56 protein-coding genes, 2 pseudogenes and 1 other annotated feature are annotated in these 57,671 nt (G+C 49.6%); of the genes and pseudogenes, 36 read left to right on the top strand and 22 right to left on the bottom strand.

Annotated elements, in window-relative coordinates; translation table 11 throughout:
* The first annotated feature begins 79 nt into the window (after window positions 1-79).
* From ACOTXL_RS05660 to mobC, 22 genes and pseudogenes are all read left to right on the top strand, one after another.
* The gene (locus ACOTXL_RS05660) at window positions 80-1,006 is read left to right on the top strand and encodes a hypothetical protein (protein ID WP_000039782.1); all 927 of its coding nucleotides are present in this window, start codon (window positions 80-82) and stop codon (window positions 1,004-1,006) included.
* 139 nt (window positions 1,007-1,145) lie between these two features.
* Window positions 1,146-1,331 (top strand): AlpA family transcriptional regulator, encoded by a 186-nt coding sequence (locus ACOTXL_RS05655; protein WP_000205185.1) that lies wholly within the window; start codon window positions 1,146-1,148, stop codon window positions 1,329-1,331.
* A 21-nt stretch (window positions 1,332-1,352) separates the two neighbouring features.
* Window positions 1,353-1,534, top strand: a pseudogene (locus ACOTXL_RS05650) (hypothetical protein).
* Window positions 1,519-2,100, top strand: coding sequence for a DUF2857 domain-containing protein (locus tag ACOTXL_RS05645; protein WP_001593435.1), 582 nt, complete (start codon window positions 1,519-1,521; stop codon window positions 2,098-2,100). The pseudogene ACOTXL_RS05650 and the gene ACOTXL_RS05645 overlap by 16 nt, the downstream one beginning before the upstream one ends.
* The gene (locus ACOTXL_RS05640; RefSeq protein ID WP_001112403.1) at window positions 2,090-2,299 is read left to right on the top strand and encodes a TraR/DksA family transcriptional regulator; all 210 of its coding nucleotides are present in this window, start codon (window positions 2,090-2,092) and stop codon (window positions 2,297-2,299) included. Before ACOTXL_RS05645 ends, ACOTXL_RS05640 begins: the two co-directional genes overlap by 11 nt.
* 221 nt (window positions 2,300-2,520) lie before the next feature.
* A pseudogene (locus ACOTXL_RS05635) lies at window positions 2,521-2,670 on the top strand (Hha/YmoA family nucleoid-associated regulatory protein); the annotation flags it as partial.
* A gap of 568 nt (window positions 2,671-3,238) precedes the next feature.
* Window positions 3,239-3,472: a hypothetical protein gene (locus tag ACOTXL_RS05630; RefSeq protein ID WP_001231171.1), complete on the top strand. Its 234-nt coding sequence runs from the start codon at window positions 3,239-3,241 to the stop codon at window positions 3,470-3,472.
* Between the two features lie 72 nt (window positions 3,473-3,544).
* Window positions 3,545-4,255 carry a lytic transglycosylase domain-containing protein gene (locus ACOTXL_RS05625; protein WP_043906712.1) on the top strand — a complete coding sequence of 237 codons (711 nt, stop codon included), beginning with the start codon at window positions 3,545-3,547 and terminating at the stop codon, window positions 4,253-4,255.
* Window positions 4,255-4,548 (top strand): TrbC/VirB2 family protein, encoded by a 294-nt coding sequence (locus ACOTXL_RS05620; RefSeq protein ID WP_000600171.1) that lies wholly within the window; start codon window positions 4,255-4,257, stop codon window positions 4,546-4,548. The genes ACOTXL_RS05625 and ACOTXL_RS05620 overlap by 1 nt, the downstream gene beginning before the upstream one ends.
* Window positions 4,549-4,560: 12 nt before the next feature.
* A complete protein-coding gene (locus ACOTXL_RS05615; RefSeq protein WP_001096398.1) occupies window positions 4,561-7,299 on the top strand; it encodes a VirB3 family type IV secretion system protein in 2,739 nt (912 codons plus the stop codon).
* 17 nt (window positions 7,300-7,316) lie between these two features.
* The gene (locus ACOTXL_RS05610) at window positions 7,317-8,024 is read left to right on the top strand and encodes a type IV secretion system protein (RefSeq protein ID WP_000857358.1); all 708 of its coding nucleotides are present in this window, start codon (window positions 7,317-7,319) and stop codon (window positions 8,022-8,024) included.
* A 7-nt stretch (window positions 8,025-8,031) separates the two neighbouring features.
* Window positions 8,032-8,274 carry an EexN family lipoprotein gene (locus ACOTXL_RS05605; RefSeq protein WP_001593437.1) on the top strand — a complete coding sequence of 81 codons (243 nt, stop codon included), beginning with the start codon at window positions 8,032-8,034 and terminating at the stop codon, window positions 8,272-8,274.
* 3 nt (window positions 8,275-8,277) lie between these two features.
* Window positions 8,278-9,351 (top strand): type IV secretion system protein, encoded by a 1,074-nt coding sequence (locus tag ACOTXL_RS05600; protein ID WP_001593439.1) that lies wholly within the window; start codon window positions 8,278-8,280, stop codon window positions 9,349-9,351.
* A gap of 221 nt (window positions 9,352-9,572) precedes the next feature.
* Window positions 9,573-10,256, top strand: a complete 684-nt coding sequence (locus tag ACOTXL_RS05595; RefSeq protein ID WP_000003229.1) for a type IV secretion system protein — start codon at window positions 9,573-9,575, stop codon at window positions 10,254-10,256.
* Window positions 10,253-11,161, top strand: coding sequence for a P-type conjugative transfer protein VirB9 (gene virB9 / locus ACOTXL_RS05590; protein ID WP_000976328.1), 909 nt, complete (start codon window positions 10,253-10,255; stop codon window positions 11,159-11,161). The genes ACOTXL_RS05595 and virB9 overlap by 4 nt, the downstream gene beginning before the upstream one ends.
* A 35-nt stretch (window positions 11,162-11,196) precedes the next feature.
* Window positions 11,197-12,447 (top strand): VirB10/TraB/TrbI family type IV secretion system protein, encoded by a 1,251-nt coding sequence (gene virB10 / locus ACOTXL_RS05585; protein ID WP_023339226.1) that lies wholly within the window; start codon window positions 11,197-11,199, stop codon window positions 12,445-12,447.
* Window positions 12,437-13,462 (top strand): P-type DNA transfer ATPase VirB11, encoded by a 1,026-nt coding sequence (gene virB11 / locus ACOTXL_RS05580; RefSeq protein WP_000125558.1) that lies wholly within the window; start codon window positions 12,437-12,439, stop codon window positions 13,460-13,462. The genes virB10 and virB11 overlap by 11 nt, the downstream gene beginning before the upstream one ends.
* Window positions 13,459-13,857: a cag pathogenicity island Cag12 family protein gene (locus ACOTXL_RS05575; RefSeq protein WP_000592251.1), complete on the top strand. Its 399-nt coding sequence runs from the start codon at window positions 13,459-13,461 to the stop codon at window positions 13,855-13,857. Before virB11 ends, ACOTXL_RS05575 begins: the two co-directional genes overlap by 4 nt.
* 35 nt (window positions 13,858-13,892) lie before the next feature.
* The gene (locus ACOTXL_RS05570; protein ID WP_000754360.1) at window positions 13,893-14,198 is read left to right on the top strand and encodes a hypothetical protein; all 306 of its coding nucleotides are present in this window, start codon (window positions 13,893-13,895) and stop codon (window positions 14,196-14,198) included.
* A gap of 33 nt (window positions 14,199-14,231) precedes the next feature.
* The gene (locus ACOTXL_RS05565; protein ID WP_001593443.1) at window positions 14,232-14,537 is read left to right on the top strand and encodes a hypothetical protein; all 306 of its coding nucleotides are present in this window, start codon (window positions 14,232-14,234) and stop codon (window positions 14,535-14,537) included.
* 709 nt (window positions 14,538-15,246) lie between these two features.
* The gene (locus tag ACOTXL_RS05560) at window positions 15,247-17,106 is read left to right on the top strand and encodes a type IV secretory system conjugative DNA transfer family protein (protein ID WP_016240610.1); all 1,860 of its coding nucleotides are present in this window, start codon (window positions 15,247-15,249) and stop codon (window positions 17,104-17,106) included.
* 9 nt (window positions 17,107-17,115) lie between these two features.
* Complete coding sequence (mobC, locus tag ACOTXL_RS05555) at window positions 17,116-17,862, top strand: MobC family replication-relaxation protein (protein WP_001593446.1); 747 nt, start codon at window positions 17,116-17,118, stop codon at window positions 17,860-17,862.
* Between the two features lie 60 nt (window positions 17,863-17,922).
* Here the strand turns inward: mobC and ACOTXL_RS05550 are convergent, their stop codons facing one another.
* The 3 genes from ACOTXL_RS05550 to ACOTXL_RS05540 all read right to left on the bottom strand — a co-directional run bounded on the left by ACOTXL_RS05550 (window position 17,923) and on the right by ACOTXL_RS05540 (window position 23,461).
* Complete coding sequence (locus ACOTXL_RS05550) at window positions 17,923-21,447, bottom strand: DEAD/DEAH box helicase (protein WP_016240611.1); 3,525 nt, start codon at window positions 21,445-21,447, stop codon at window positions 17,923-17,925.
* A complete protein-coding gene (locus ACOTXL_RS05545) occupies window positions 21,431-22,210 on the bottom strand; it encodes a Hachiman antiphage defense system protein HamA (protein WP_001593448.1) in 780 nt (259 codons plus the stop codon). Before ACOTXL_RS05545 ends, ACOTXL_RS05550 begins: the two co-directional genes overlap by 17 nt.
* 303 nt (window positions 22,211-22,513) lie before the next feature.
* Entirely contained in the window at window positions 22,514-23,461 is a 948-nt protein-coding gene (locus ACOTXL_RS05540; RefSeq protein ID WP_032737973.1) for an ArdC family protein, read from the bottom strand.
* Between the two features lie 840 nt (window positions 23,462-24,301).
* Between ACOTXL_RS05540 and ACOTXL_RS05535 the strand changes: the two genes are divergently transcribed.
* On the top strand, window positions 24,302-24,661 hold the full coding sequence (locus ACOTXL_RS05535; protein ID WP_001593450.1) for a mCpol domain-containing protein: 360 nt from the start codon (window positions 24,302-24,304) through the stop codon (window positions 24,659-24,661).
* 9 nt (window positions 24,662-24,670) lie between these two features.
* Window positions 24,671-25,273, top strand: a complete 603-nt coding sequence (locus ACOTXL_RS05530) for a hypothetical protein (protein ID WP_071549951.1) — start codon at window positions 24,671-24,673, stop codon at window positions 25,271-25,273.
* Window positions 25,274-25,618: 345 nt separating this feature from the next.
* On the opposite strand, the gene ACOTXL_RS05525 is transcribed toward ACOTXL_RS05530, so the two are convergent.
* The 7 genes from ACOTXL_RS05525 to ACOTXL_RS05495 form a co-directional block, all read right to left on the bottom strand.
* A complete protein-coding gene (locus tag ACOTXL_RS05525; protein ID WP_223340727.1) occupies window positions 25,619-26,026 on the bottom strand; it encodes a Mov34/MPN/PAD-1 family protein in 408 nt (135 codons plus the stop codon).
* 40 nt (window positions 26,027-26,066) lie between these two features.
* The gene (locus tag ACOTXL_RS05520; RefSeq protein WP_001593453.1) at window positions 26,067-27,836 is read right to left on the bottom strand and encodes an E2/UBC family protein; all 1,770 of its coding nucleotides are present in this window, start codon (window positions 27,834-27,836) and stop codon (window positions 26,067-26,069) included.
* The gene (gene dncV / locus ACOTXL_RS05515) at window positions 27,836-29,134 is read right to left on the bottom strand and encodes a CBASS phage resistance system c-GMP-AMP synthase DncV (RefSeq protein ID WP_001593454.1); all 1,299 of its coding nucleotides are present in this window, start codon (window positions 29,132-29,134) and stop codon (window positions 27,836-27,838) included. Before dncV ends, ACOTXL_RS05520 begins: the two co-directional genes overlap by 1 nt.
* Window positions 29,134-30,207: a CBASS cGAMP-activated phospholipase gene (locus ACOTXL_RS05510; RefSeq protein WP_032142592.1), complete on the bottom strand. Its 1,074-nt coding sequence runs from the start codon at window positions 30,205-30,207 to the stop codon at window positions 29,134-29,136. The genes dncV and ACOTXL_RS05510 overlap by 1 nt, the downstream gene beginning before the upstream one ends.
* A gap of 421 nt (window positions 30,208-30,628) precedes the next feature.
* The gene (locus tag ACOTXL_RS05505) at window positions 30,629-32,374 is read right to left on the bottom strand and encodes a hypothetical protein (RefSeq protein WP_001593457.1); all 1,746 of its coding nucleotides are present in this window, start codon (window positions 32,372-32,374) and stop codon (window positions 30,629-30,631) included.
* A 60-nt stretch (window positions 32,375-32,434) separates the two neighbouring features.
* Entirely contained in the window at window positions 32,435-33,328 is an 894-nt protein-coding gene (locus ACOTXL_RS05500; protein WP_001593458.1) for a nucleotidyltransferase domain-containing protein, read from the bottom strand.
* Window positions 33,329-33,343: 15 nt separating this feature from the next.
* On the bottom strand, window positions 33,344-34,306 hold the full coding sequence (locus tag ACOTXL_RS05495; protein WP_001593459.1) for a patatin-like phospholipase family protein: 963 nt from the start codon (window positions 34,304-34,306) through the stop codon (window positions 33,344-33,346).
* Between the two features lie 495 nt (window positions 34,307-34,801).
* Between ACOTXL_RS05495 and ACOTXL_RS05490 the strand changes: the two genes are divergently transcribed.
* Window positions 34,802-35,020: a hypothetical protein gene (locus ACOTXL_RS05490; protein WP_086531991.1), complete on the top strand. Its 219-nt coding sequence runs from the start codon at window positions 34,802-34,804 to the stop codon at window positions 35,018-35,020.
* 94 nt (window positions 35,021-35,114) lie between these two features.
* Here the strand turns inward: ACOTXL_RS05490 and ACOTXL_RS05485 are convergent, their stop codons facing one another.
* The 4 genes from ACOTXL_RS05485 to dacD form a co-directional block, all read right to left on the bottom strand.
* Window positions 35,115-35,450: a DUF496 family protein gene (locus ACOTXL_RS05485; RefSeq protein WP_000450410.1), complete on the bottom strand. Its 336-nt coding sequence runs from the start codon at window positions 35,448-35,450 to the stop codon at window positions 35,115-35,117.
* Between the two features lie 147 nt (window positions 35,451-35,597).
* The gene (locus tag ACOTXL_RS05480; RefSeq protein ID WP_003859506.1) at window positions 35,598-36,656 is read right to left on the bottom strand and encodes an FUSC family protein; all 1,059 of its coding nucleotides are present in this window, start codon (window positions 36,654-36,656) and stop codon (window positions 35,598-35,600) included.
* A gap of 91 nt (window positions 36,657-36,747) precedes the next feature.
* Window positions 36,748-37,221 (bottom strand): DNA gyrase inhibitor SbmC, encoded by a 474-nt coding sequence (gene sbmC / locus ACOTXL_RS05475; RefSeq protein ID WP_045337599.1) that lies wholly within the window; start codon window positions 37,219-37,221, stop codon window positions 36,748-36,750.
* A 118-nt stretch (window positions 37,222-37,339) separates the two neighbouring features.
* Window positions 37,340-38,512 (bottom strand): serine-type D-Ala-D-Ala carboxypeptidase DacD, encoded by a 1,173-nt coding sequence (dacD, locus tag ACOTXL_RS05470; protein ID WP_047740833.1) that lies wholly within the window; start codon window positions 38,510-38,512, stop codon window positions 37,340-37,342.
* A 191-nt stretch (window positions 38,513-38,703) separates the two neighbouring features.
* On the opposite strand from dacD, the gene sbcB reads away from it, so the two are divergent.
* Window positions 38,704-40,140, top strand: a complete 1,437-nt coding sequence (gene sbcB / locus ACOTXL_RS05465) for an exodeoxyribonuclease I (RefSeq protein ID WP_015572402.1) — start codon at window positions 38,704-38,706, stop codon at window positions 40,138-40,140.
* Between the two features lie 123 nt (window positions 40,141-40,263).
* Here sbcB and plaP read toward each other — a convergent pair whose 3' ends face one another.
* From plaP to ACOTXL_RS05445, 4 genes are all read right to left on the bottom strand, one after another.
* Window positions 40,264-41,622 (bottom strand): putrescine/proton symporter PlaP, encoded by a 1,359-nt coding sequence (gene plaP, locus ACOTXL_RS05460; protein WP_003859499.1) that lies wholly within the window; start codon window positions 41,620-41,622, stop codon window positions 40,264-40,266.
* Window positions 41,612-41,674 carry a membrane protein YoeI gene (yoeI, locus tag ACOTXL_RS05455; RefSeq protein WP_099458931.1) on the bottom strand — a complete coding sequence of 21 codons (63 nt, stop codon included), beginning with the start codon at window positions 41,672-41,674 and terminating at the stop codon, window positions 41,612-41,614. The genes plaP and yoeI overlap by 11 nt, the downstream gene beginning before the upstream one ends.
* A 219-nt stretch (window positions 41,675-41,893) precedes the next feature.
* Entirely contained in the window at window positions 41,894-42,823 is a 930-nt protein-coding gene (locus ACOTXL_RS05450; RefSeq protein WP_045350287.1) for a LysR substrate-binding domain-containing protein, read from the bottom strand.
* A gap of 41 nt (window positions 42,824-42,864) precedes the next feature.
* Entirely contained in the window at window positions 42,865-43,689 is an 825-nt protein-coding gene (locus ACOTXL_RS05445) for an SDR family oxidoreductase (RefSeq protein WP_023314447.1), read from the bottom strand.
* A gap of 172 nt (window positions 43,690-43,861) precedes the next feature.
* Here ACOTXL_RS05445 and hisL point away from each other — a divergent pair, with 172 nt between their 5' ends.
* The 9 genes from hisL (at window position 43,862) to hisIE (ending at window position 51,078) form a co-directional block, all read left to right on the top strand.
* Window positions 43,862-43,912, top strand: a complete 51-nt coding sequence (gene hisL / locus ACOTXL_RS05440) for a his operon leader peptide (RefSeq protein ID WP_099516347.1) — start codon at window positions 43,862-43,864, stop codon at window positions 43,910-43,912.
* Window positions 43,888-44,011: a sequence feature (His leader region), on the top strand. Its footprint overlaps the gene before it by 25 nt.
* Window positions 44,012-44,056: 45 nt before the next feature.
* Window positions 44,057-44,956, top strand: a complete 900-nt coding sequence (hisG, locus tag ACOTXL_RS05435; RefSeq protein WP_003859492.1) for an ATP phosphoribosyltransferase — start codon at window positions 44,057-44,059, stop codon at window positions 44,954-44,956.
* Window positions 44,957-44,961: 5 nt separating this feature from the next.
* Window positions 44,962-46,266: a histidinol dehydrogenase gene (gene hisD, locus ACOTXL_RS05430; protein ID WP_045350286.1), complete on the top strand. Its 1,305-nt coding sequence runs from the start codon at window positions 44,962-44,964 to the stop codon at window positions 46,264-46,266.
* Window positions 46,263-47,324, top strand: coding sequence for a histidinol-phosphate transaminase (hisC, locus tag ACOTXL_RS05425; protein ID WP_045337604.1), 1,062 nt, complete (start codon window positions 46,263-46,265; stop codon window positions 47,322-47,324). The genes hisD and hisC overlap by 4 nt, the downstream gene beginning before the upstream one ends.
* Window positions 47,321-48,388 carry a bifunctional histidinol-phosphatase/imidazoleglycerol-phosphate dehydratase HisB gene (hisB, locus tag ACOTXL_RS05420; RefSeq protein ID WP_045346724.1) on the top strand — a complete coding sequence of 356 codons (1,068 nt, stop codon included), beginning with the start codon at window positions 47,321-47,323 and terminating at the stop codon, window positions 48,386-48,388. The genes hisC and hisB overlap by 4 nt, the downstream gene beginning before the upstream one ends.
* Window positions 48,388-48,978 carry an imidazole glycerol phosphate synthase subunit HisH gene (gene hisH / locus ACOTXL_RS05415; RefSeq protein ID WP_003859485.1) on the top strand — a complete coding sequence of 197 codons (591 nt, stop codon included), beginning with the start codon at window positions 48,388-48,390 and terminating at the stop codon, window positions 48,976-48,978. The genes hisB and hisH overlap by 1 nt, the downstream gene beginning before the upstream one ends.
* On the top strand, window positions 48,978-49,715 hold the full coding sequence (hisA, locus tag ACOTXL_RS05410; protein ID WP_023306557.1) for a 1-(5-phosphoribosyl)-5-[(5-phosphoribosylamino)methylideneamino]imidazole-4-carboxamide isomerase: 738 nt from the start codon (window positions 48,978-48,980) through the stop codon (window positions 49,713-49,715). The genes hisH and hisA overlap by 1 nt, the downstream gene beginning before the upstream one ends.
* Window positions 49,697-50,473 carry an imidazole glycerol phosphate synthase subunit HisF gene (gene hisF, locus ACOTXL_RS05405; RefSeq protein WP_045350285.1) on the top strand — a complete coding sequence of 259 codons (777 nt, stop codon included), beginning with the start codon at window positions 49,697-49,699 and terminating at the stop codon, window positions 50,471-50,473. Before hisA ends, hisF begins: the two co-directional genes overlap by 19 nt.
* The gene (gene hisIE, locus ACOTXL_RS05400) at window positions 50,467-51,078 is read left to right on the top strand and encodes a bifunctional phosphoribosyl-AMP cyclohydrolase/phosphoribosyl-ATP diphosphatase HisIE (RefSeq protein WP_003859480.1); all 612 of its coding nucleotides are present in this window, start codon (window positions 50,467-50,469) and stop codon (window positions 51,076-51,078) included. The genes hisF and hisIE overlap by 7 nt, the downstream gene beginning before the upstream one ends.
* 38 nt (window positions 51,079-51,116) lie before the next feature.
* Here the strand turns inward: hisIE and wzzB are convergent, their stop codons facing one another.
* Window positions 51,117-52,097, bottom strand: a complete 981-nt coding sequence (gene wzzB, locus ACOTXL_RS05395) for an LPS O-antigen chain length determinant protein WzzB (protein WP_045350284.1) — start codon at window positions 52,095-52,097, stop codon at window positions 51,117-51,119.
* Between the two features lie 191 nt (window positions 52,098-52,288).
* Here wzzB and ACOTXL_RS05390 point away from each other — a divergent pair, with 191 nt between their 5' ends.
* Entirely contained in the window at window positions 52,289-53,293 is a 1,005-nt protein-coding gene (locus ACOTXL_RS05390) for an NAD-dependent epimerase (RefSeq protein WP_045350283.1), read from the top strand.
* Between the two features lie 49 nt (window positions 53,294-53,342).
* Here the strand turns inward: ACOTXL_RS05390 and ugd are convergent, their stop codons facing one another.
* The 3 genes from ugd to ACOTXL_RS05375 all read right to left on the bottom strand — a co-directional run bounded on the left by ugd (window position 53,343) and on the right by ACOTXL_RS05375 (window position 57,470).
* Window positions 53,343-54,509: a UDP-glucose 6-dehydrogenase gene (gene ugd / locus ACOTXL_RS05385; protein WP_003859477.1), complete on the bottom strand. Its 1,167-nt coding sequence runs from the start codon at window positions 54,507-54,509 to the stop codon at window positions 53,343-53,345.
* A 253-nt stretch (window positions 54,510-54,762) separates the two neighbouring features.
* On the bottom strand, window positions 54,763-56,169 hold the full coding sequence (gndA, locus tag ACOTXL_RS05380; RefSeq protein WP_045350282.1) for an NADP-dependent phosphogluconate dehydrogenase: 1,407 nt from the start codon (window positions 56,167-56,169) through the stop codon (window positions 54,763-54,765).
* Between the two features lie 149 nt (window positions 56,170-56,318).
* Window positions 56,319-57,470, bottom strand: a complete 1,152-nt coding sequence (locus ACOTXL_RS05375) for an EpsG family protein (RefSeq protein ID WP_045350281.1) — start codon at window positions 57,468-57,470, stop codon at window positions 56,319-56,321.
* Window positions 57,471-57,671: the final 201 nt, after the last annotated feature.

Raw genomic sequence — 57,671 nt, 5'->3', positions numbered from 1 at the left:
GATTAATCATAAATAAATACTTGTGGCACCAATCTTTTTCCTTAACGGAACGAATTGTTGTGTAGAAGGAGATAATATTATGTCAAAAAAATATCAGCCATTGCTTATAACTCATTATATGTCAACATGGGTCACTATAACGGAAGCAGTTGAGATCACTACCAAAGCCATAAAACAAAAAATTACTCCTAGCGATATTTATCGTCATGCCTTGAGTGGCAACATCCTACTATCGGTCTATTTCCAGTCTCCTGTGATACTTAAGAAGATACAAACTTTTAATGGAAAAATAAAATTCAGGCAGTTTGAGGGAGACCTACTTGATAAACTATGCATGCTTGACAGGGACGGTTTTATTTATGGTCAAAATTTAAGACTCTGTACAGAAGCCAGATATGTTTGTCCTGTGCAACAAATTATAGATACCCCCCTGATAGGCTATGAATATGTTTTGATTCAGCGCATACTGGCACGTGAACTTAAATTCCCCTCCCCAATTGTGGGGGCAAGAAAAACTAACCATGGTATTATAGTAAGATTTTCAGAGGAGCTTTTTCAAATTTTCGAAACGATGAGTTGGAAAGAACGCGTAGAAAAACAAATTTCCAGACTACCTAAAAACACAGCATTAGATGTCATAAAAAAACTAACAGAAGTGACGACCATAAAATATAATCACAATGGGTGCTTTCCTCTTTATACATTACCGCCTGATGCCTGTTTTGTTATTCGCCACACCGAAGTCGAAAGACTAATTAATTTATACAAAAAAAGGGAGAGTCATCCCATTTCACCTTCCCGTATGACAACACCGTTATCACGCCTGTTTTGGCTGGCCTGCAAGCACAATGATACTATCAGCCCACTGCTGAATCATCCCTATAAGCTCCTTTCTATTTTTGAACAATGGGCATCAGACGATGGCATCGGGGAAAAACTGGACGCTGAAACACTGAAAAATGCGCTGAAGCGTGGTTCGCCATCTTCGACATCCTTATCCGGCTAATACCATCCCCATTTGTAATGGCCGACAACCCTAAATAAGGGTTTTGCATCCCTTATTTAGGGCTCACCAGCTTTCTCTCAGGCTTCCACTGTGTTTTTTTATTCTCCGGCCACCGTTTATTTCAGTCACAGGAGGATATATGACATCTTATCAGTTACTACGCCTCAGACAGGTTGAGCAAAAAACAGGGCTGAAGCGTTCACAGATATACCTTTATATGAAAGAGGGTGCATTTCCCCGTTCAATAAAAATAGGCCCTGCTAGTGTTGCCTGGCTCGAGTCTGAGATTGACGAGTGGATCAACAAAAAGTTATCTGACCGATAAAGACGCAATGAGGAGAAGATGATGAACATTAATATCCCGGCACTCATAAACTTCGATCCTGCAGGTATAAAAAAAGCACCTGCATGTATATTTCAGACCTGCCCGGTATTGTGCTATATGACACTATACCATTCACTGAATATTCAGCTGAATTACTGAGCACTTATTCAGTTAAGGAGTCAATTTCATGCTTCCATCCCTGAATCATATTATATTAACCGTTGCTCTTCAGGCGCTACGGGAAGGAAATATTCATCACTGCGAAACTATGGGATTCACTTACGATGAAATGAATTTGCTCGGTTGCTTATCAATAAACGATCTTATCACCCTCAGTCAGGCACCTTTACCGCTTGTCGATATTACTATCCGCCATGATGTCCTGCAAAAATTACTGGCATCATCCCACGAGGAAAACAGGCGTCAGGAACAACTGAACAGAGCTGTCAGGCTGGGGGGCTCAATCGCACTGATGAACCGTTATTTCGGGGTTGGCTCCAGAGAAACCTGTGCACGCCGCCGGTTACTCGGTGTCTCCGTTCCAAACGGGAGAACACCCATTCCGGATGAAGAAACCGATGCTGCAATCTGGCATCAGTGGCAAAAATATCGGGTCGAAAACATTGATTCCCCGGAGGCGCTGGACGCCATGATGCAGGTTACAGAAAACCTTTCAGCGTGTACTGCCCCCTCGCTGACCGTTGTCTGGAACTGCATCACGCATTGCGAAAGAAAGAACACGGTAAGGAGAATACAACGTGCCAGATGAAATCGATCGCGATCAGGCGTTTAATGAACGGTGCCTAGAAGCACTGATTGAACAAAGCCGGTTAAGACCCACACCGACACCTTCCCTGCAGCACTGTCGATTTTGCGGCAAGGCTATTCCGGAAAAACGCCGTCAGACGCTGCCGGGTGTAACAACCTGTACTGACTGTCAGTCGATACTGGAGAAACGCAGACGTTAAATCTGTATGTGCGGAGGAGAATAGCTCCGCACATTTTAATATGCACCAGCCGGCTTGTTTTCAGGTTCCCGTGCCTCCATGTCATGGATGAATAACCTGCTCACATCTCCTGCTGTGGCAATCCTTTTTTACAGTCAGTACACCAGAGGTCAGACATGAACAAACCGGCAAACAAGATGGAATTCGTCAGAAAACTGCGGTAAATAAATGACGGCAGCCTGCTGGAAAAGGTTGTCGGGCATATGGAAGAAAAGCTCACAGGGAATGAGCTTGAAATGCTTTATGCCGCAGCAGATTATCGCCGCGCAGAGATTGTAATGAACCAGTACTTTGATAAGGTTCCCGGTAATGTCTGGAAATATGTCAGATAACTCTGTGTTTTTTATGCAACAGGTACAGACGGACACCACTGCGGCATGAAAACGAATTTCACCACCCGGCCCGGTAAGTATCGGCCTAAGTGGCCGGGAAACGTTTAACCAGATTAAAGACCGTTCCTTACAACAAAAGGGACTACTGTATTCCTGTCTTTCACGCCTTACACATTATTGTCGTTACCAAATTCAGCCACAGAGACAGCATACAACCCCATCTGACATATAAAGAAAGTCTTCCTCCGGATGTTTAATTTAACCTGATAATAATCAACAAATATTATTATCAGCCCGCCCGTCATCATTCATGCACACACACACCGTGCCAGTAATACGTTAATTTCACATACTTTTTTATCATTCCTTCCGGTATTTATTTTCCCGTTAAAATTTCATTACCCCTCCTGCATCCTGACCATGCTCTTTAACAATATGGAGCGGGCTGTCACACAACCATAATTCAGGGTGCCGCTGAATGTTCTCGCTGACCCGTTAAAACCGGAATGCAGGATCGGAATGTGATCGAAGAAATCATCTTCAACAATTTTAATTAAACGAGGACACTATGAGAAAGCCTGTTTATTACGCGTATGTTGCCCAGGAAAGTCATCCGGACTCTCAGGGTGAGAAAAATACCTGGTGGACAAAGGTCGGAGTCGCCTTTCCCCACCACGGTAAATCCGGTCTGAATATTGTCCTGACGCCCGGTATTGCCGTTTCCGGCAAACTGGTCCTGCTTGAGCCCCGGGAGGAAAATAATCCACCACAGAATACGGGCCCCATCGAAACCGTGTCGTAACCACCCTTAATTCTGTTCCCACAGCATGCAGTATCAGCAGACCCTGCATGTCACTTGTTTACTGAGGTCACCATGCTTTCCACCACAGCCTTTCTGTCGATAGCCATGCAGTGCGCCGCCAGCATTCATCCGTCCACGGCATTCGACGTGGCACGGGTGGAATCCGGTTTTAACCCTTATGCCATCGCTGAGATTGTCCCGAAGGCCGGCCCCTCTTTCGGCGATCAACACATTATTTCTCACCTGCCAGCCAGCCGGGGAGATGCAGAGCATATTCTCCGTCGCCTGTCAGCACAGGATCGCCGTTACTCTGTCGGGCTGATGCAAATCACCAGCACCAATTTCCGCCATTATGGTGTGTCCGCCACAGAGCTGCTTGATCCCTGTACCAATCTGTCCGTCTTCGAACACATTCTCAGAGACTGCTACCGGCGCGGCGGCACGTTGAAAAGGGCGCTGAGTTGTTATTATTCCGGCAATTTCAGTACCGGGCAACAACCTGAAACGGCGTTTTCCGGAACGAGCTATATCCAGCGAATCGGTTATCCGCCGGGATCATCCCGCTATGCGGTCCCCGGAACCCGTGAGGACAAATCATCAGTTGCCGTTCCCCTGAAAACCGCCCCTGCCAGTGACTCATCCCGTCACCACGTGATCTGGCCCGGAGTCGTCGTCCGTGGCGTCCCTGCGAAACTCCGCCAAGAAAAAATCTTCATCGCACCGTTCTCCGCGCCGTCAGTGCGCCGGAGTTTCTCCCTGTCACCCCGTGAGGAGGAGGAATAATGATACTTTTCCGCAAGCTAAAAGCTGTGGTCCCCCCCGTTTCGGCCTGTACGCTGACGACTTTTTCTGCAACCCCGGCACTGGCCGACGGATTTCAGCGGGCAAATACTGTCATGCAAAAAGTGTCAACCGGGCTGCATGGTCTGGCGGCAATCACGATCACCGTGGCCGTGATCTGGATTGGCTATAAGACCCTGTGGAAAGGCGAGAGCCTGTCGCAGTGCGGCTACATCATCATTGGCGGCATTTTAATTGGCGGAGGCAGTGAAATCGGCGCTCTGCTGATGAGCTAAGAGGCTGAACATATGGCAAAGCTGCTCAAGGCAATGAAACGCCCGGCGGCGCTGTGGGGGGTGCCAATGGTGCCCCTGCTGGCTGTCACGGGTGTAACCATCATCGTTGCTATCTGGACTTCCGTCGCTCTCCTGTTCTTACTTCCTGTGCAATTTCTGGTGATGAAGTCCCTTACCAGAAATGAACCGATGCGGTTCAATCTGATTGCCGTATGGCTGAGAGCGAAGGGAAAGCCGGTAGCAAACCGTTTATTTGGCGCAACAACATTTATGCCCGTTGAGCATGATGATGTTGATATCAAGGAGTTTCTCGACGCCATGAAACTAAATCAGTGTGCCACCATCAAGAAGTACATCCCGTACTCATCGCACATTCATCAGCATGTGGTTCGTTCCCCTAAGAGCGATCTGTACTGCACCTGGGAATTGATGGGAACGCCGTTCGACTGCGAGTCTGACGAGTCGCTCCAGTTCGGGACGAACCAGTTACACGGGCTAATCCGCTCATTCGAAGGTATGCCAGTTACTTTCTATATCCATAACGACCGCAATACGTTTACCGACAATCTTCATAAAGATTCCGGCAACCCGTATGCCGATGAAGTTAGCCGTCTTTACTACGCTTCTGTCGGTCTGTTCCGGCGCAACCGCCTGTTCCTGACGGTCTGCTATCGCCCGTTTGTCAGCCTTGAAAAAGCAGAACGCAAACGGATGAAAGACAGCCAGAAACTAAAGGAGCTGGACGGTGCTTTGCTGGAAATGCTGGAAATAAAAAGCACGCTCGATACCGCGCTGTCGCGCTATGGTGCGCGACCTCTCGGTACGTTTACCGAAGGAAACGCGGTGTTTTCGTCGCAACTGGCTTTCTATGAATATCTGCTAACGCACCAGTGGCGAAAAGTGCGCGTCACCCGTACCCCAGCCTATGACGTGATGGGGGCGGCGGCGTTGTTCTTTTCGGCTGAATCCGGGCAGATAAACCACGCCAACGGTACGCAATATTTCCGGGGGCTAGAGGTTAAAGAGTTCTCCGAAGAGACCGCCACGGGGATGATGGACTCCCTTCTTTACGCCCCCTGCGATTACGTGATCACGCAGTCCTATACCTGCATGTCACGCGAGGAAGCGAAGAAAGCCATTAAGCGTACCCGTCGCCTTTTGATGAGTGCCGACGACGATGCTGTTTCCCAGCGGCTGGATCTGGATGTGGCGCTTGACCTGCTGACATCGGGGAAAATCGCTTACGGCAAGCACCATTTTTCCATCATGGTGTATTCCCCGTCGCTGGAAAGCCTGGTTGCTGATACGAATGAAATCAGTAACGCGCTGAACAACATAGGGATAACGCCTGTTCCGGCAGAAATATCGCTTTCAGCGGCGTATATGGCGCAACTGCCAGGCAACTACAACCTGAGGCCACGTAAAGGGGAGCTGAGTAGCCAGAACTTTGTGGAGCTGGCCGCGCTCCATAATTTCTATCCGGGCAAGCGCGATAAAGCCCCCTGGGGGGATGCGATGGCTTTACTGCGCACCCCGTCAGGCGATGGCTACTATATCAACCTGCATAACACACTGGCAGATAAGGACGAATTCAACGAGAAGAACCCGGCCAGTACCTGCATCCTCGGTACGAACGGTTCGGGTAAAACCATGTTGATGACGTTCTTTGAGATCATGCAGCAGAAATACGGGCGCGAGGATAGCTTCTCCCCGGATGCCAAAACCAAACGGCTGACAACCGTTTACCTCGATAAAGACCGGGGCGCAGAGATGAACATCCGGGCGCTGGGTGGCCGTTACTATCGGGTTATCAGTGGTGAGTCTACAGGGTGGAACCCGTTCTCGTTGCCAGCAACCAAACGCAATATCAATTTCATCAAGCAACTGATGAAAATCCTTTGTACCCGTAACGGCTCGACGATCTCCCCACGCGATGAACGACGTCTGAGTGATGCGGTCAATGCTGTGATGAATGACGAGCCGCAATATCGCGTCTACGGCATTACCCGAATGCTGGAAAATTTGCCTGAGCCGGCTACGAAAGAAGCCCAGGAAAACGGCCTTAGCATTCGGTTGTCACAGTGGGCGCAGGGCGGTGAGTTCGGCTGGGTGTTTGATAACGAGTCTGACACGTTCGATATCAGCAACTGCGATAACTTCGGCATCGACGGAACGGAGTTCCTGGACGATGCAAGCGTATGTGCGCCAATCTCGTTTTATCTGCTGTACCGCATTACCAGCCTGCTTGACGGGCGACGCCTGGTCATTTTCATGGATGAATTCTGGAAGTGGTTACGCGACCCGGTGTTTAAGGACTTTGCTTATAACAAGCTGAAAACCATCCGTAAGCTGAACGGGATGCTGGTCGTCGGTACTCAATCCCCGGCAGAGATCATCAAAGATGATATCGCCCCGGCAGTGATTGAGCAGTGCGGGACACAGATTCTGGCGGCGAACCCCAACGCCGACCGCGCACACTATGTTGACGGTATGAAGTTTGAACCGGAAGTGTTCGACGTGGTGAAAGGGCTTGACCCGCAAGCCCGCCAGTATGTTGTGGTGAAAAATCAGTTCAAGCGCGGCGATACCAAACGTTTTGCCGCTCGTGTCACGCTCGACCTGTCGGGTATCGGCAGATACACCAAAGTCATGAGCGGCGATGCCCCCAACCTCGAAATATTCGAATCGATTTACCGGGAAGGAATGCAGCCTCATGAATGGCTCGATACCTACCTGGCTAAAGCGCTCTGACCCAAAGGAGATATACGATGAAAACTCGCTTTCGTACTCTTATTCTGGCTTGCGTCATTGCAAGCCCACTGGCTCATGCTGGTATTCCCGTCGCTGTTGATGCTGACCCTATGCGGGACGTGCAGTGGGCGCAGGAGTTAAAACGCTGGATGGAAACGGCCAGACACTACCAGTCACAAATACAGGCATATAAAGACCAACTGGCGACGGCCACTGGCGTTCGTGATATTGCTGATTTTGTTGACCAGGCCAAAGGCCTGAAAGCTGACCTTGAAAAGCTGCGTAAGCCCGGACAGGCACTGAATGACCTGCTTCTCTCCGGCGGTTCCTCCGGGCAGTTCGATGCGTTGTACGAGAAGTATAAAATTTTCGACACCTGCAACACTGCGCAATCGGGGAGTTATGCCAACGTATGCAAGCAGCAGGTCATCAACAAGGCTATCCAGCTTGAGCAAACCGACGAGGTTCAGAACCAGGTAAGCCAGACCCTGGGGGAAATAAACAGTCTCTCCAACAGGGTAGCGTTAGCCAAAGATTCGAAAGAATCTCAAGACCTTGCAAACAGTATTCAGCTAAAATCTGTCATGCTGAACACGCTTACCACCCAATGGGAAATGAGCGTGAAAGCAGCAGAGAAGCGCGAAAATGCGCTAGAAGCGGAGCGTGTTAAGCAGTGGAATCAGCAGCAGTTAAACGCGCCAACTGCTGACCTTAATAATTTATGAGGTATTTATGTTATCAAAAAAAATTATTTTAATTTCGACGATCACCCTGTGCTTTTCTATTGTTGGATGCAAAGAGGAAGCTAAAACAACAAAATGGTATAGGGATCACCCTGACGAATTAAAACTAGTTTATGAAAAGTGCCAAAAGAGTGGTGACGCTTCTGAAAATTGCAAGAATGCAAATGAAGCCCACTATCAAATCAAGCAGCTAAACGCACCAACTCCAGACTTAAATAATTTAGAGGAGTAATATATGAGTGGCGGTCTTTTTGTTGGGGTTGAGAAATACCTGATAGGAGGAATTACAGACGCCACAAAGGGATTGATGATGTCGTACTCTTCTATGATGATGGGGCTGGCAGCAGCGTCAGCTACCATCTACATCATGTGGCGTGGATACCAGACTTTGGCTGGTAAGCTATCTACGCCTATGGAAGACACGATGTGGGACATCATGAGGATGGCGATCATCCTGTCCTTTGTGGCTAATTTAGGCGGCTACCTCGATGGCGTTATTGATGCCATAAACGGAATAAAGGAGGGTTTTTCTGGTAGTGATAATATATGGCAGTTATTAGACACCCTATGGAATAAGGCTAAAGTGTTAGGGAAAACGCTACATGACATGGATAATTCTACATATGTAAAAGATGAGGGAATGACTGCTCAATTTTGTGTATGGCTTGGAATATTCGCACTTATGATTCTAGCGGGCTTTGTTTCAATGGTTGCCGAAGTAATGATTCTACTATTAGGAATAACTGCACCTATTTTCATATTCTGCCTTATGTATGGTTTCCTCCGCCCCATGTTCAATAACTGGTTGCAAAATATATTTGCAGGGATATTAACAATTCTATTTGCCGCTCTCTCATTGAGAATTGTAGTGAATTACTTGAATCTCGTTCTTAATAAGGCGACGAAGGTAGCAGACAGTTCAACAATTGTTGAACTTGGTGCTCAAGTCTGCCTTGCAGGTATTTTCGCTGCAATACTGGTGTATATTTCCGCTAAGGTAGCCGCAGCTCTGGCCGGGGCAAGCGCTACCGTATCCATGCAGGGGCTGGCCGCTGTAGGTATCGGTGCGGCTGCTTTTGGTGCCGGGAAGCTAGCCGGGGGTGCAGTTAAAGAAACCAAACGTTCCGCCCAGGACAACATTCAGGGCTGGAAGGATGCGAATGCAGGTAAGCCCGGCAAGCCCGGAGGTGAGTTAGGCTATAACGCATCTAAAGCGCGGAAGTACGCGATTGAGCAGATGATAGCCCGGAACGAAGCGCGGAGGCTGGCACAGTCGAGAGAATCCGCGGTTAAGAAGTTCAACAGCTAGGCCAGACGTCTCCCGTCCATCCCCCCGAAATATCATCATATGAAAATATAATTATATTTTCATATATCTAATTTAGTTGAGGAAATCATTGATGAAACGCTTGATTGCGCTGGCTTTGCTGTGCGCGCTTTCTGGCTGCGCCCAGAACACGCCTCCCTCTGCCTTTAGCGGTAAGGGAGAACCCGTAAACACCCCTCAAATTATGGCGGAGTTAAACAGTCATGAGTGAACAGAAATTAATAGCTGAATCCCGCACTTTTGAGCAGCAAATGATTGAGCGGGATAAACGCGCCACAAAAGCCGGTTTTGTTGTTGGCGGTATGGGTCTGCTGATTGCGGTACTGGCGCTCGTCGCCGTGGTCGTGATGTTGCCGCTGAAACAGACGGACGTTGAGCTGTATACCTTGGATAACCACACAGGACGGGTGGAACACGTTACCCGGACATCGAAAACCAGCCTGACCGCAACAGAAGCCTATCAAAAGGCGATGGCCGCAAACTACGTCAAAGTGCGTGAGCGGTATGTCTATCCCTCTTTGCAGGACGACTACGAGACGGTACAGGTCTACAACGCTCCCCAGGTAAACGATGACTATCTGGCGCTTTACGCCGGAAAAAACGCCCCAGACAAGGTTTATAAGAACGGGGCGCACACCGTGAAAGTGGAGATCTTGTCCAACCAGATCACCGATGCGACAGCCCCTGATAGGGTCGCCACCATCCGCTACAAGAAGATTATCCGCCGTCTGGCTGATAACAGCACCCGCAACGAATATTGGGATGCCCGGTTCACGTTCCATTCTAACCCTGACAAGGAAATGAGCGATGCGGAACGCGAGATCAACTACTTCGGCTTTACCGTCACCAGTTGGCAGACCGACCGCGAAATCCGGGGAGGTGAATGATGAAAAAGTTAACGTTTACCGCACTGGCACTGATGATGTGCGGCGCGGCATGGGCTGCGGCCATACCGCAGGCAAGCCGCTATGACTCCCGCGTGCAGCAGGTTATCTATAACCCGCAGAACGTCACTGTCGTTAACACCAAACCCGGCTTTATGACAACGCTAGTCTTTGATAACGATGAGGCGGTCATAAGCGCCAAACCTGGCTTTGATGAGGCGTGGGAAGCCACGCCGGATGCAAACCGGGTCAACGTTCGCCCGGTCGCGCTCACGCAGGGAGCGCCCGGAGAAGATGGCAACACAACGCAGGTCGTGATCCCCCCGAACAGCCGGGACTGGCATACCAATATGCTGGTTGTCACCAGTAAGCGCCTGTACAACGTCGAGCTGAACGTCATCGATGATAAATCGGCACAACAACCCGCTTTCCAGGTGAGCTATCGCTATCCGGGCGAAGAACGGGACAAAGCGAGCCGGGAGGCGACGGCCAGACAGCGCGAGTGGGAGCAGAAACAGCAACAGGCCAGCGTCCAGAAAGCGCTGAACTCGGCGCAGACGCCCCGCAACTGGAGTTACACCAAATATCCGGGCAAAGGCAGTTTCAACATTGTTCCCGATTTTGCTTACGACGATGGCCGCTTTACGTTCGTGGGCTTCTCCCCGTCTAAGTCCATTCCTTCCGTCACCAAAGAGCTGAACGGCAAAGAGCATGTGGTTAACAGCAGTATCCAGAAGAAAGGCGATTTCACCGTACTGGTGATTCAGGAGGTGACGCCACGCCTAGTACTGCGTTCCGGTAATGCCGTTGTGGGTCTGGAAAATAGCGGATTTGGCAAGGTACACGCCGCCGATGGTTCCACCGTATCCCGGCAGGTGGAAAGAGTGGAAAAACCGGAATCCAATTAACCTATAAAAATATTTTTATAAAAGGAAACGTGCATATGAACGACGAAAACAAAATGCCTGTGCCGGATGAAGCGCAGGCATTCCCGGCACACGCTGAGGATGATATTGCCACGCTTGAGCGGGAAGCCCGCGCTAAAAGGGAGGCCGAGCTTCTCAATGCGCAGGACGACGAAGAGAAAGACCCGGTACAACCCGCCGTTAACAAGCTGAAAAAGCGCAAACGGGGCAAAGCAACCGCCTTTCTTGCCATTGTCGCGGTCACGCTTATCTTCCTGGCATGGGGTGGTAACTGGGTTTATCGCAATATCCTGTGGCAGCCTACGGAAGAAAAGAAACAGGACACAGCCCCGCAGACGAACAAAACCGATTACCGGCAGCGTAACGATCTCGGTATGTCCACCGATACAGCCGAAGAAGAGCCAGAGCAACAGGATAACGGCCAGAGCAGCACGGGGGGAACAGGGCAGGTGGCTCCGGCCGCCCCGCCAGAACTCAACAAAGCCAGCTTCCTTATTCGCCATGATGGTTCGGCCACCACACAGAACCCGGTAAAAACCCGGCAGCAGGAAATGACGCTGACATCGGCAACGACCACCGGACAACAGGACAGCAGCGCGGCCACAAATACCGCCGCACCGCCGCCGGGACAAAGCCCCGCACCAGTGCGCCGCATACCCTATAACCCTGACCTGTACATCCCGGAAAATACCTCGATCCCCTGCTCACTGGATCGCCGCTTTGTATCTGACCGGGCGGGGAAACTTCGCTGCACGGTCACTACTGACATCTGGAGCGCCAGCGGCAACACGAAGCTGATAGAGAAAGGCACCACCGCATCATTACTTTACCGCGCCATAGCGGAAGAAGGTATGAAGCACGGGCAAGGGCGGGCATTCATCATTGCGACGAAGCTACGCACCCGCCAGCCGCCTTATCTCGATATCCCGTTGGTTGATACCAGCGCGGCTGGCGATCTGGGCGAGGCTGGCGTTGATGGCTGGATAGATTCGCACTTCTGGGAACGGTTCGGCGGCGCGTTAATGGTCGGCATGATCCCCGATATTGGCGCATGGGCATCCAACAGCGCGGGTAAAAAAGACCGCAATACGGACTATACGGAAAACAGCCGCCAGGCTATGGCAGATATGGCACGTACCACGCTGGAGAACAGCATCAATATTCCCCCAACGCTCTATAAGAATCAGGGCGAGATCATCAACCTAATCACAGGCGAGGATATTGATTTTTCCAACATCTATACACTGAGGTTGAAAAATGACCGCTAAGAATATTTCCCTCGACCGCTATAAACAGCGTTTCTTTGGCGACTTTCTAGAGCTTCCCGGCCTGACGGAGATCGCCGTCAATCGTCCAGGTGAGCTGTATACCAAAATCAACGGCGTATGGGAGCAGCACGCCGTTCCTTTGTCCTATGAGGATTGCTACAACTTTGCCCGGTGCCTGGCAAAGCACCACGGCGACAATATCGAAGATATTAAGCCGGGGCTGTCAGCCACGCTGGAATCTGGCGAACGGTGCCAGGTGATTGTTCCCCCGGCCTGTGAGCGCGATACGGTGTCTATCACCATCCGTAAGCCATCGAAGGTACAAATCCCGCATCAGTCATACATCGATGCGGGATTTTATAACCGGGTAACAGGCGAGGAAAAAACGGAGACGCACGACGAGGAATTAATTGCATTGTACAATACAAAAAATATTCCTCTGTTTATGGAGAAATGCGTCGAGTACGGTAAAACTCTCGCGGTCGCCGGGGAAACAAGCACCGGGAAAACCACCTATATGAAAATGTTGATAGGGTATATTCCTGTACATCTTCGGATATCAACCATTGAGGACAACCCGGAAATCACGTTCTTTATCCATAAAAACTACGTCCATCTTTTTTATCCGTCAGAATCATCAGATGAAAAAGGTTCTATCGTTACCCCGGCGAGCCTTTTACGCTGGAATTACCGTATGAACCCTGACCGCATTTTATTAACAGAGGTTCGCGGTGCGGAAGCCTGGGACTTCCTTAAAATAACAGGTTCCGGCCATGAAGGGAGTATGACCTCCATTCATGCAGGATCAGCGAAAGAAGCTATAGATGGGTTTATTACCCGTTGCTATGAAAATCCACAGTGCGCCCAGCTCCCCTATACATTTATGTTACGTAAGGTTCTGGATAGCCTGGACGTGATTGTGAGCATTGATTTAGACGGAAATGTTCGCCGTATGAATGACATCTATTTCCGTCCAATTCATCGAAACCAGTATTTTGAGGAAATGAAAGCATGATAAAGAAACTTAAAGTCATCATGTTGGCAGCAATAGTTACCGGATGTTCATCGCCGCCGCCTCCCGTTCCTGTGGAGTGGGATAAAGCCGCTGACCCATTAAATACCAGTTTACCGCAATGGAGTGACAATAACGTTATAGTCCCTTCCCCGACAGTTAACGGTAAATGGACATCATCAATCAGCGCACAAAGTTTCTACGATACAATATGGACTCCAGCAGTATTTTACGCAGTCGCCCATTCAACACGAATTGTCGTCACTGCACAATCCGGCACTGATTTCTTTAATGCCAAAAACTGGCTTCGCCAGAATGGCGCAAAAGGCGTTATTGAATACCAGCCTGTATTTAATTGCCTGACGTGCAGAGAAACCACTATTTATTTCTCTCGCTAATCCATTTAAGCAACACAATCTAATAAGGATTTATCATGAAAAAAACCGTTATCGCGGCGACTGTATTATGCCTGACCGCAGGAACGCCGATTTATTCCTTTGCCGCTGACCCGTGCGAAGTTGTTCTTTGCATGTACGGAAAAGCTACAGGTAATAGTGGTGGGAGTGAATGCAGTTCAGCAGAACGCGCATTTTTTAAAATCAACGCATTTAAAAAACACCATCGTTTCAATCCGGGTAAAACATTCGATATGCGAAAAGAATTTTTAGGGGAGTGCAAAGCCGCAGACCCTGAATCAATAAGTAAAATCCTTTCAAAATTTGGCAGAGTGAAAGGATAACTGACATATCCATTTTGATATGAGAGGTTCGAAATGATAAACGAAGATTTATTCATTAAGAATATACACTCAAAAAAACAGGACAGAATATCTGTAGCCATGGTATATGACACGTTATCAAAAGAAGCCCACAGAGGTTGTGGGCTGTATTACGAAATATACGAAAGCTGTTTTATCGGTCTTTTGCGCGATCATCTTTCAGAACTTAATGAAGCTGACGCAAATAGATTAAGACGCTATGCCGAGAGTAAAGGTACGAAAATTGATGATGCGTCCTACAGTGAAGCACTGGAAGCTGAAAGGGAGTGCAGGGCTGAAATATACCGCGAGCAAATGTAATCACACAAAACAAAAGTGTATTGTACAATACAGAGACTAACAGGCGACGGGATTTTAAGGCTTCATTATTTTTGGCTTCAATTTCGAAGAAATTGTTAAGACGAAAAATAATGAAGTGGAACGTGGACAGAAAATTCAATTTCGGAGAAATTGCTAATTTTCAGGATCCACGTCCACCCGCGAACATTCGCCCCAGCGAATTGAAGCGGGCCGGGGGGAGCCGCAAAAATTTTGCCGCCCCAGCGAGCAAAAAGGCACGCCCACGTGCCGGTTTTTGTGGGGGGCTTGCCCCGCACACCGTCGCAGCCAGGCTATATTTCCCGCCCCGGCGGGGAATATGCCGATTAGGCGCGACCAACCCCTTTAAAGCAGCGTTCCCATTTTTTCGAGCTTGCGAAGAAAAAATAGGCTAAACGCGCGTCTTAAAGGGGTTGGTCGCGCGTAGCGTGCGACGGTGTGCCGCCTTTGACCCTGGGGGTTTTGGCGTGGCGTCCAGCCGCGACATTACCCCCATGCGACAGGCAATAAGGGCGTCCAGCCCGCATGTACTGGCGCACGCCGTCTCGTGCAGGGAAGCATGCTTTCCGGTACATGGCCGCACAGCGGCCACCTTCTTTACCCCATACGCTCGCCCCGTCTTTTCGCCCGACACCGTGGGGCGAATTGATGGGGCGATGTCATGGGGCGAATCGCTGACGAAGGAGGCATGATGATTTTAAATAAGCTTACCGCTTCACTGTCCCCGATAGTGAACGGGATGCTGGCGGTGCTGGCTTTTGTGCAACAGAAACAACTGGTGCTGGCATTATTAGCGGGGCTGACGATGCCGTTTTTTGCATCAATGAAAAGCGATGAACGGCAGAAAGCCCCGTTATGGAAAAGGTTGATTATCGCTTTTTCCCTGCTGTGTTTTCTCTCTGGCACACTGGCCCCGATAGTTATCGGATCCTTCCAGTGGCTGTATAAAACCAGACTCACCAGTGATAATACGGTACTGGTCTGGTCAGTACGGATTGCTTTCACTGTAACCGGAATTATTTTTCATATTATGCTTCGCCGGGTATTCACGCCGGAACTGGACAAAATAAAGAAACATCTTGTTAAAAAAACTACCCTTGAACGCGAATTGCGCACCGATGTCCGCACCGTAAAGTCCCTGCTGCCGGAAACACTGCATTATGATCCGCTGGATTATATTGACCTGAATAAAGGCATTTTTACTGGCATGGACAGGGAGAACGAACCAATGTATCTCCCGTTAAAAGACTGGCAGAAACAACACGCGGATATTATCGGCACCACTGGAGCTGGGAAAGGTGTTGCCACCGGCATATTGCTTTATCAAAGTATTCTGGCCGGTGAAGGTGTGTTTGTTATGGACCCCAAGGATGATGAATGGGCTCCACACCTTTATCGGAAAGCCTGCGAGGATGCAGGAAAACCCTTTGCCTTAATTGACCTGCGAAAACAGCAATACCAGCTAAACCTGATTGAAGATATTACGCCAGATGAACTGGAAGAATTGTTCGTTGCAGGTTTCAGTCTGGCGGAAAAAGGTCAGGAATCTGACTTTTATCGGATCGACGACCGGAAAGCCGCCCGTATGGCCGCACAATTTGTCAGCGATAATCCATCGACAACAATCCGGGATGTTTATAACGGTGATTACGTTCAGGGTATTGCCGAAAAAATCAAAGCATTTTTTGGCAAGATTGAGGAGCTGGCATTACTCAATGCCATTAATTCACCGGAGGGGTTTTCACTCAAAAAAATATTTGATGAAGGTGGCTGCTGTTATGTTATCGGCTCCATGCGAAACAGCAAAATCATTACCGCTCAGCGTATGCTGCTGGTTCGCCTTTACCAGTTAGCAGAAAGGCGCGAACGTGTAACAGACGTACCCCGCCCCATTGCTATTTATCTTTCCGAACTGAAATACCATTTATCCAGGCCAGCGCTGGAAGGTTTAGGCGCGGCTCGGGATAAAGGCGTGCATATTATTATGGATCACCAGTCCATTGCCGATTTAAAAGACTGCCCGGCAGATTTGAAAGGCGACGCCGTTGTCGGTGCGGTCGTTGAAAATGCCAAATTTAAAATGGTTTACCGGGTTATGGATCCGGATACAGCAGACTGGATAGCGAGAATGTCAGGAACGATTCTGGTGGATGACGAACTCCGTAAGGCTAAGACGGATAATATGCTCACTGAAACCATCGACAGTGAGCGCACAATCCGCCAGGCCGAGCGTTTTTTTATTGACAGCAATATGATCCTGAACCTGCCTGATTTTGTCAGTTTTATCTTTACGACAACAACGCTACCTTCTGCCTCCCTGATTTCACCGATAAAGGTCAGAAAGCGCCGGTTAAAAACCTTTTCTGTTTCCCCTGATATTGCCGCAGCGGCGGCACCGGTGAAGATCGCACTGGATTTTGGCGACGATGATAAACCAACCGCGCTGGATGTGATGGCATCGCACCCGGCTCTTTTCTTCGACAAAAGCGAAGTAAAACCGACAAAGCCAAAACCTGATGATGAAAAAGACCTGTCCCCGCTGGATTTTTAAGGAGCGGTTATGCTGATTTCGACATATCAAGAGCGCCAGACACGCAACAGAGAAAAAATAAAACAACTGCTGAACTTCCTGAAAGAAGAAACCTACAGCGATTTTAAAACGCTGATACTGCTATTTGGTTTCCGGGATCATAAATCGCTTTATACCCTTCTTTCAAAAGTCGAGAGAATGGGGTTAATACAAAAGCATGTCCTGGTATCACGCACAATAAAAATTTCATTGTGGGGCATAACCAGTGACGGACTGGCCGTTGTGTTAACCCCCGACGATGCGCTTTTCCCCGCACGATTTGAGCCTTCAAAGATTACCGGCTGGACGCTGGAACATCACCTTGATAATCAGGCGGCACGGATCATCCTTGAGCAAAAAGGCGCGTCCGGCTGGATAAACGGCGATCGCACGACCTTCCTCAGCCGTTATCAGGTCAATCACCGGCCAGACGGGCTGATCACTCTCCCTTGCGGAACCGTGATCGCCATTGAGACCGAGCGCCGTCTGAAAACCAGAGCTCGCTACCAGTCAATCATCGCAAGCCATTTACTGGCCCGGACCCGGAAAGACTGGATTTACGTTTTTTATATCGTGCCGGACCCGCAGAAAAAGCGCGGCCTTGAACGGCTGTTTGACAGCATCAGACACGTTATCGTTAACCATCAACACATCCCGCTGGAAACCCGCCACCGGAATGTCTTCCGCGTCTACACGCTCGACGAGTTGCAACGGCTCAACTTGGATAACAATATATAGCTACGGTCTCACCGATTACGCTAGATGCATGCACCAATCATAAGTCGCTCGAACCAGAAATCAGGTAGAAATAAAGTCGTCCGGTCCTAAATAATCGAACATGGCACGACCATTCTCATCATCCACCTCAACTCTAAGAAGACCTCTTCTGTTTGTGTTAATTCTGCCATTTATACTTCCCAGAGGAGTGCCATCATCAGCCAGTACGTGATGAATACCATCAACAGTGTAAAGCTGCAATGGTGTGCCGATCACTGCCGGAGTATCTCTCCAGTCCACCATTCCGTTATAACGATGACGACTCCAAACCTGGCTGCCTTTGGGGCTGAGACTACCCAAGAATTCCAGCCACATCACTCTGGTTTCAGGTGTAGGCCAGTCATGATTATCCGTGTGGCTTATCACTTCTTCAGAGTTCAGCCACCTTCTAAGCTCCTGGCCGGATTGAAAATCGGCAGTAGTGTCTGTAACCACTTTTATGGCTGCAAGCCTAGAGCTAAAACCCGCCTGAATAAGCAGTGAAGACGAACGGCTCAAGGTACCTGTTTCAACAGCAGCAACCGCAAAACCTAACTCATAATCGTCTAGCGTGGTATCTGTATCACCTATGAGGTCTCCATTAGCTGTTGCACGTACCCTAATAGCCTCCATTGCCCACGGAAGTCGATACACCAGCCCATTCTCGACGAATTGAAGCGTTTCAGACGCCTGCGTATTCGCGACGTTAGTCATGGGTTCACCCAATAGCCAGGAACGTAAAATACCTCTCCAGTCGCCAGGCAATGGATCGGGTATAAACGGATAGAAGGTAAAGACCTCTTCAGCGAGCGCCGTGATAGCAGCAATTGCCTCTTCGGCATCACCGCCCATTATAGCCGCATTCGCATCAATCAATAGTTGGTTGGCCTTAGCGGCAATAGCATCAAGTCGTAGCCCGGTTGTAAGTCCTACCCCCGACAGGAAATACCCCCGGCGCCCTGCTGCCGTTGAGCGCTGCCAGATGTAGCGGCTGCGGGACAGGAGTCCCGATTTCAGCAAAATCCGTTCATTCTCATCCCTATAACGCTGCAAACTGCGTTGCCAAAGTGAAGACTGAAGAATGTCATCAAGAGCAGTTTCAATCTGGTCATCCGGGATATCATTCTCACCAAGAAGGCTCAGAATAGCAGTATCAAGCGTTGAAAGTTGTTTTTCCCAGATGGCCTGCGCAATATCTCTTTCTTGCGGAGATTCGGTCATAATTTCTGGAAATTCCCACGCTACGGCGTTGTTGGTCACATATTCAGTGAGTGCTTTTAAATCCCCACCAAGCCGTGTATGCATGCGAATCAATAACACACAGACAAGCTGTATTAGTCCGCTCTCCATCTCACGGGCCCCCGTGTCAGATGTGAGGGTATGCCAGTTAGTCTGGCGTTTATTTACTTTATCGAATATTGGATAAATCACCAGCCCTTCAACATCTACATATGCGCGCCCTGCTCTGCCTATGACGTTTCTGAACTCGGACACTTTGATAAGCTCGCGATTCCGATGAAGAGAATGCATGACGATAGCTGTTGCCGAAAGATTAAGACCTTGTGCTAGCGTCGGTGATGAGATCGTCACTTTAAGTACCCCATCTCGCAGCAAACGTTCGATTTCTTTGCGGTAAGCCGTAGGCAATGCGCCATGATGAAGAGCCACGCCCAACCGTAGGCAGGCAAGTATCGGGCTGTGTGCCCCCAACCATTCTTCTCCCAGCGAGATAGCCGTATCCAGAATGTCCGGGGCAGCATCAAATAAAGATGGCAGTAGTCCGCGCTGATGCAGATCGACAATTGTCTCGGCAAACGGTTCGACGCTCCGGCGAAGTGGGCAGTAGATAAGTACGGTCTGTCCATCTTCAATTAGACGCCAGGCTGTCGCTAAGCAGAGCTCCTTGTTATCAGAGGGAAACATTTTTGTTCGCTGCTTTTTATTAGGTAATTTAACCTTTGGCGGTTGTCTGCTGACGATAAAACGCGATACCCAAGCCGCCTCATAACCGACGCTGAGATTAAGCCGACCTGCTGGAGCGGACCATATGACCTCGCCAAACTGCAAGCGGGTCGGTCGCCAATTATTTTTGATTGGTCCTCCGGGCTTGTCACGACGGAGCCAACCGGCAAAATCATCGAGTTGCTCACCATCAGGTAGAATTGCCGAGAGGCAGACAATTCTGCGCGTATCGGCATCCTGTCTGCGCAACAGCCGTTGAATTTGAACTTCATACCGAACCTCTCGTTCATCGGCCCCAATCATGTGCCCCTCATCAAAAATAAAAAGTCCTACATCATTAATAATTGACGGGTCATTCCGGAGAGCAAAGTCAAGTTTTTCAGGCGTGGCGACGACGATGTCACGCTGGCGAATTGCATCCTCATCCATACCACTTACGCCAATGCTGCCATACAGCATTGATATTGTTTTCCCAAGCGGCCCAAATGTTCTGGAGAGAGTGGCTTCTGTTTGTGCAGAAAGCGCACGAAGCGGGGTGATGAAAACAACACGCTTGCCACCCGCCAGACAGCGAAGAATACACAATTCAGCAATACGAGTTTTTCCAGCGCTGGTTGGCAACGAAACAACCAAATCGTCATTGTCATTAACAGAGCGTCCGGCGGCCTCTCTCTGCGATGGCCAGAGATCAATTTCGGCTCGAGGTCGTCTTTGAAGCAGTGCAATAAACAGTTCCCGAAGCGCGGGCCATTCAGCAGCGTCACCACCAACTGGAACCAGTGGCAATCTTTCATGGAATGTATCTGACCAAAGGTCAGATAACAGATGAATGGTAATAAAGTTTAGCCACCACTGGGGTAGCATATTAAACTGAGCACATATACTTAGACTAATTCTTAATTTTTCAATAGCCCTGGAAAGCAAACGTGATTCTCCCCTTTCTACAGCGAGAAGGTAGAGAGAAATGGCCGACATATAGGCGTCAGTCAGTGCCAAATCAAGCCCATCAAAAAGGATGTCCTCCTCTGACTCACTGTCACCGTTCTCGTCTTGCGGCAAGTTTAGGCGAGCCTGGAGGATTTCAGTAATTTTCACGTCACTGCCATCACCTCTGAGCCGAAAGCCCAACGCATTATCGCGCAGAGTACGCAAATCACGCCGGATCAGTTGTGTAAGAGCCCTCTCTATTGGTGAAAAATTATCATCCTGACCAACCATTGCGAGTAACGAATAGGCTCGTGCTGAAAGATGCGCAAGGTGATAGCTTGCAGCAGCCATTACGAAGTGAAAATCTGTATCCCGGCTGTCGCGTTTTCCTTTAGCAATAGCCGACTCGAGTGCGGTTCCGGCCTGTTCAAAAGCAATTCGCGCATAGGCGTCGTCTCCATTAAGTTCTCGAAGACGAAGGCCGAGATCGATTAGGGCATAAGCATAGCCTTGAAGGTCCTGACTGAGCAGTGCGCTAAACTCCGGTGCATCCGGCGGCAAGTCACCGTCTCGCCAGATCACCGACCGGGCTTGCCCGCGTGCAATCAGGCGCCCGCGAAAACCTACAGCTGAAGCTTCCTTAATAGCTTCGATAATTTCATCAGCTGTTGCTGGCATCGCTAATCACCTTTTCAAAAGTTGCGGCAATAAACTCACCATGGCGAGCAATTCTTAGACAAACACCCCACTGATTATTTTGACCTGTATACTTTTCAATTGAAGTGGTCAGCATAGTTTCTGAAGAGTTGCCCGATAATAGAAAGATAAGATGCCGGACGCATCCTGGAACAATTCCTTGCCGAAGCGTTGCATTTAAGATCGCTTTAGCCAAAAGCTCCTCACCCTGTTCATTCAGGCGATCTGCTATGAACATTAGGGCATGTGAAGATGGCAGCCCTTGCTCTTTATTCAAGTTATCGCGGGCTTCAGAAACCACCTCTCCCGTCATTTTGGCGCGACTTTTCGCTTCGGTTTTAAGGAAAAAAAGTTGTTGAGAAGACTGATCTATGTAAATACCAATGACGTCCTCACCACGCATCGACATATTGCGATGATCTTTCCAGCGCAATCTTTTTATAGGCGTTTTATAGCCATTGCTACGTGCATTTATCCATTCAGTTGCAAATATCTCACCCAAATCACCGGAACGAATCTGTTTCGTTTCAGGCAATTTTCCAGCAATGTATGCCGCCAGCCCCGGTTTACCTAGAGCTTCAAATGCGTTAGCGATATTTCTTGGTGACGCATAGTGTTCAGGTATTAGCGCGGCCATAACCTGAACGCCGAACATACACTCGGCATCCCTGGCCGTTATTGACTGCAAATAATGGTCGCTGATATTACGCTCTGTCGAATCACACCAGTCCTCGAAATTTGCCATACTAATTCCTCTATATGGTCTTCTTTTTGGTAGTACGGAACCAAGGAGGGAGAAACACCAGAATATCTTATTGTCAACCGTCCGATCAACATAACTTCAGAGCTTCAACTCTCAGATTTAAAAGAAGTTCTAATGCCAGACACCATAATCAACGCATAGAATGCACTATTCCGCTGTAGAGGTATGATTGTTCGGTGCTCGTTCCGACTCCGCTCCGTCTCACTCATACCTCTACAGCGTTACCGGTTAAGCCTATCCCAGCACCGAAAGCCACACTCCTTTGCGGCCCTGAGACCTTGCGGCTCAGATTTTGTCCATCAAATAACGATGTGCTTTAGAGGCTGCGCTGACCGCTTTGAAAATATAACGCTTGTCGTTTTTCAGCTCTTTCAGCCAGGAAGCAATATAGCTTTCATGTTGTACCTCTCCCTCAATGCCAAGATCAGCCATCAGAAAGGCACTTCCCAGCTCTGCTATCAGTTCTTCCTCTGCATAATCCGCACTGCCAAACTTCCCTTTCATTTCACGGTTCAGACGTTTTTTGCCACCACTCCAGTGAATCAGCTCATGCAGACCTGTAGCGTAGAAATTAGCCGCATCTGAAAACAGATGGCGCTCCGGTAGCCAGACTTCATCTATTGATGGGCTGAAAAAGGCGTTTTGTCCTTTCTCGATGATGTTTGCGCCACTCTTCCGTAACAGGTTCTCAACCTGCGGCACCGGGTCAAAGGTTGCTTCCGGGCTGACAGTTTCAGTTGTCAGGGCCAGGCCGTCGATTTGCTGAACGTTAAACACGGTAAAGGTTTTCAGCATCGGAATATGTTCAACTTCTCCGGCGGCGTTTTCCTTCTCCAGGGTGGTGTAGAAAATGGCTGTTGTGCCACGTTCACGTGTGCGAACCTGTCCACCTGCTGCCTGTGCCTGTTTGTAGGTCATCCAGCGTGAATCGCTGAAACCCTGTTTTGATGCACTGCACCATAGCAACATGATATTCATACCGCTGTAGGCTATGCTGGTGGCGTAATTCGATGGCAGACCAGACATGCCGGATACACGCTGCCACGGGCATGACCAAGGTTTCACACCGGCTTCTAGCGCTGCAATGATGCTGTCGGTAACGGTCTGATAAATATCCGTTCTGGTTTTAGAAAATTTCGTTTTTGAGGAGCCTGACGGGTCCAGCGGGGATATGCTGGTCGCCGCTGCGGTGTTAGGGGCGCTTGTCCGGGGATTATGCAGGGAAATTGTCATGATTTTTTCTCCGTCAGTGTGTTTTTTTCGTCTTCGTATCGCCTGACGGTTCGCTTTCCCGGCATCGTTCTGTCCTGCAAGGGCGCAGCAAGCGTGCCATTTACCCTTGCAGGACGGGTTGTGTTGGGAAACGATTAACAGGAAGCCGATACAGGAACGAAAAGCGCACAGGAGAAAAACTGCCCCTGCATAGCCGGGCGTAGCGCCCCTTACTTCGCAGTGGTGAAAAGTAAATTGGTGGTGTTGAGTCTGGGGCCTGCACTGACAGGGACTTCATGTAGGTGTTAGCATGCTTTCCTGCCGGACGAGACGATCCTGCTAACCGGGGGCGGTTTGTTCTTAAATTAATTGTCTCGTTCCGGCATCACTTACAACCGGAGCCGGGCTGTCTCATTATTGAACGCAGCATCCAGTCTATCCACCACCACCTAGATCTGGGGTGAGAGATTTCTTGGAAATGGCCACAGCACCGTAACCGGAGAATCATTCTCAAAGGGCTTAACAGGTATATTATTTCACTTAATTATAATGCCAATGTCATGAGAAATCTTTAGTGTAAAGATTTAATAATTATCCTTTAAGTGTAGATTACAAGCAGAACAATTGAATTAATCGCCACATTGAAAATATAAAACCTCAACACACTTGATGTATTTAACAAGACATAGGATTAAACCCATTAAAATTAAAAAAATTTAAAATACAAACCTCGTTTTGGCCGGGTATAAATACAATTTAAACCGCAACGTTTTTAAGTAAATAAATTCATTTGCAACTAAGCATTCAGGGTTGATATAATATAACCACTTAGATAATAATCCATGTTAGTTTGGAGTTAATATGTACATAGCGATAGATGGCGATGATGTGGGGAGAAAAATAACCTCATCATACTTATCCAACTCAGAAGAGAGGTTGACATACATAAGCAACAAATTAAATGATACCACAAAAAAAATATCTAAAATGCTTTTATCCAATGGATTTGAGATAATTTTCCAAGCCGCAGATGGTGTTACAGCGAAAACAGACAACGAGGTCAATCTTAACTTTGTTTTTGATAAGATAAAATCCTATTCCTTTGACGAAATTACATTTTCAGCTGGTGTGGGAGCGAATCTAAGAGAAGCCTATGTTGCACTGTTAAATTCTAAAAGCAACGGTAAGAATATGATTTCTATTTACAAAGACATATTATAATGGTGCGAAATGTTTAGAATAATAAGATTTGACTGGTTGTTAAAAACGGTATCACTAATCTCTTTGTTTGTCACAATACTTTCATTTTGGATCTTTAAGACAGTTCTGTCTTCTGACTTAAGCCTGCTCAAATTGTTATCAATATCATCATTAGCATCCATTATCATAAACTTCTTTCTCCTTTCATCAAAGATATCAAGACTAATATGGGGAACAATAAGGTTTTTCAAGAAAGACATATATCCTGACTTAAATGGAATTTGGGTTGGACATATAATCACAGAAACAAATGATGAATTTGAAGTCCGCGCAAAAATAAAGCAAGCACTCCTTGTAACAAAGATAGAAATGCACGGCCCCACAGTTAAATCTGTTACGCTAGAAGCAACGCCAACTAAGGAACTGGATAACAACAAATTGTATTATGTATATAAATCAACCCCTAAAAACCCTAGTTGGAGCGAGTATATTGGCTCGACTATATTCGACGTAATTGAAAGTAACAATGCGCTCCAACTTTCCGGTCGATATTATACAGACAGAAAATCCGTGGGGAGAATATCAATAAAAAGAATATCACTTAACACTGACTCCGATATATCTTTTTATTAACTTTCGGAATGTTTAATTACCACAATCAGCCATGTTCGTTCTTTTAAAATAGAAGGATAATTCGCGCTACTGATATATTAATCATGGAAAAACTCCTTTCAGTAGCCATTTTCCCTAGAAAAATACCCCTGCATACCTCATATACTCCATCGAAACTGATTATTATGGGAGACTCCACTTATAAAGAATTGCGAGGGAAATTCGAGTGGTGTTTTTTTCATCCTCTCCCCATTAGATGCCCCCAAAATAGCCATCATATTAAATTTATTTTAACACATAAACTATACTGTTAAAAATGACTAATATCTGAAAAATGAGTGCAACTCAACAATTTCATCTATTTTTTTACTTCTCTCTTATACTTTTTATATCATTTCCGTTTTTTATTCCTACCCACTCAGATTTTCTGCCTACAATAATCAGGAGCATTGTCTCTGTTGCGATCAGTCCAGTCAGCCAAGATTTCATGTCTGTATAAGACGGTTGAGGAAAATCTTCGGGATGTGTATGCCATTCGCCTAAATAAACAAGAAAGCCATTTGACTGTTCAAACAGTTCATCTACTTTCAGCTGATGATGGTCACCTTTTCTTTCAAACCGATTACGTGTCCTGATGTCACCCGGCCCTGGTTCCGAAATGTGAGTAATAACGATGTGAGGTCCCCGGCGTTCTCCTATCAGAACTCCTCCAGCTTCTGTGCTGACATATTGCATTTGGCGATATGACTTGAGCAGTCGAACGACTTCGCTCATGACCACTACATGATTGTCAAAATTATCGATGAATACCAATTCATTTATGTTCATTACACACAGGGCAATTCGGCTGATGTGGCAAAAATTGAGGTCTGAGCGAACGCCCCCCCTCAAGGATATGTTCATTGTAAGTCCACTTTAACTCTGGTTCTAGAGTACTTAACACGGCCATCTGGGCCAGAGATGACGTTATGCTACTAACTGCTGCATCATAAAGGGTGTAAGTGCTGCCACAACTTTTATTTTTTTCGCTTGATATATCAAGATCATTAAACCTTGAATCGGTTCCTTTATGGTATTTTGCAGGGTTAGAAACCATACACCCGTAACAGCTTCGGCCATCATCAATAAAGACTTTTGATGCCCGGCCGTTGCCATCATTGAACGCGTGAATAATATATGGTCTTTGCTCCAGTGGAATCTGTCTAACCACCGCAGCGATGCGTTTTGACACAGGTGGGCGTCCTGTCGCATCAATAATGATGTCGTACTTCTGCATTTCATCTGCGCTGATACGGAATTGTTCCATAAATCCTACAACCTTTGTCTGTAAATGCACAGACTCCTGTAGCTTTGCCGCAAGTGAAAGGGATTTAGGCCACCCGAAATCATGTGACGATAGGGTATGACGGCCAAAATTACTGGGTTTGTAGATATCATCATCATAAAGATGCAGATAACCCTTACCACATCCGGCTCCGTTGCGTAGTAATAATTCGGCCAGATACCCTCCAATTGTTCCACAACCTATCAACGCTATACGCTTTGTTGAAAGACTTACTGCCCCCTTCCGTCGTGTATTCCGGCTAAGGAGCGTCGCAATGTCAGCACGAATGACACCCAGCCTTTGATATTCCGTGCAAACACTTTTGCCACCCAACATCGCCGCAAGCTTGACCGTTGAGTTTTTGGCTGACTTCCGGTACCTTCTGAAATCAACAGACTGCGCATTGAACTCAACATAGATAGCTAAGATGTCCTGGTTTAAAACATCAAAGAGAAAAATGTACCTTTTCTTCCCTTCGGCTTTGATGTTTTCAATGACTCTATCTCTGGCATTGTGGTCTGATTTTTCAAGCCATTCCAGTAAGTCCCGGAATGAAGCCGGTGGCCATTTCATCCCGGCTAGACGGCTGGGATTTACAGAAATGTAATGCGTGCTGATGGGTATTTCTTTTAACGAAGTTCTGGGGAAATACCTTTGTTTGAGCCACTTGGTCATAACGGCTTCCGAGTCCTCCGGGGATGATTCCTCAACCGTTATGTACTCCTGTCTGGTAGTTCCATCAGACTTAAGTAATTTTGCCAAAGAGGTTTTAAGTGTGGTCCCCCGACTTGCGTTTGACAGAAGAAAGAGTGTCTCGCTGGGACGCCAGTATGCAGCAAACTCCCCTTCCAGTTCTCTCTTATCATTTACCCCTTGCGTAGCAGCGGATACCGAATCAATGAGGGTCTGGTGTATCTGTGCATCAACTTCTTTATATGTCGCTTCCAGATCGTTGGAATCCCAGTCTGCTTCCATCTGCTCAACATAGCAAAGGAACCCTTCCAGGGCGACATGGGGCATAAGGCAACTTTTGAACTGTTCAGGTTGCTCAATAATGAATGCTGTCGGCAGTTCTGTGAAAGGGTCGGGATGAATCACCAATGCAACATTAAAATTACCGGCATCAGTCGCGTATTCTTTCGTGTAATATCCTGCACCTCGCTCCCTGCTGTGCAGAATCGATTTTTCAGGAAGATTGCGGGCACGCGTATAGCGATACCCGCATCCCGTCATCACTTGATGGAGCTGCCCGTCCTTCATCAGCCACTTACCATCGTTTTGTTGATTGGTTTAGATGATGGCTCTTTGGATGGTGCATTGAGAAATGCCGGAGCTGCAGCACTTGACGTGATTAATAGGGCATTAGTCACACGTTTACCAAATGCTTCGTTGATTTTACGTAACGCTTCTTCCCGACTTTCTGATTGCTCAGCGGCAAGTAAAATACCGTACAGACCTTCCATAGTTTCAACGATAGCTCTATGGTGCACGTTATGGTTACTTTCCGCAGGGAACAATGGTTTTTCGTCAGTATCGTCGGGACTTTCCACACCGCGATTGAATTCCTCAGGCAGCAACCTGGCAATAAGTTTCATCGTCCCGGTGAGGTCGGAGCCATTATGAGATTCTCTATCGAGGATGTTGACGACTGCAGTCATCAGACTGATTGATGAAGGGCCCCCAACTTCCCATTGTGCATCCCGCCAAGCCTTCATAAACCGGCAAACTGAACGCAGATGCCCGCCGATACGTTTACAGCTTTCGTTGAACCAGTCTTCAACAATTTTGGGGTCGCTGACTGACCATCTTCTGACCCCTTCGCGAAGTGCCAGGTTCACTTTGTCGGACTCAACGGCATAAGCCTCGCGTCCCCCCCGGTTCAATGCAAAAGATTCAAACACCGAATCTGACTTTATGAGGTGTGCTGAATCTGCTGCTGTTTGTTTTTTCTGGAATTGTTCTTTAGGGATCGCATACATCGGTACATCAATGTGTGTTTTCTCCCGATAGATTTTGATGCGTCCGCAGGTATTCTTTTCTTCAAATACCCAGCCATCGTTTTCAGCTTCTAGTGATTTCAGTGATGTATCCACGAGAAGGAGAAGCAGAGTGTGTCCAATGCTCGGTTCGGATTCAAACACCGTCATGGGCATGTAGGTGCCATCATCAATATCCATTTCCTGCCCCGGATGAAAAGGCCTGTTTAACGTATCGTACTGAAAACTTCCTTGAGTCCAGAAACGAGGCTGGAATTTGATGAAGTCATCGCGTGCTTCATCTTCCATTTCAAAAATAAGTCGCGCTAGATCAGCACGTTCTTCGGGGGAGAGGTAGCGAACGTTTGTTTTCTCAAGTTTTAATCTGACACTTTCAAGTGTCAGCGCTTGCCTTCTCACGTCAATTGCGACTTGGCGAGCTTCCTGAAATACATCTCTCGTCCTTTCACGTACGATCTGACGAAGTGCTTTGAGTTTATCGGATTCAGTCTTGCTCAATTTGAGCTTACTGATTAAGCCATCCATATTGTGACTATAGTAATTGTTAAAATCCCAAGGCATCAGAGTTTCTCCTGCGCGATTGCGCGCTTAAAGGGTTTTGCAGGTGTAGTGAAAAAGCTCTTAAGCTTCTGGTTCTGAGCGAACTGCACAGTAGCGAGTTGTCTTCCCCTTGCGCGCAGGTTTTCAATGGAACTCTTCGTGGCATTATCCAGAGTGATGTCGCTGGCTGCTTCATTAGGGATCACTTCATCCAGACTGGTGTAGTTATCGGAGGCACCATGGAGCGTAAGCTCGCGCAGGAGCATATTTTTATGGAGATGTTGGTTAGCCGTCATGGTTGTAAGGACCAGTTTTTTACCTACGCCCCAAAGTCGGCAGTAGCCATTCCACCATTTTTTGCTCAGCAGCCTTGGGCTAAGTGAATACTCTTCCCCGGTAGTACCGATATTAAGTATGTGTATGTCTTTATGAGCAACATCAGGAAAATCAGACTTCATGTCCCTGAAAACTTCCAAAAATCCGATATAACTGGGGTTGTTGGCGACCAGACCTCCATCAGCAAAATAAGAACCAAGGTCTTCACAATGGTGTGGTGCAAAGAACGTCGGTGCAGCGGAGGTTGCGAGTGCGGCATCAATCAATTTAAGTGCACCGTCGCGGGTAAAATCTGGGTTATGTGGTGTCTTGAAGAACTGAGGTTTTCCTGTTGAAAGATTGACTGCCGGGACCATTACTCTCCGGGCCAGGTCATTAAAGGTAGTCTCACCACCGATCATCGTTTCAATTGTTTGTCGAAGTGGTTTACTACTATAAATGGGAGAAACAAGTGATTTAAGGAGATTGAATAGCCACCATCTTGGTGGAAAAATATCATTCGCTTTATCTAAGAAAACACATTCCAACTCGCGAGCACTCTTGCCTTTAGCAAGGCCGAGAGCCAAGATCCCACCTATCGATGTCCCTGCGATGAGGTCAAAGTAATCGCCAATTCTGATTTCTTGGTCAGGGTGCCTAGAGGCAAGTATCCTCTCAATCTCAGCAAGCACACTGATTGTAAACATCCCTCTGGCCCCACCACCATTTAGGCAGAGTAGCCGTACTCCATGGTCATTGACTACATGCAATTCAGACATTGAAAACCCCATAACCAGAGAATATAGCTATAAGATATGTCTGTTTTTATTCTTTTCAATGTACAAATAATCAGTGTTTTTGTAATTAGTATAAAACACTTTTAATTCTATAAAACATACTGATTTAACCTGTAAAGTTAGAATTTTTACATTTTATATCCAATCAAAGGAAGGTCTTCATTTGAAACGAAGAAGAATCATTCGATGACTCTTTGCGGTACGTGACATCCACTGGCACTATCAGGCAGTGTCCGATGAACCAAACTCTTGAAGCCTGCCTGACCTAAAGTGAAGCCCCCACAGGCAAGATAATTCCTAACGATAAGGCCAACGACGATAACATCCCTACTTACACCAACAAACGTTAGGCCATGATATTGGCACGAGGTACCTAATATTGACATCACGCAACGGTATTCGGTCAGTCTATGAGATAGCTTTCGTCCATCTCTGGGTCAACTTCAAATCTCTCAGTTTCAAAATAGATAAGACCTACTTCTTTTGGAACGGCATCTAGTTTGTCGAGTACGGCATTAATTCGAGCGCATTGCTCAGCGTTGATATAGAAGCGATGGTCGTTTAACCAATTCCGAGAATCATGATAGTTGTCGAGCGTTGCCGCCTCCAGTGTTACGACACATTGTTCTATTTTTGAACGACTGCACAGTCGCTTGATTTGAGGAATGATATCGACTGTTCGATCATCCGACACGACGATCGCAAGCCTTCGAGTGCCGCTCGTTTGTACGTAACGCACTCCGGAATTATACCGAGATCCCCTTGATGGCGTACACTCATCGGTCGCTTCACCGTCGAGAATAATCCCGATAGCATGGCAAAGACCAGCAGGATCAAGCAGTATTGTGCCATCAATACCGCTGACACTTCGAAGGAGTGATTCAGTGAGCTTAGTTGGCACGATTCTAGTACCTTGCTTGCAAAGTCGATTCGCCTCGCAGGCCGCATCTTCCGCAACGACAATCATGCTCCCATGCCCCTGACTGGTTTGGGTCATCAGAAGGTTCCACAAGTGCAATCCACTATCTTGTGAAGACAACGGAAATAGTCTCGCGTAATTTGCCAGGAAGGCAGCTTTGTCAAAAGGCTCCTGTGGAAGTTTGGGCACAGCATATTGACTGAGAAGCAGTGCTTGGTTACCGCAGTACAACTGCCAGTGATAATGATCTATAAAATCTACCGTGAACGCATCTTGTGCACTGGGATCGTGCGACTTCTTCAGTCTCCCAAGTCCATAGATGTACTGACTATTTGCGATAATGCCGACACCTGATGCCGCCATCTGCAAGACTTTCCGAACCCATCGTGGCTCACGAAAGGGAACTGGCTCAACAAACTTCGCCAGGAACTCAACCGCCTCGTTATCTGGATCGACGAGAATGAGCTGACCTATGCCTTTCGCCCCCTCGTACATAAGAGAGGAGACAAGGTTCAAAGCATCGAAAAGATCAGTATGAATGTATCTTCGTTCGATCGAGAGGCCTGCGGTGTGCAGAAAGTCGTTTGCAGCAATCCGTATTATTTCCTCGGCATCTCTCATACTGCCATGGATAAATCTTCCTGGATCAGGGTTATGCAATTCCTCGGTAGCCTCACGAAGAACCGCATACATCGCTGCATGTATCAGACTACGAAATCCATGTCCTTGTTGGCTTTCGTCAACAGACTTGGAGAGCAAAGGAGGGAATTTCTCGAAAGTGTCGTTTGGAATCTGTATGACTGGGGTGACATAATAGTCGTCTATTCGCCTAGACTCTCCGCAAAATGACGTTACGTTTTGCTCGGTATCAAAAGCATCAAGTGCCTTACTAACCGATGTTCGCACTGAGTCGCGACGTATCCACTCTGGCTTGTCGCGCATGCTTGGCCCATCACCAAAAATCATACTCTGTAACCGATGATTCTTGTAAATCGATTCAACTGAATCCAGCAATCCTTCAAACAAAGATAGATGCCACTTACCATCTTCTGGCTCTACGCATATCGGATTCGCATTTTTACTGCCAGGGCGGCGAGCACCAACAAGTAGCACTTCTGCATCAGCCGGTGCACCCAATTTTTTCAGTACATTACGTGCCAGAATCTGGATGTGAATTCTGTAGCTGTCCTGATATCCCCACATAAAAAGGTTAATGATGCTACCTGCCACCTCGATTTCTCCTGCTTGCTGTTTGCCGTGCCCTAAGACCAGCAGTTTTGTCGACTCACTTCACCATTCATTCCACATTTTTATTGCAGCGTCGATAAACGCTTCCGCATCGGCTTTCTCCCATGAGGTATGTGTCCCCTCCCAAAGCAAGTAATACTGTTCATTGGCGCATACCAGCTTGTCTTTATCTGCTTCTGTCTGAATCCAATTCATGGCATTGACAAAACAATCAGCATAACTGGTGCCAAACTTTTCATTTGGCACGTTGTAGAGTAGACCTTCAAGGTAATAGGAAGGTGCAAGTCCTGACTTCAATTTTCCGTCAGCAATGAGTTTACTTCGAAGGTTCTTCAGTACGCGAACCATGGGCTTTAGCCATTTATTACTGGCCTGATGTTTTAAGGTGAGATTTTCTGAATGCTGCTTGGGGTAATTGGCAATCCGTTCACCAGCGCCATTAAAGAAACAGATGCCCTCATCGTATTGTGAGTCGTAATGCCCCTTGAATTTCCAATAACGACGAAACTGCATTGATGCGATAACGTCAGCTTTGCGCCTACTTCCATTTGCCGCTACAACTATGGCCTTATCTCCGACCTTAACATCAGACCCGAAGCGCTCTGTAAGAGCCTCAAGCACATCTTGCTTAAATTGAGTATACGAGTAGGTTGCAGGAACAAATGCACGGTCATACGCATCTTTGTCTTCTGGTGATAACTGTGTGAGGTCACTGTAGTAGACATCATCAAGACATATGACTACATCAACGTCACTTTCAGCATAAATGTTAGTATCGTTTCCATAGGAGCCCTGAAGGAATACTTTAAAATTCTTTCCATGATACTTAGTGTTTGCGCTCTCTAATGCATTCTTTATAATGCTATAAGTCGAGGCAGACTGTGCAATAGATCCTTGGTGGGACCATGTATCGAGCTGTGATTCAGGTATTCCCATATTATTTCGCCTCACTCATATCAGAAACTCTCTTAATTGTGCCTCACGAGCTCCAAAAGACTCCCTACCACGCTGTCGAAGGGTATTCAGTTTATCTAAATTGTACTCAAGTAAATCTGTCGCCATCTCAGGCCGTTCGAATGTGTCGCTGATCCGAATCGTCGGAATATCTTTGAATAGAATGTCGCGTAGTTGATCCATCGATTGTGTATTGATCTCTAAAGTTTTTTGAAGCAGCTGGACTGCGAGCCATTTCTTAGCAATCCGCATAAGGAGACCTGGTTTAGGTTCTGGATAGATACCAACACCGACATTTATAACCCGGATATCCTTGTGATCTTTTTTCAGAGCGACAGTGGCGTCGGCGATTGCAAACAAGGTGGGGTTGTTTGCGCAGTAACCTCCATCGATCAACTCAACCTTATCTCCTGCTGCGGTAACAATCACTTTCCTTTCGAAGAACGGATAAGCCGAGCAAGACGCTTGCACTGCATCAGCGATGCTGACCCCGAATCCAGGACTGAAGGTTCCCTTGCGACCATGGGCCTGCACAACATTACCTTTGAAGATCATTGGTCTTTCGGTCATCCATCGAGTTGCGACGATGCCAATACCCATCAGAACATCTTCGAATGTCTTGTCTTGAAAAACTTCCTTAGCCAAATCCTGGAGCGCCATTGTTCTTGCCGCAGCCGACCGGCTGGACATAACTCGTGGTACATGTTCGGTGTACAGTGCGTGTATTTGATCTACTTCGTATCCTAGAGCGATGAGCGCGGCAATAATCGCACCGGTGCTAGTACCAAATACAAGATCAAACCTCTTATATAATGGGCACCCAAGCATAGCCTCAATTTCCTTGAGGACACCCAGCGTATAAAAGCCCTTTGCACCGCCACCATCAAGTGCGAGAACACGGCATATGTTGTCGTTGCCGTACTCGGTGAGTAGTGATGACGGCGAAACAGAGTAAGTCATTCTTTTGCACTCCTTGTTCACTACGAGGATATCCAACTAGTACCGAACAATTTATAAAAGCTGGAGACTTCAAGTAGTCCGAAACCTGCATAAACCAACAGCGTGAGCGGATGGATCTCCATCAAATCGCATAGTAGGCTAACTTGTTCGAGGTAGGACTTTTAAGGTCGCGTTCCATCGAAATAAGGTAGATAAAATACCTCTTGACTCACACCACGGCCTCCCTCATCTGTTGCAGAGCATTGGGCAACGATGCTTTAAGCGTCTTCATTCTGTACTTTACCTAAACACCTAGAGTTGCGGACATATTACACAATAGGGCCTAAACCTATACTATTCATTGATCTATTTTTACGCATTTGCCACTTTAATAAAATCCACAACTGCGGCTTCACTCAAAAGTGGAGAGTCCGGCCAGTATTTACTGCATTACGTGCGTCAATTGCTGTACCCATACGGTTCTGCGAATAGATAACTTTCATATCCACCCCATCCATGGAACACCAAAGTAACGATCAGCATATCCGAGGTTCACTCAACCCAGCCTTACGTAACCCGCTACTATTGGTGGTCATTTTGGTGGTCTTGACAGAAAGTGGATTCAGGTTTAGCTTGAATATTAGCCAGTTACTGGCAAAGGCGATCCCAGTCAGAGGAGCCAAATTTAAAAAGCCTGCTTTTAGAGCAGGCTTTTTGCTTTTTTGCGTTCGGTAAAATTGTCGGGTGGCGGCTTCGCCTTACCCGACCTACGTGATAACAGTCCTGTAGGCCCGGTAAGCGCAGCGCCACCGGGCAACAGAGTGTGCGATTACTCGCCTTTCGCGTCGACGTTTTTGATTTCGCCCATCACTTTCAGCTTCTTGGAGATGTCGCGACGCTCTTTGGACAGCTCAGCGTTTTTGATGATGTAGTCATCAACGCGATCTTCATAATCGCTCTTCATGCTGGCGATGATGCCCTGAATAGCTTCAACGCTCATACCTGGCTTGATGTAGTCGCTCAGGTTGTCCAGCAGCAGGACACGTTTCTGGTTGTCACGGATCTTCTTCTCTACGTCCTGGATTTCGCGCTGTAGCTTGTTTTTGCGGCGGAACAGGCGGACGAACTCCAGAACATCCTGGAACGAAGGCTTGGTAGTTTCCATTTTTACACCCCTGATAATGTGAGATTCGGATTCGTTAAAGCAACCGTTTTAACAGACAGCGGCTGCGAATGACAATGAGTATATCGTTTAAAACCATCATAACCCTAATTGTTGCTGAATCGAAGCAGCAGGCATCACATACGCTTTTTATTTGCGCAGAGCCCGGCAAATCAGCTGCGATAACAACTCCAGCTGCCGCGCCAGCTCCATACTCAGCCAGACATAACCATGGATGGGCGTTTCCGCCACATTGTCGCCCTGGCGCTCATTCATCAGCTGTTTGAGCTCGGCGACGATTTCGTTCAGCCGCTCGCTGTTCGCCCGTATCGGCTGCGGGTTACCTTCATAGAGCGCATGAGCGATGGTCAGCAGGGTTTGTTGCGTCATCTGCTGCGTCTCTTTCAGCGTATGCGCGTTGAGCATCAGAAGATGGCTGGGGCGTGAGGCCCAGTGGGCATTGATTTGCAGTTCAAGCATACAGACCAGATTACGGCTGACCGTCTGAATAGCTTCAAAGATGGCTTTCTGGATATGGGTTTCTTTGCTTGCTGGCGTAATTAACCCGCGCATTTTGACCACATCATTGAGGATTTTTTGCAGATGCTTTTCCAGCCGCGGACGCTCAATCAGATTCGGCGAAAACCCGGCCTGGTAGACCCGGTTAAATGCCGTGACGTAGTTTGCCATCTGAATGCGCCAGTGCAGGAAGGCGCGCTGCGGCCAGATGCCGGTAAACAGCATGGCGAGCAACGAGCCGAGGATCACGTCCCCGCTTCGCCACAATGCGGTGGTCATATCGCCCGCCGGTGCGCCGACCACAACCGCGAGCGTAATGCCAATCAGCAGCGCCTGATACGGTTTCTTGCCAAGGGCCAGCCATCCGCAAAGAAACATCGCCACCGCGCACCACAGCAACATGAACGGAAACGAGATCAGCTCCAGTTTCAGGGCGATAAGCCCAAGCGCTGAGCCTAAAACGGTACCGCCTATGCGTTCGAAAGCGCGAGGGACCACGTTCCCCCAGAATGAGATCGGCCCCATCACCACCACCAGCGTGATTAGCGGCCACGTCCCTTCCGGGATATCCAGCAAACGAACCAGTACGAAGGTCAACACAAACGCCAGCGCAATGCGGCAACCGTGCACCACGCGATAATGTTTGTATAACCGAATTTCAAAAGGGGTTAATGACTTGTCGGGGCGCACACCCGTCTCCAGCTCTACGGCAAACCACAATTGTACTGTGTTTTCAGCCGGGTGGATCGCGCCCGGCTGAAAAACCCTGCGTTTCGCAGGATTATCCCACTTTGTGCTCTACCGGTACAAACATCTCAATATCCCAGTAGCCGTCAGCATTGCCATCGTTCAGATAGCGTTCGAAGCAGGGTTTTGCTGCAATCTGGAATTTGCTGTCTTCCAGAAGGGAGTTGAAGAACTGATACCACGGCGTGGCGAAATCATGATTTTCGACGCGCGCGGCAGCAATAGCATACTCTCCGGCAGCAATTTCGGTCATCATCACCCCTTCGCTGTTTTCAGGAATAGTGAAATCGTCCGCTACCGTTACGGCGGTAACGCAGCGGAGCTTTTCTGCCGGCACGTCATCCGGATTGTCATAATAAACGGCCACCCACTCCTGCGGCTGAATATGACGACCATCTACCCACATGACCAGCTGTTCAAACCCCTGCTTGACCGTCTTTTCCCACGGCCCCACGAGATGAAAGCCTGCAATCGTACGTTTCTGTTGCTGCCTGATGCTGTAGTCCATGCTGCCTCCGTTTATTACTGTATATATATACACTGTAAAGCAGAATCGAGATTATCGGCAATCCAGGAGTATTTATTATGTGAGCAGACTCGCAACACTGCCAGTCTGCCCGAAAAGGTCAGAGTTTATGATGCAGATAATCGCCAAGACGGGAGAAAAGCCCACCCTTTTCAACGCTTTCCAGCGTAACCAATGGCCAGTGCGCGACCACCTTGTCACGATCGTACAGCTGGATCTCCCCTACCCGCTGATGCGCGGCGATCGGCGCTTCCAGCTCTTTTTTATCCATCACGTATTTCGCCTTGATGTTCGGCACTTCCGATTTGGGTAATGCCAGCCAGAAGTCCTGATCCGTGCCCAGCGCGATCTGCTCTTTATCGCCGTACCAGATGCGCTCGGTTCCCACTTTTTTACCGTTATGCAGGATCTGCACCGTATCAAAATTTTGCTGTCCCCAGTGCAGCAGCTTGCGCGCCTGATCTTCACGTCCTTTCGGGCTGTCTGCCCCCATCACCACCGCAATCAGTCGACGCTGACCGTCCACCGCTGAGGCAATCAGGTTAAAGCCCGCGCCCGAGGTGTGTCCCGTTTTCAGGCCATCCACGTTCATGGTCTTATCCCACAGCAGGCCGTTGCGGTTCTGCTGGGTGATGCCGTTCCAGGTCAGGCTCTTCTCGCTGTACATGTGGTAGAACTCAGGCTCGCCGTGAATGATGGCCCGGGAAAGCACGGCGAGATCGTAGGCGGAGCTGTGCTGACCCGGTGCATCCAGCCCGTGTACGGTTTCGAAGTGGGTATCGCGCAGGTTCAGTTTTTCAACATAGTCATTCATCATCCTGACGAACTGCGGCTGACCGCCCGCCACGTGATCCGCCAGCGCCACGCAGGCATCATTGCCGGAATCAACAATCAGGCCGCGACTGAGATCGCGCACGGAAACCCGATCGCCCTCCTTCAGAAACATCAGCGACGAACCGTCAAAGACCGGATTGCCTTTTGCCCAGGCGTCACGTCCGACCGTCACAATGTCATCGGGGCTGATGCGGTGGCTATCAATGGCGCGATCGACAACGTACCCCGTCATCAGTTTGGTCAGGCTCGCCGGATTGCGCTGCTGATGTTCGTTGCCCGCCGTTAAGATTTGACCCGTGGTGTAATCCATCAATACCCAGGAGCCAGCCTGGATGGCAGGCGGCTGAGGTGAAAAATCCAGCGGCTCGGCAGCCAGCGCGGATGAAATACTCGAAGCGAGTAAAGAAACAGCAATAAACAGACGGCGTTTCAACGGTATATCCTCAGGTCAGTAAAAATCGATGACCTTTTTACGGGAGTTCTGATGTCGTTACCTGCCTTAATTGCAAAAAAATGTGACAGAACGCAGATTTTTTCGGAACAAATCTCGCAAATTTCTTGCCTGACGGTGCTTTTTGTTCGGACTGCTCACCCCAATCGTTTACCATAGAGACGTCAACTTTTAACAGGATGAGATTACTGGTGTCTGACTCTGCCGCGCGCCCGACTTTTTTGTTCCACGATTACGAAACCTTTGGCACCCATCCGGCGCTGGACCGACCGGCGCAGTTTGCGGCTATCCGTACCGATGACGAATTTAACGTCATCGGCGAACCCGAGGTGTTTTACTGTAAGCCCGCCGATGACTATCTGCCGCAGCCGGGCGCGGTGATGGTGACGGGCATCACGCCTCAGGAAGCGCGGGATAAAGGCGTTAGCGAAGCAGAATTTGCCCGTCGCATCCACGACCTGTTCACGGTGCCCAATACCTGCGTGGTGGGTTACAACAATATCCGTTTTGACGATGAAGTGACGCGCAATATCTTCTACCGCAACTTCTACGATCCGTATGCCTGGAGCTGGCAGAACCGTAATTCACGCTGGGATTTGCTGGATATCATGCGCGCCTGCTATGCGCTGCGCCCGGAGGGGATTAACTGGCCGGAGAACGACGACGGCTTGCCGAGCTTCAGGCTCGAGCACCTGACGCGGGCCAACGGCATTGAGCACAGCAATGCCCACGACGCGATGGCAGACGTTTACGCGACCATCGCTATGGCGAAACTTGTAAAAACCGCGCAGCCGCGCCTGTTTGAGTATCTGTTGAGCCATCGCAGCAAGCAAAAGCTGATGACGCTAATTGACGTGCCGCAGATGAAACCGCTGGTGCATATTTCAGGGATGTTCGGTGCATGGCGCGGGAATACAAGCTGGGTGGCGCCGCTTGCCTGGCATCCGGACAACCGTAACGCCGTCATCATGGTGGATCTCGCCGGAGATATCTCCCCGCTGCTTGAGCTCGACAGCGACACCTTACGTGAACGGCTCTATACGCCGAAAGAGGCGCTGGGTGACCTGCCAGCCGTACCGGTAAAACTGGTGCACATTAATAAGTGCCCGGTGCTGGCGCAGGCCAACACGCTACGCCCGGAAGACGCCGACCGGCTGGGGATTAACCGTCAGCACTGCCTCGATAACCTGAAAGTGCTGCGCGACAACCCGCAGGTGCGCGAGAAAGTCGTCGCCATTTTTGCCGAAGCAGAGCCGTTCGTGCCGTCTGAGAATGTGGATGCGCAGCTTTATAACGGCTTCTTCAGCGACGCCGATCGCGCGGCGATGAATATCGTGCTGCAAACCGACCCGCGTAACCTGCCCGCGCTGGATATCACCTTCGCAGATAAGCGCATTGAGAAGCTGATGTTTAATTATCGCGCGCGCAACTATCCCGGCACGCTGGATGAAGCAGAGCAGGAGCGCTGGTTACAGCATCGGCGCAACGTGTTTACGCCGGAGTTTCTTAATAGCTACGCCCAGGAGCTGGAGATGCTTTACGGTCAGTATGAAGGGAATGCTGAGAAGCAGGCGCTGCTGAAAGCGCTGTTCCAGTATGCGCAAGAGATTGTCTGAATAGCGGGTACAAAAAAGCCGGAGGCGATGTCTCCGGCTTTTTTTTTGCCCGATGGCGCTTCGCTTACGCGGGCCTGCGGGGTATTTAGGTCGGGTAAGACGTAGCCGCCACCCGACGCAGTCTTACGCGACGTCTTCGTACTGAGGAACCGGGTTGCGGAAGCTCTTCGTCACACAGGCCAGGTAAACCAGGCCGATACCTGCCCAAATCAGGCCAAGCACCATTGAGCTCTCTTCCAGGTTAACCCACAGCGCGCCCACGGTCATAGCACCACACATCGGCAGGAACAGATACTGGAAGTGGTCTTTCAGCGTCTTGTTACGCTTTTCACGGATCCAGAACTGAGAGATCACCGACAGGTTAACAAAGGTAAACGCCACCAGCGCACCAAAGTTAATCAGCGCCGTTGCCATCACCAGGTCAAAGTTAATCGCCAGAAGCGCGATCGCACCGACCAGAATGATGTTCATCGCCGGGGTACGCCAAGTTGGATGCACGTAGCCGAAGAAGCTTTTCGGGAATACGCCATCGCGGCCCATAACGTACATCAGACGCGCAACGCCTGCATGCGCGGCCATACCGGACGCCAGTACGGTGATGGTGGAGAAGATCAGCGCGCCGACCTGGAACGCTTTACCCGCCACATAGAGCATAATTTCCGGCTGAGAAGCATCCGGATCTTTGAAGCGAGAGATATCCGGGAAGTACAGCTGGAGGAAATAGGTCGAGAAAATAAAGATCAGGCCACCAATCAGCGCCGTCAGGAAGATTGCACGCGGAATTACGCGCTCTGCATCTTTCGTTTCTTCAGACAGGTTGCTGATACCATCAAAACCGGTAAAGGAGAAGCACAGAATCGTCGCCCCGGTAATCATCGGGATCACATGCGCATCACCAGACCAGAACGGCTTGCTGCTCGCCAGAGTGCCCGCGCCTTCACCGTGGAACACACCGTAAATCACCATGCCGAGGATCACGGCAATCAGTACAACCTGAAGCACAACGATAACGGAGTTAAAGTTGGCAACGGACTTGATGCTGCGAAGGTTGAAGGCCGTCATAAAGGCCACCAGCGCCACGACGAACATCCAGGATGGAATCGATGGCACCAGCGCTTCAAAATAAATTTTTGCCAGCAGAATGTTGATCATCGGCGCGAACAGATAGTCGAGCAGCGAAGACCAGCCCACCATAAAGCCTACCGTCGGGCTGATGGATTTCTGGGCATAGGTGTAGGCGGAACCGGCAGACGGATAACGGCGCACCAGTTTACCGTAGCTGAGCGCGGTAAAGAGGATCGCAATCAGTGCAAAGCCGTAAGCCGTCGGCACATGACCGTCCGTGAGGCCTGATACGATACCGAATGTATCGAACAGCGTCATCGGTTGCATATAGGCAAGGCCCATCATGACAACCGGAATCAACGTAAGCGTTTTACGTAATTCCACGCGAGAGGTGTTTGGAGTTGCGTTATGCGACATAGTTATTCTCCTTTACGGTGATAACCGCCACGTAAGCGAAAAATTGCCCCATTTCTTTCTTCCTCAGCGACAACAACTGTCGGATTTTAGTAAGTATCTATCCGGTACGAAGCCCGGCCTCTTGGTTTTTAGTTTCGTTTCGTACATGCAAAAAAAAATAACCGACGCCTTTTATATCGTCGATTATTTATTTGTTTGCAGCGGCGGCATTTTGCCCTATTCAAGATACAAAAGGCAATACATTGAGAAACCTGCCCATAAAATAATTTTTCTAACTGGTTGATTTACCATCATCTGCCTGAGTGTAAACTGTCGCGATAGCACTATTTGCTAAAATTTCGTCTCGCCACCAGGCGCTGGCAAGGCCGGCGGTCTGTTCATTCCAGCCCACCCATACCGATTCGTTACTGCTCTGCGCTAAAACTTTTTTTTCCACCAGCGCTCCGCTGTCAATAAACTGCTGCGCTAAATAACGGGGAAGGTAACCGCACCCCAGGCCGCTTATTTGCAGCTCTAGCTTGGTTTTAAAATCAAAAACGGTGATGGCCTCCTGCTCATCCAGCAGCTGCGATGAAATGCCGCACTCGGGGCGAGAACTGTCTCCAACCACAATGGCACGATAGTTTTTAATGACGCGTCGGGTAACCGGCTCCGGTTCATTCGCCAGCGGGTGATGAGGCGCAACGGCAAAAACCTGCTCCAGAACACCCAGCCGCGCAAAACCAAATTCGCTCAACTGGGGAGGCTCATGCAGCGCGCCAACGATGATATCCGCCCTGCCCTGCGTCAGGGCCTCCCAGGAACCGCCCAGCACGCCATTGATAAAAACCAACCGCGTGACGCTGTGGCGCTGATAGAACGCCTCAATAAGCGGGGTAAGCAGGGAGAAAGGGAATGTATCATCAACCCCAATCACCAGCTCATTTTCCCAGCCCTGATGAAGTTTGACGGCCTGTTTTTCCAGCTCGCGAACCGTATGCAGCACGTCACGCCCTTTTTCCAGCAACATCTGCCCTGTACGGGTGAAACGCGCGCGATGCCCGGTGCGGTCAAGGATTTGGATATTAAGATCGCTCTCGAGCTTTTGCACGGTGTAGCTCAGAGCCGAAGGGGTTTTATAGAGCTTCGCCGAGGCGGCGGCAAAGCTCCCCTCTTTTTCCAGCGCATCCAGAATAACAAGAACATCCAGCAGCGGTTTCATCTTCGCCCCCTTGCGGTGTGCGATTGTCTCCGCCGGCGCAATTATTCCATGGGCATTACCAGCGGATCGGGATACTGATATTCAAATCCCAGTTCATGGCAAATACGATTGCCATCAATAATTTTGCCTTTGCGCTCCCCCTGCGCATCACTGAATACCGGCGGCGCCAGGCCAAGCTGGCGCGCCATCAGCGGATAAAAGGTACTACGCGGCGGATGCGAAGGCGCACATATATTATAGATGTGCCCCCCTTTCGGAGCCTGTAAAAGCAGTTCTATTGCACCGATAACATCCTCAAGGTGCACAAGATTAACCCCGTGCTGGCCATCCGGCGCGGATTTACCGGCAAAGAAGCGTCCCGGATGACGCCCCGGCCCCACCAGCCCGGCGAGGCGTAAAATATCCACCTGCGTGCCAGGCAGATTGTGCAGCCAGTCTTCCAGCTCTTTCAGTACCCGTCCGCTGGCGGTCACCGGACGGCGTTCGGTGTTTTCTTTCGCCGTACCGTCGATATCGCCATAGACGGAGGTGGAGCTGGTGAAAATGATGCGCGGGATATGGTGCGCCAGGGCGCTGTCGACAATCTCCTGCACCGCCTGCAAGTAAAACGTCTCGCCCGGGCCGCTGCGCCGCGCCGGTAAGGTAATGACCAGCGCGTCCACATTCATCAGTTCATCCAGCTCGTCGGTATCGCAGATAAGCTCGGGTTCGAGACGCAGCTCGACACCATCAATGCCGCACATGCGTGCCGCTTCAACCCCATCTCGGGTGGTCTTACTCCCTGTCACCTGCCAGCCTTTCGCGGCTAATGACATCGCCAGTGGCATTCCTAACCATCCTAACCCGACAATCGCGACCTTTTTCATTACATTCTCCGCTTAACGATGCCTGTTATAAGGCTACGCCAGCCTGGTGGAACGCACAATTCATACCATCAATATGAAATGAATTAATGATCAAAAAAAGCCCTTGCTTTATGGCGTACAACTGGTTTAGGTTAAAAGACATCAAATGCATAAGCATTCAACGAGAATTTATATGACACGCGTTCCTTTTAAAAACCACCATCATCACCATCATCCTGACTAGTCTTTCAGGCGATGTGTGCTGGAAGACGTTTGGATCTTCCAGTGGTGCATGAACGCATGAAAAAGCCCCCGGAAGATCTTCTTCCGGGGGCTTTTTTTTGGACCGCATTCAGACAGGTTAAAACAGGTTAACGAGGAACACAGAATGTTAGATAACTCACGTTTACGCATAGCTATTCAAAAATCAGGCCGTTTAAGCGACGATTCACGCGAACTGCTGGCCCGCTGCGGGATTAAAATCAACCTGCACACCCAGCGCCTGATCGCCCTGGCTGAAAATATGCCGATCGACATTCTGCGCGTACGTGATGACGATATCCCGGGCCTGGTGATGGATGGCGTCGTTGATCTCGGCATCATCGGCGAAAACGTACTGGAAGAAGAGTTATTAACCCGCCGCGCGCAGGGCGAAGATCCGCGTTACTTTACCCTACGTCGTCTGGACTTTGGCGGCTGCCGCCTGTCGCTGGCCACGCCGGTCGATGAAGCCTGGGACGGCCCGGCCGCGCTGAACGGCAAACGTATCGCCACCTCTTACCCTCACCTGCTGAAGCGTTACCTCGATCAAAAAGGCGTGCAGTTTAAATCCTGTCTGCTGAACGGCTCCGTTGAAGTGGCGCCGCGTGCGGGCCTGGCCGATGCCATCTGTGACCTCGTCTCCACCGGCGCCACGCTGGAAGCGAACGGCCTGCGCGAAGTGGAGGTGATCTACCGCTCCAAAGCGTGCCTTATCCAGCGCGACGGCGAGATGGCCGACGCCAAACAGCAGCTCATCGACAAACTGCTGACCCGCATTCAGGGCGTGATTCAGGCGCGTGAATCCAAATACATCATGATGCATGCGCCAACCGAGCGTCTGGAGGAAGTGATTGCCCTGCTGCCGGGCGCTGAGCGTCCAACCATTCTGCCGCTGGCGGGCGATCAGCAGCGCGTGGCGATGCACATGGTGAGCAGCGAAACCCTGTTCTGGGAAACCATGGAAAAACTTAAGGCGCTGGGCGCAAGCTCCATTCTGGTGCTGCCAATTGAGAAGATGATGGAGTAACGACCATGAGCTTTAACACAATCATCGACTGGAATACCTGTAGCGACGCGCAACAGCACGAGCTGCTGATGCGCCCGGCAATTTCCGCTTCGGAGAGCATCACCCGCACCGTGGCGGAGATCCTCGATAACGTCAAAGCCCGCGGAGACGACGCGCTGCGCGAGTACAGCGCGAAGTTTGACAAGACGGAAGTCGGCGCTTTACAAGTTACCGTGCAGGAAATCATTGATGCCAGCAATCGTCTGGGTGATGACATCAAACAGGCGATGGCCATCGCGGTGAAAAATATTGATACCTTCCACACCGCGCAGAAATTGCAGGCGGTGGATGTGGAAACCTTGCCCGGCGTGCGCTGCCAGCAGGTGACGCGCCCGGTGGCGTCCGTTGGCCTCTATATTCCCGGCGGCTCTGCCCCGCTGTTTTCGACCGTCCTGATGCTGGCCACCCCGGCACGTATTGCCGGTTGTCAGAAGGTTGTGCTCTGCTCTCCGCCACCGATCGCCGACGAGATCCTGTACGCGGCGAAGCTGTGCGGCGTGCAGGCGATCTATAAAGTGGGCGGTGCGCAGGCGATTTCCGCCCTGGCGTTCGGGACGGGATCCATTCCTAAGGTCGACAAAATCTTTGGTCCGGGCAATGCGTACGTAACCGAAGCGAAGCGTCAGGTCAGCCAGCGTCTGGACGGCGCGGCGATTGATATGCCTGCCGGTCCGTCTGAAGTGCTGGTGATTGCCGACAGCGGCGCTACACCGGATTTCGTGGCCTCTGACCTGCTCTCGCAGGCCGAGCACGGCCCTGACTCGCAGGTGATTTTACTGACGCCAGATGCCGACATGGCAAAACGCGTGGGCGACGCCGTTGAGCGTCAGCTGGCTGACCTGCCGCGTGCGGAAACGGCGCGTCAGGCGTTATCCGCCAGCCGCCTGATTGTGGCCCGCGATCTTGACCAGTGCATCGCCATCTCCAACCAGTACGGTCCTGAGCACCTGATTATTCAGACCCGTAACGCGCGCGATCTGGTCGACAGCATAACCAGCGCAGGCTCAGTGTTCCTCGGGGACTGGTCACCGGAATCCGCCGGGGATTACGCCTCCGGCACCAACCACGTGCTGCCCACGTATGGCTATACCTCAACCTGCTCCAGCCTGGGGCTGGCGGATTTCCAGAAGCGCATGACCGTGCAGGAACTCTCCCGCGAGGGATTTGCCTCGCTGGCGTCGACCATTGAAATCCTGGCCGCCGCCGAGCGCCTGACTGCCCACAAAAATGCCGTGACGCTGCGCGTTGCCGCCCTGAAGGAGCAAGCATGAACATCGAAGAATTAGCCCGCGAAAATGTCCGTCGCCTGACGCCCTATCAGTCTGCGCGTCGTCTTGGCGGCAACGGCGACGTCTGGCTGAATGCCAACGAATATCCCACGGCGGTGGCCTTTGAGCTCTCGCAGCAGACGCTGAACCGCTACCCGGAGTGTCAGCCGAAAGCGGTGATCGAGAACTATGCGCAGTATGCAGGCGTAAAGCCTGAGCAGGTGCTGGTCAGCCGTGGGGCGGATGAAGGGATTGAGCTGCTGATCCGCGCCTTCTGCGAGCCGGGTAAAGACGCGGTGATGTACTGCCAGCCCACCTATGGGATGTACAGCGTCAGCGCCGAAACCTTTGGCGTGGCCTGCCGCAACGTGCAGGCGCTGGACAACTGGCAGCTGGATTTGCAGGGCATCGCCGATAACCTCGACGGCGTGAAGGTGGTGTTTGTCTGTAGCCCGAACAACCCGACCGGGCAGATTATCAATCCGCAGGATATCCGTTCCCTGCTGGAAATGACGCGCGGCAAAGCGCTGGTCGTGGCCGACGAAGCCTACATTGAGTTCTGCCCACAGGCGACACTGGCAGGCTGGCTTGAAGAGTATCCGCATCTCGTTGTGCTGCGTACCCTTTCCAAAGCCTTCGCCCTCGCCGGCCTTCGCTGTGGATTTACGCTGGCGAATAAAGCGATTATCGACCTGCTGCTGAAAGTCATCGCCCCGTATCCGCTCTCAACGCCGGTTGCCGATATTGCGGCACAGGCGCTGGCCCCGCAGGGCATCAGCGCGATGCGCGAGCGTGTGGCGCAGATCCTGGAAGAGCGTCAGTATCTTGTCGATGCCCTGAAAACGATTCCGTGCGTGGAAGAGGTGTTCGACTCGGAAACCAACTACATCCTGGTGCGCTTCACCGCCTCAAGCGCGATATTTAAATCGTTGTGGGATCAGGGCATTATCTTACGAGACCAGAATAAACAACCTACCCTGAGCGGCTGCCTGCGTATTACCGTCGGCACCCGTGCAGAGAGCCAGCGCGTGATTGACGCCCTGAAAGCGGAGAAAGTATGAGTCAGAAGTATCTCTTTATCGATCGTGACGGCACCATCATCTCGGAGCCACCCAGCGATTTTCAGGTCGATCGTTTCGACAAGCTGGCCTTTGAACCCGATGTGATCCCGGTGCTGCTGAAGCTTCAGAAAGCAGGCTATAAGCTGGTGATGATCACCAACCAGGATGGTCTGGGCACCGACAGCTTCCCGCAGGTGGACTTTGACGGCCCGCACAACCTGATGATGCAGGTGCTGACCTCGCAGGGCATCGCCTTCGACGAGGTGCTGATCTGCCCGCATATGCCTGCCGACGAGTGCGACTGCCGCAAGCCAAAATTGAAGCTTGTTGAACGTTATCTGGCTGAAGAGGCGCTGGATAAAGCCAACAGCTATGTGATTGGCGATCGCGTCACGGATATCACGCTGGCGGAAAACATGGGCATTGCGGGTCTGCGCTATAACCGCGACACGCTAAACTGGGCGATGATTGGCGAGCAGCTCACCAGACGCGACCGCTATTCCCACGTTGAACGCAACACCAAAGAGACGCAGATCGACGTGAAGGTCTGGCTCGACCGCGAAGGCGGCAGCAAGATCCACACCGGCGTCGGTTTCTTTGACCACATGCTGGATCAAATCGCCACTCACGGCGGCTTCCGTATGGAGATCACGGTTAAGGGCGACCTGTATATCGACGATCACCACACCGTGGAAGATACCGGCCTGGCGCTGGGCGAAGCCCTGAAGCTGGCGCTCGGCGACAAGCGCGGCATCAACCGCTTCGGCTTTGTTCTGCCGATGGACGAGTGCCTGGCGCGCTGCGCGATGGATATCTCCGGACGTCCGCACCTGGAATATAAAGCTGACTTCACCTACCAGCGCGTGGGCGATCTCAGCACCGAGATGGTGGAACACTTCTTCCGCTCGCTTTCTTACACTATGGGCCTGACGCTGCACCTGAAAACCAAAGGCAAAAACGATCACCACCGCGTCGAGAGCCTGTTCAAAGCCTTTGGCCGTACCCTGCGCCAGGCGATCCGCGTGGAAGGTGACGCCCTGCCCTCGTCGAAAGGAGTGCTGTAATGAACGTGGTGATTCTGGACACCGGATGCGCCAATCTGAACTCCGTACAGTCGGCGATTATGCGCCACGGCTACGAGCCGGTGGTGAGCCGCGACCCGGACGTGGTGCTGCGTGCGGATAAACTCTTTCTGCCGGGCGTAGGCACCGCCCAGGCGGCGATGGATCAGATCCACGAGCGCGAGCTGGTTGATCTCATCAAAGCCTGTACTCAACCGGTGCTGGGCATTTGCCTCGGGATGCAGCTGCTTGGCCGCCGCAGCGAAGAGAGCAACGGTGTCGATCTGCTGGGCATTATAGAAGAAGACGTGCCGAAAATGACCGACCACGGCCTGCCACTGCCGCACATGGGCTGGAACCGCGTTTATCCGAAGGCGGGCAACAGGCTGTTCCAGGGTATCGAAGACGGCGCGTACTTCTATTTCGTCCACAGCTACGCCATGCCCGTGAATACCTACACCATCGCCCAGTGCAATTACGGCGAGGCGTTCACCGCCGCCGTGCAGAAAGATAACTTTTACGGCGTGCAGTTTCACCCGGAACGCTCCGGTGCCGCCGGTGCGCAACTGCTGAAAAATTTCCTGGAGATGTGATGATAATTCCCGCTTTAGATTTAATTGACGGCACGGTTGTTCGTCTCCACCAGGGCGATTACGGGCAGCAGCGCGACTACGGCAACGACCCGCTGCCGCGATTACAGGCTTACGCCGCCGAGGGCGCTGAGGTGTTGCATCTGGTCGATCTGACCGGCGCGAAAGATCCGGCGAAGCGCCAGATCCCGCTGCTTAAAACACTGGTGGCTGGCGTGGACGTCCCGGTGCAGGTGGGCGGCGGCGTGCGTACGGAAGCCGATGTTGCCGCCTTACTGGACGCGGGCGTGGCGCGCGTGGTGGTCGGTTCGACCGCTGTGAAAGATCCTGAGAGTGTCAAGGGCTGGTTCCGCCGCTTCGGTGCGGATGCGCTGGTGCTGGCGCTGGATGTGCGCATTGACGAACAGGGTAACAAGCAGGTCGCGGTCAGCGGCTGGCAGGAAAACTCCGGCGTGACGCTCGAAGAGCTGGTCGGGATGTATCTCCCCGTAGGGCTGAAGCACGTCCTGTGCACGGATATTTCACGCGATGGTACGCTCGCAGGCTCTAACGTCTCGCTGTATGAAGAGGTTTGCGCGCGTTATCCGCAGGTGGCGTTTCAGTCCTCTGGCGGTATCGGCGACCTGGCGGATATCGCCGCTCTGCGCGGAACCGGTGTACGCGGCGTGATCGTGGGTCGCGCGCTGCTGGAAGGCAAATTTACGGTGAAGGAGGCGATTCAATGCTGGCAAAACGGATAATTCCCTGCCTGGACGTGCGTGATGGTCAGGTTGTAAAAGGCGTGCAGTTCCGCAACCATGAGATCATTGGTGACATCGTTCCGCTGGCAAAACGCTATGCCGAAGAAGGCGCAGACGAACTGGTATTTTACGATATCACCGCCTCCAGCGATGGCCGCGTGGTGGACAAAAGCTGGGTGGCGCGCGTGGCAGAGGTGATTGATATACCCTTCTGCGTGGCGGGCGGGATTAAATCTGCTGACGATGCGGCGAAAATTCTCTCTTTCGGTGCGGACAAAATTTCGATTAACTCCCCTGCGCTTGCAGATCCGGAGCTGATTACGCGTCTGGCGGACCGCTTTGGCGTGCAGTGCATTGTCGTGGGGATCGACACCTGGTTTGATACCGCGACGGGCAAATATCACGTTAACCAGTACACCGGCGATGAAAGCCGCACGCGCGTCACCCAATGGGAGACGCTGGACTGGGTGCAGGAAGTTCAAAAACGCGGTGCAGGTGAAATCGTGCTGAACATGATGAACCAGGACGGCGTTCGTAACGGTTACGACCTCGAGCAGCTGAAAAAAGTGCGCGCGGTCTGCCAGGTTCCGCTGATTGCCTCCGGCGGCGCAGGCACCATGGAACACTTCCTTGAAGCCTTCCGCGATGCGAACGTGGACGGCGCGCTGGCCGCCTCCGTGTTCCATAAACATATTATCAATATTGGTGAGTTAAAAACGTACCTGGCCGACCAGGGCGTGGAGATCAGGGTATGTTAACAGAGCAACAACAGGCGCAGCTGGACTGGGAAAAAACTGACGGATTACTGCCGGTGGTTGTACAGCATGCCGTTTCAGGCGAAGTGCTGATGCTGGGATACATGAACCAGGAGGCACTGACAAAAACGCTCGACAGCGGCAAGGTAACGTTTTTCTCGCGCACCAAACAGCGCCTGTGGACGAAAGGGGAAACCTCGGGTCACTTCCTGAATGTGGTCAGCATTACGCCAGACTGCGACAACGACACCCTGCTGGTGCTGGTCAACCCGATTGGGCCTACCTGCCACAAAGGCACCAGCAGCTGCTTCGGCGAGGCGAGCCACCAGTGGCTGTTCCTCTATCAGCTGGAACAGCTGCTGGCAGAGCGTAAATCAGCGGATCCCGAGAGCTCGTACACGGCGAAACTGTACGCCAGCGGCACCAAGCGTATTGCGCAGAAGGTGGGTGAGGAAGGCGTTGAAACGGCGCTGGCGGCCACCGTGCATGACCGTGAGGAGCTGACGAACGAAGCGTCGGATTTGATGTATCACCTGCTGGTGCTGCTTCAGGATCAGGAGCTGGATTTAACGACGGTGATTGAGAATTTGCGGAAACGGCATAAATAAAAAAGACCGGGGAAACCCGGTCTTTTTTTGTGTGTAAATCAGGCTCGTGGCTTGTAGTTTCTCAGCGCGTTACGGCCAAGGACGACAGCAGAACCGATGATCCCGCCGAGGAGAACGGCAAGGATGAGGGTGATGGCCTTTTTCGGGCTGTCACGACGGATAGGTAGATTAGGTTTCATAACGTAACGATAGACATGAATAGTGTCTGGGTTAACGTTGAGGTTCTGAATATCCAGTAAATTCTGTTTGGTCTGATAATAGAGACTAGTAAAAACCAGCGGACGAGACGCTTCGTTTTCAATCATCGATTTCAGGGCTTCACTACCCAGCAGGAACATGGTTTCTTGGGTCACATCCTGTGTTTGCTGAATCTGCGGAGCTTTGATTTTCGCAGCTTCTGCGTTTTTTAATGCCTCAGTAATCTGCTTAATACGCAGATCTTTTTGCTCCTGTGCAACTTTCTCCTGGTTTTGAAGGGAGTCGTTTAAGGTAGTTATCTGCTGTTTAAGGTTATCACTAAGGTCAAGCGTCAGCTCTTTTGCCGTCTGCTCATCAACCTGTTGAATGTACTGTGCCAACTGCTTTTGCGCGGCTTCAGCCGATTCACCTTGATAGCTTACGGTTAATGGTAACGTCTGCCCTTTAACAGTAGGTTCGATAGTGAGTTTTTCAGGTTCTTCCTGGTTTTCCAGGGCTTGGGCTAGTGCAGAAAAGGATGAGTTGAAACGACCAATGGCACGATTTTGAATGTCGGTCATTGACGGGCCAGCACCGCGATAAAGGATGTCCAATGCATTAGAATAAGTTGCAATTTGTGCTGCATCAGGTTGGGCAATGATAGCAGATGATGTCCATTTTTCTTGAACAACGGTAATGTATACAGCAGCAAGAACGATAAATATAGCGACGAACGTCCCTATTACCCACTTACCACTCCACAATTGCAGCAATAAATCGAGAAAATCAATTTGTTCCGAGTCATTGCTGCGAGTGACCAGGTTATTGTTGTTTTGCGTCATACAATCCCTAACAAATGAAAAAGGGCAAAATCATCATGTTTACATAGTGTATCTATTGCTGGCGATATTTCTATAAGAATCCGATGAGTTATATCGGAAAGATGGGTTATGTAACTCTCTCACAACGCGCTATCATAGCCGTATTTTGCTGCCTAAGGGCATAACAAGTACAAGTGTTAATGAGGGATATTATGAAATTTTTGGTTACGGGCGCGGCGGGCTTTATCGGTTCTCATGTCAGCAAGCGCCTGCTTGATGCAGGGCATAAGGTTGTTGGAATTGATAACCTGAATGATTACTATGACCCTAACCTCAAGCTCGCTCGCCTCGAGCTGCTCAAATCCGAGAGTTTCACCTTCCACAAGCTGGACTTAGCGGACCGCGAGGGCATGGCTGCGCTCTTCGCCAATGAAAAATTTGACCGCGTAATCCATCTTGCCGCACAGGCGGGCGTGCGTTACTCGCTGGAAAACCCGCATGCCTACGCAGATGCTAACCTGGTAGGTCACCTGAACGTGCTGGAAGGCAGTCGCCACAACAAGGTTCAGCATCTTCTGTATGCGTCATCAAGTTCTGTTTACGGCCTTAACCGTAAGATGCCGTTTTCTACTGACGACTCCGTAGACCATCCGGTATCCCTGTATGCCGCAACCAAGAAAGCCAATGAACTAATGTCGCATACCTATTCGCATCTGTACAATCTGCCGACCACTGGCCTGCGTTTCTTTACCGTCTATGGCCCGTGGGGACGCCCAGACATGGCGCTGTTTAAATTCACCAAAGCCATGATTGAAGGCAACAGCATCGACGTATACAACTACGGCAAGATGAAGCGCGACTTCACCTATATCGATGATATTGCGGAGGCGATTATCCGCCTACAGGACGTTATTCCTCAGGCCGATGCCGACTGGACGGTTGAAGCCGGTTCGCCAGCAACCAGTTCTGCCCCGTATCGCGTGTATAACATCGGTAACAGTTCACCTGTCGAACTGATGGATTACATCACCGCGCTTGAAGAGGCGCTGGGCAAGGAAGCGGTGAAAAATATGATGCCGATCCAGCCGGGGGACGTGCTGGAGACCAGTGCGGACACCAAAGCGCTGTATGACGTTATTGGGTTTAAACCACAAACCTCAGTCAAAGAAGGCGTGAAAAACTTCGTCGACTGGTACCGCAACTTCTATAACGTTTAAAAACAAAAAACCCGGCAAAGTGCCGGGTTTTTTTATATCACGATTTTGATCAGTCGCTGCCGAACAAATCGCGGGTATAGACTTTATCTTTCACGTCCGCCAGCTCTTCCGCCATACGGTTGGAGATAATTACATCCGCTTCTTTCTTAAACGCATCCAGATCGCGGATCACACGCGAATGGAAGAACTCATCTTCCTGCATCGCCGGTTCATAAATAATGACCTGCACGCCCTTCGCCTTAATACGCTTCATGATCCCCTGAATGGAAGAAGCGCGGAAGTTATCGGAACCGCTCTTCATGATCAGACGATAAACACCCACCACTTTCGGCTGACGCGCGAGAATGGAATCCGAGATGAAGTCTTTACGCGTGCGGTTGGCATCCACAATGGCAGAAATCAGGTTGTTCGGCACCGCCTGATAGTTAGCCAGCAGCTGCTTGGTATCTTTTGGCAGGCAGTAACCACCGTAACCGAAGGACGGGTTGTTGTAATGGTTACCGATACGCGGGTCAAGACACACGCCCTCGATGATCTGACGGGTGTTCAGACCTAAGCTCTCGGCATAGCTGTCCAGCTCGTTGAAGTAGGCCACGCGCATAGCCAGATAGGTGTTAGCGAAAAGCTTTATCGCCTCTGCCTCAGTGGAATCGGTGAACAGCACCGGAATATCTTTTTTGATTGCGCCTTCCTGAAGTAATGCAGCAAAACGCTCCGCACGCTCGGAACGCTCGCCAATCACGATACGGGATGGGTGCAGGTTATCGTATAACGCCCTGCCCTCGCGAAGAAACTCCGGTGAGAAGAAGACATTATCAATACCCAACTCTTCTTTAATCGATTTGGTGAAACCCACTGGAATTGTCGACTTGATGATCATCACTGCGTTCGGGTTGATTGCCGTAACGTCTTTGATCACCGCTTCAACGGTTGAGGTATTGAAGTAGTTGGTTTTAGGATCATAGTCGGTTGGCGTGGCGATGATGACGAAATCCGCATCGCGGTAAGCATCTTCTTTGTCCGTGGTAGCGCGGAAGTTCAGCGGTTTGGTCGCGAGGTATTCTTCAATTTCTTTATCGACGATCGGGGACTTCTTCTGGTTAAGCATGTCCACTTTTGCCTGCACGATATCCAGCGCAACCACTTCATGGTTTTGTGCAATCAGAATACCGTTTGAGAGACCAACATAGCCTGTTCCGGAGATGGTTATTTTCATTCGTTTAACTTCTTCAAGTTTGAGTTTCTGGAGGCGTAAGCACACCACCGCAATAAACAACTGTTGAGGTTTTTACCTCTTAAGTTGAGGGACTGTCAAGGCGAATGCCTTGCTTCAGAAAGGGATAAACGTAGTGATTTATGCGGCAATGAAAGTGGTTGGCTGGAGAAAGTAAGTCAACATGGGACTGAAAGCGATAAAAAAAGCCCGGTGAGTCTCACCGGGCCATGCTATCAGACTGAGTTAAATCAGATTAATCCAGCCATTCGGTGTGGAACACACCTTCTTTATCCGTACGCTTATAGGTATGCGCACCGAAGTAATCACGCTGTGCCTGAATCAGGTTCGCTGGCAGAACGGCAGCACGATAGCTGTCATAGTACGCCACCGCAGCGGAGAAGGTTGGAACCGGGATACCATTCTGCACGGCGTACGCAACAACATCACGCAGCGCCTGCTGATAGTCGTCTGCAATCTGCTTGAAGTAAGGCGCCAGCAGAAGGTTGGCGATACCCGCATTTTCAGCATAGGCATCGGTGATTTTTTGCAGGAACTGAGCGCGAATGATACAGCCGGCACGAAAGATCTTCGCAATCTCGCCGTAGTTCAGATCCCAGTTGTTCTCGTCAGATGCCGCGCGCAGCTGAGAGAAGCCCTGCGCGTAAGAGACGATTTTACCCAGGTACAGTGCACGACGGACTTTCTCAACGAACTCAGCTTTGTCGCCGGCTGGTTTAGCCTGTGGACCAGACAGCACTTTAGATGCCGCGACGCGTTGCTCTTTCAGAGAAGAGATATAACGTGCAAATACAGATTCGGTGATCAGGGACAACGGCTCACCTAGATCCAGAGAGCTCTGGCTGGTCCATTTACCGGTACCTTTGTTCGCGGCTTCATCCAGAATCACATCGACCAGATATTTACCCTCTTCATCTTTCTTGGTGAAGATATCTTTGGTGATGTCGATCAGGTAGCTGTTCAGCTCGCCTTTGTTCCACTCGGTGAAGGTCTCTGCGAGCTCCTCGTTAGAGAGGTTCAGGCCGCCTTTTAGCAGAGAGTAGGCTTCAGCAATCAGCTGCATGTCGCCATATTCAATACCGTTGTGAACCATTTTCACGTAATGACCAGCGCCATCAGGACCGATATAGGTCACGCATGGCTCACCGTCTTCAGCTACGGCTGCGATTTTAGTCAGGATAGGCGCGACCAGTTCGTACGCTTCTTTCTGACCGCCAGGCATGATGGATGGACCTTTCAGAGCGCCCTCTTCACCGCCGGATACGCCGGTACCAATGAAGTTGAAGCCTTCAGCAGACAGTTCACGGTTACGACGAATGGTGTCGTGGAAGAAGGTATTACCGCCATCAATGATGATGTCGCCTTTATCCAGATACGGTTTCAGTGAATCGATAGCTGCATCGGTACCTGCGCCCGCTTTCACCATTAACAGGATACGACGAGGTGTTTCCAGAGACTCAACGAACTCTTTAACCGTATAGAAAGGAACCAGTTTTTTGCCTGGATTCTCAGCGATGACTTCTTCGGTCTTATCACGGGAGCGGTTGAAAACGGAGACGGTATAACCACGGCTTTCGATGTTGAGCGCCAGGTTGCGCCCCATCACTGCCATACCGACAACGCCGATCTGTTGCTTGGACATTACATACTCCTGTCAGGTGTGGTCGCCGCGACTGTTGCGCGGCTTGAAATGTATTATAAATATTAACCCAGGTAGCTAACCCATGGATAGCACAAAAAAAGTGAAATTGCGTAGTGTTAGCTATCATGACCTTTAATGCGAAATCATTTTTAATAAGTTGCGCAAAAATCCTCAATTTCATTCTTTAATGCTGCGCATCGAATGCTTCTCAGATTATCTAATTCCTGAGAATTGAAAAGGATCGCACTTGGTGAATATTCATCCCATGACGGCCTCTTTGGATCAGTGAATGTCTTCACTGTCACTATTAGTATAGTTAACGAGACAGCCCCCAAAATGGTCCCAAACTGTGCGACCCCCATTCTATTTCTTCGGCTTGTAAGAGCATGACTAAATATATAAGATAAAGGTAGAATTGAAAAATAGTTAAATCGTGAAAATGCAGGCATAAAGTAGAATGCTATGTGAAAACATGCAGACATAAATGCCAACGCCCACAGTTTATCTAACTGATTGTATCTTTCCCTTCGCATTAAATAGTAAAAAATAATAAGAATATCAGCACATACACCAAAACCTATCTCTGCCTTAAAGGTATCCAACTCACGAACATATATAGCAACTTTTCTATAAAGCTCTAAACCAATTACTGGAATGTTAGATACAAATCCTAAATTAAAAATTATCACACCGCCGAGAAAAACAAAGAAAACCACAACAACTAGGCCAGCAATAATAATTCTTTTTTTCTTTAAGTTGATTAACATCCTAAACAACAGAACAAACAGTGCGGAATAATGGAACAGAGCAGCAAATAATATAAACTTATAGAATTTTTTTGTATTACCCTGTAGGAGATGATTGAAGGCAAAGAAAGAAATACAAATCGCCACAAACTGCCGTATTTGGTCTAAAACTAAAGCCATGCCACCTAAAAAGACAACGCAAGTAATAAATGCAGGTCCATTTATGACAATACAGCTATTTTTTGCCAATTTATAGAGCAACAAGAAAGAAAAGAAATAAAAAATAAATATTACAAGCTGAAATACACCAATAAAATTTGCAGCGATATATAAATAAGTATTGAAAAGCAAATCATATCGAATATCAAAAGCGCCCTTGAAATAATCAAAGACATAATAATAATTTAACCAATCCACACCATTAAAGTAATAAATAGTAAAAAATACAGTGAACATTGCAGTTAGAGCAAAAGACATTACTTTTGAATAACTTTGATTAATCGCGCATACAGCCACACAGAATAAACTAAATATAATTAAAAAAATCCAGGGCATATTTCCGACTCCATGCTGTTTTGGCAAGCCCATATACCTAAAAAATAAATAACTGATGAATTACTTAATGTAGGTTATAGCATATCTATTCGTATGATAGTGATTCTAGACGTCGTCTCTCATTCAGAGCATTTATTCTTATTTAATAGCTTGTATTAGCAAAAGTTATTGCATAAATATATATGGTTGAAAAATATAATA

It is taken from the genome of Enterobacter cloacae complex sp. IR5402 (assembly GCF_049238125.1).
GTDB lineage: Bacteria > Pseudomonadota > Gammaproteobacteria > Enterobacterales > Enterobacteriaceae > Enterobacter > Enterobacter hormaechei_C.
This window is presented reverse-complemented; position numbering and strand designations above follow the sequence as displayed.

Bases quoted from the DNA above. Each gene is read 5' to 3' on its own strand.
- ACOTXL_RS05660 (WP_000039782.1), top strand. From the start codon at position 80: ATGTCAAAAAAATATCAGCCATTGCTTATAACTCATTATATGTCAACA.
- ACOTXL_RS05655 (WP_000205185.1), top strand. From the start codon at position 1,146: ATGACATCTTATCAGTTACTACGCCTCAGACAGGTTGAGCAAAAAACA.
- ACOTXL_RS05645 (WP_001593435.1), top strand. From the start codon at position 1,519: ATGCTTCCATCCCTGAATCATATTATATTAACCGTTGCTCTTCAGGCG.
- ACOTXL_RS05630 (WP_001231171.1), top strand. From the start codon at position 3,239: ATGAGAAAGCCTGTTTATTACGCGTATGTTGCCCAGGAAAGTCATCCG.
- ACOTXL_RS05625 (WP_043906712.1), top strand. From the start codon at position 3,545: ATGCTTTCCACCACAGCCTTTCTGTCGATAGCCATGCAGTGCGCCGCC.
- ACOTXL_RS05620 (WP_000600171.1), top strand. From the start codon at position 4,255: ATGATACTTTTCCGCAAGCTAAAAGCTGTGGTCCCCCCCGTTTCGGCC.
- ACOTXL_RS05615 (WP_001096398.1), top strand. From the start codon at position 4,561: ATGGCAAAGCTGCTCAAGGCAATGAAACGCCCGGCGGCGCTGTGGGGG.
- ACOTXL_RS05610 (WP_000857358.1), top strand. From the start codon at position 7,317: ATGAAAACTCGCTTTCGTACTCTTATTCTGGCTTGCGTCATTGCAAGC.
- ACOTXL_RS05605 (WP_001593437.1), top strand. From the start codon at position 8,032: ATGTTATCAAAAAAAATTATTTTAATTTCGACGATCACCCTGTGCTTT.
- ACOTXL_RS05600 (WP_001593439.1), top strand. From the start codon at position 8,278: ATGAGTGGCGGTCTTTTTGTTGGGGTTGAGAAATACCTGATAGGAGGA.
- ACOTXL_RS05595 (WP_000003229.1), top strand. From the start codon at position 9,573: ATGAGTGAACAGAAATTAATAGCTGAATCCCGCACTTTTGAGCAGCAA.
- virB9 (WP_000976328.1), top strand. From the start codon at position 10,253: ATGATGAAAAAGTTAACGTTTACCGCACTGGCACTGATGATGTGCGGC.
- virB10 (WP_023339226.1), top strand. From the start codon at position 11,197: ATGAACGACGAAAACAAAATGCCTGTGCCGGATGAAGCGCAGGCATTC.
- virB11 (WP_000125558.1), top strand. From the start codon at position 12,437: ATGACCGCTAAGAATATTTCCCTCGACCGCTATAAACAGCGTTTCTTT.
- ACOTXL_RS05575 (WP_000592251.1), top strand. From the start codon at position 13,459: ATGATAAAGAAACTTAAAGTCATCATGTTGGCAGCAATAGTTACCGGA.
- ACOTXL_RS05570 (WP_000754360.1), top strand. From the start codon at position 13,893: ATGAAAAAAACCGTTATCGCGGCGACTGTATTATGCCTGACCGCAGGA.
- ACOTXL_RS05565 (WP_001593443.1), top strand. From the start codon at position 14,232: ATGATAAACGAAGATTTATTCATTAAGAATATACACTCAAAAAAACAG.
- ACOTXL_RS05560 (WP_016240610.1), top strand. From the start codon at position 15,247: ATGATTTTAAATAAGCTTACCGCTTCACTGTCCCCGATAGTGAACGGG.
- mobC (WP_001593446.1), top strand. From the start codon at position 17,116: ATGCTGATTTCGACATATCAAGAGCGCCAGACACGCAACAGAGAAAAA.
- ACOTXL_RS05550 (WP_016240611.1), bottom strand. From the start codon at position 21,447: ATGCCAGCAACAGCTGATGAAATTATCGAAGCTATTAAGGAAGCTTCA.
- ACOTXL_RS05545 (WP_001593448.1), bottom strand. From the start codon at position 22,210: ATGGCAAATTTCGAGGACTGGTGTGATTCGACAGAGCGTAATATCAGC.
- ACOTXL_RS05540 (WP_032737973.1), bottom strand. From the start codon at position 23,461: ATGACAATTTCCCTGCATAATCCCCGGACAAGCGCCCCTAACACCGCA.
- ACOTXL_RS05535 (WP_001593450.1), top strand. From the start codon at position 24,302: ATGTACATAGCGATAGATGGCGATGATGTGGGGAGAAAAATAACCTCA.
- ACOTXL_RS05530 (WP_071549951.1), top strand. From the start codon at position 24,671: ATGTTTAGAATAATAAGATTTGACTGGTTGTTAAAAACGGTATCACTA.
- ACOTXL_RS05525 (WP_223340727.1), bottom strand. From the start codon at position 26,026: ATGAGCGAAGTCGTTCGACTGCTCAAGTCATATCGCCAAATGCAATAT.
- ACOTXL_RS05520 (WP_001593453.1), bottom strand. From the start codon at position 27,836: ATGAAGGACGGGCAGCTCCATCAAGTGATGACGGGATGCGGGTATCGC.
- dncV (WP_001593454.1), bottom strand. From the start codon at position 29,134: ATGCCTTGGGATTTTAACAATTACTATAGTCACAATATGGATGGCTTA.
- ACOTXL_RS05510 (WP_032142592.1), bottom strand. From the start codon at position 30,207: ATGTCTGAATTGCATGTAGTCAATGACCATGGAGTACGGCTACTCTGC.
- ACOTXL_RS05500 (WP_001593458.1), bottom strand. From the start codon at position 33,328: ATGGGAATACCTGAATCACAGCTCGATACATGGTCCCACCAAGGATCT.
- ACOTXL_RS05495 (WP_001593459.1), bottom strand. From the start codon at position 34,306: ATGACTTACTCTGTTTCGCCGTCATCACTACTCACCGAGTACGGCAAC.
- ACOTXL_RS05490 (WP_086531991.1), top strand. From the start codon at position 34,802: ATGGAACACCAAAGTAACGATCAGCATATCCGAGGTTCACTCAACCCA.
- ACOTXL_RS05485 (WP_000450410.1), bottom strand. From the start codon at position 35,450: ATGGAAACTACCAAGCCTTCGTTCCAGGATGTTCTGGAGTTCGTCCGC.
- sbmC (WP_045337599.1), bottom strand. From the start codon at position 37,221: ATGGACTACAGCATCAGGCAGCAACAGAAACGTACGATTGCAGGCTTT.
- sbcB (WP_015572402.1), top strand. From the start codon at position 38,704: ATGAGATTACTGGTGTCTGACTCTGCCGCGCGCCCGACTTTTTTGTTC.
- plaP (WP_003859499.1), bottom strand. From the start codon at position 41,622: ATGTCGCATAACGCAACTCCAAACACCTCTCGCGTGGAATTACGTAAA.
- ACOTXL_RS05450 (WP_045350287.1), bottom strand. From the start codon at position 42,823: ATGAAACCGCTGCTGGATGTTCTTGTTATTCTGGATGCGCTGGAAAAA.
- ACOTXL_RS05445 (WP_023314447.1), bottom strand. From the start codon at position 43,689: ATGAAAAAGGTCGCGATTGTCGGGTTAGGATGGTTAGGAATGCCACTG.
- hisG (WP_003859492.1), top strand. From the start codon at position 44,057: ATGTTAGATAACTCACGTTTACGCATAGCTATTCAAAAATCAGGCCGT.
- hisD (WP_045350286.1), top strand. From the start codon at position 44,962: ATGAGCTTTAACACAATCATCGACTGGAATACCTGTAGCGACGCGCAA.
- hisC (WP_045337604.1), top strand. From the start codon at position 46,263: ATGAACATCGAAGAATTAGCCCGCGAAAATGTCCGTCGCCTGACGCCC.
- hisB (WP_045346724.1), top strand. From the start codon at position 47,321: ATGAGTCAGAAGTATCTCTTTATCGATCGTGACGGCACCATCATCTCG.
- hisH (WP_003859485.1), top strand. From the start codon at position 48,388: ATGAACGTGGTGATTCTGGACACCGGATGCGCCAATCTGAACTCCGTA.
- hisA (WP_023306557.1), top strand. From the start codon at position 48,978: ATGATAATTCCCGCTTTAGATTTAATTGACGGCACGGTTGTTCGTCTC.
- hisF (WP_045350285.1), top strand. From the start codon at position 49,697: ATGCTGGCAAAACGGATAATTCCCTGCCTGGACGTGCGTGATGGTCAG.
- hisIE (WP_003859480.1), top strand. From the start codon at position 50,467: ATGTTAACAGAGCAACAACAGGCGCAGCTGGACTGGGAAAAAACTGAC.
- wzzB (WP_045350284.1), bottom strand. From the start codon at position 52,097: ATGACGCAAAACAACAATAACCTGGTCACTCGCAGCAATGACTCGGAA.
- ACOTXL_RS05390 (WP_045350283.1), top strand. From the start codon at position 52,289: ATGAAATTTTTGGTTACGGGCGCGGCGGGCTTTATCGGTTCTCATGTC.
- ugd (WP_003859477.1), bottom strand. From the start codon at position 54,509: ATGAAAATAACCATCTCCGGAACAGGCTATGTTGGTCTCTCAAACGGT.
- gndA (WP_045350282.1), bottom strand. From the start codon at position 56,169: ATGTCCAAGCAACAGATCGGCGTTGTCGGTATGGCAGTGATGGGGCGC.
- ACOTXL_RS05375 (WP_045350281.1), bottom strand. From the start codon at position 57,470: ATGCCCTGGATTTTTTTAATTATATTTAGTTTATTCTGTGTGGCTGTA.